We start from the raw sequence: 57,671 nt of genomic DNA, 5'->3' as shown, positions 1-57,671 counted from the left end.
ATAAAGAAAAAAGTTAGCTGGCAAGAAGCACGCGACGAATTTGCGGCTCGTGGCGAAGAGTATAAGATTCAGATTTTGGATGAAAATATCAGCCATGATGATCGTCCAGGTCTGTATCACCATGAAGAATATGTTGATATGTGCCGTGGGCCACATGTCCCTAACATGCGTTTTTGCCATCACTTTAAACTGCAAAAAATTGCCGGCGCATACTGGCGCGGCAATAGCGACAACAAAATGTTGCAGCGTATTTATGGTACTGCGTGGGCTGATAAAAAGCAGCTTAATGCCTATTTACAACGTTTGGAAGAAGCTGCGAAACGCGATCACCGTAAAATTGGTAAGCAGCTTGACCTGTACCATATGCAGGAAGAAGCGCCAGGCATGGCGTTTTGGCATAATGATGGCTGGACAATTTTCCGCGAGTTGGAAACTTTTGCGCGTATGAAGCTCAAAGAGTACCAATATCAGGAAGTAAAAGGCCCATTCATGATGGACCGTATCCTGTGGGAAAAAACAGGGCATTGGGAAAACTATAAAGAGAATATGTTTACAACTTCATCGGAAAGCCGTGAATATTGCGTAAAACCGATGAACTGCCCGGGCCATGTCCAGATTTTCAACCAAGGGTTGAAATCCTACCGTGACTTACCTTTGCGTATGGCTGAATTTGGTAGCTGCCACCGTAATGAACCATCTGGTGCTTTACATGGTTTGATGCGTGTACGTGGCTTTACTCAGGATGATGCACATATCTTCTGTACTGAAGATCAGATTCTTCAAGAAGTCAGCAGCTGCATCAAAATGATTTATGATGTGTACGGCACATTCGGTTTTGAGAAGATTGTTGTTAAATTATCAACTCGTCCAGAAAAACGTATTGGCACCGAAAAACAATGGGATAAAGCAGAAGCAGACCTTGCTGAAGCCTTGACCCAAAATGGTATTGAATTTGAATACCAACCGGGTGAAGGGGCATTTTATGGCCCTAAAATTGAATTTACTCTATATGATTGTTTGGATCGTGCGTGGCAATGTGGTACTGTGCAACTCGATTTTTCACTGCCAGCACGTCTAAATGCGTCATATGTAGGTGAAAATAATGAACGTAAGGTTCCTGTAATGATTCACCGTGCTGTTCTGGGTTCTCTGGAGCGGTTTATCGGTATTCTGACAGAAGAATACGCTGGGTTTTTCCCAACATGGTTGGCGCCTCAGCAGGTCGTTGTCATGAATATCACTGATGGTCAGTCAGATTATGTACAGGAATTGGTTAAAAAACTTCAAGATGCAGGCATTCGTGCAAAAGCAGACTTGAGAAATGAGAAGATTGGTTTTAAAATCCGTGAACACACTCTGCGTCGTGTACCTTACATGCTTGTTTGTGGTGATAAAGAAGTCGAATCAGGAAAAGTATCTGTTCGTACTCGCCGCGGCAAAGACTTAGGTAGCATTAATGTCAGTGAGTTTACAGAAAAACTGCTGACAGAAATACGCAGTCGTAATCTTCATCAATTGGAGGAATAAGGTATTAAAGGCGGAAAAAGAATTCAACCGGCGCGCCCAAATCGCATTAATGAAGAGATTCGCGCCTCTGAAGTTCGTTTAACTGGATTAGATGGCGAGCAGATTGGTATTGTCAGTCTGAGAGAAGCTCTTGAGAAAGCTGAGGAAGCTGGTGTTGATTTAGTTGAAATCAGCCCAAATGCCGAACCGCCGGTTTGTCGTATTATGGATTACGGCAAGTTCCTCTATGAGAAGAGTAAGTCAGTCAAAGAACAGAAAAAGAAACAAAAGGTTATTCAGGTTAAGGAAATTAAATTCCGTCCTGGTACAGATGAAGGCGACTATCAGGTCAAACTACGCAACCTGATTCGTTTTCTGGAAGATGGCGATAAAGCTAAAATCACCCTGCGTTTCCGTGGGCGTGAAATGGCGCATCAGCAGATTGGTATCGAAATGCTTAACCGTATTCGTGACGATCTGAGTGAACTGGCTGTGGTCGAATCCTTCCCATCGAAGGTTGAAGGCCGCCAGATGATCATGGTGCTCGCTCCTAAGAAGAAATAGTCAGGCAAACAAGTAATAGACTCCAGCTAATTTTGGTTGGAGTTTATTCGCCTCACTAGTTCGTTGTAATTAACAATGCGAAGTGGAAATTAAAATGCCAAAGATTAAAACAGTACGCGGCGCAGCTAAACGCTTCAAAAAAACCGCAAGCGGCGGTTTCAAGCGTAAGCACGCTAACCTTCGTCACATTCTGACTAAAAAATCAACTAAGCGTAAACGTCATTTACGTCCGAAAGGTATGGTCTCCAAAGGTGATCTGGGCCTGGTTGTTGCTTGTCTGCCATACGCATAAGCAAATTTTTTAGATTAGAATTTAGAGACGATAGGAGAAGTATATGGCTCGCGTAAAACGTGGTGTTATTGCCCGTGCACGTCACAAGAAAATTTTGAAACAAGCGAAAGGTTACTACGGTGCCCGTTCGCGCGTTTATCGTGTTGCTTTCCAGGCTGTTATCAAAGCTGGTCAGTACGCTTACCGTGACCGCCGTCAGCGTAAACGTCAATTCCGTCAACTGTGGATTGCACGTATCAACGCTGCTGCACGTCAGAACGGTATGTCTTACAGCCGTTTCATCAACGGCCTGAAAAAGGCTTCGATTGAAATCGATCGTAAGATTCTGGCTGACATCGCTGTATTCGACAAAGTAGCGTTTGCTGCTTTGGTTGAAAAAGCGAAGGGCGCTCTGGCATAAGTCAGGTTAAAAGAGGGAGCTTGCTCCCTCTTTTACTTTTTTCCAAAATGTGGCTTACTATTGCTCGGAAAATGTATGTGATCAGATGATTAGAAAATATATGTGATCAGATAGTATATGTGACTAGATAATATTGTGATTTAATCACAATTGGTGAGTGCAAAAAGGATACAGGAGAAAGAATAAAATGATGAAGTTAGCTATTTTTCGTTTCTTTTTTTACTTTAGCGCCTGAAATCAGGGGGCTTTGCGCGTAAGAAAAGAAACGAAAAATAGCGCTTGAGCCTCCAGTGTGGAGGCTTTTTTATTTTTATGGCCTCATTAATTGATAATGTGAGGACAAAGTTTAACAACTAATGGGCCATCTGGCCAAAGGAAGAGGAAAGCGATGTCACATCTTACTGAGCTGGTTGCAAAGGCAAAAGCAGCCGTAGAAGAGGCCCAGGATGTTGCCGCGTTGGATCTGGTACGAGTTGAATACCTGGGAAAAAAAGGCCATTTAACGCTCCAGATGTCATCGCTGCGTGATTTACCAGCCGAGGAGCGTCCAGCGGCAGGGGCTGTTATTAATCAGGCGAAACAAGAAGTTCAAGAAGTATTGAATGCGCATAAGGCTATGCTGGAAGCTGCTATTTTGAATGAGCGCTTGGTTGCAGAAAAAATTGATGTTTCATTGCCTGGCCGTCGTATGGAAAATGGCGGCTTACATCCGGTTACCCGCACGATTGAACGTATTGAGACTTTCTTTGGCGAACTAGGTTTTTCTGTTGAATCAGGCCCAGAAATCGAAGATGACTATCATAACTTTGATGCTCTGAACATTCCCGCACATCATCCAGCGCGTGCTGATCACGATACTTTCTGGTTTGATGCGACGCGTTTGCTGCGTACCCAGACTTCTGGAGTACAGATTCGCACCATGAAAGAGCGTCAGCCACCAATCCGTATCATTGCGCCGGGGCGTGTATATCGCAATGATTACGATCAGACACATACTCCAATGTTCCATCAAGTAGAAGGATTGATCGTTGATAAAAATATCAGCTTTACCAATCTGAAAGGTACATTGCATGACTTTTTGAATAACTTCTTTGAAGAAGATATGCAGGTACGTTTCCGTCCTTCTTATTTTCCATTTACAGAGCCTTCCGCAGAAGTTGATGTGATGGGTAAAAATGGCAAATGGTTGGAAGTATTGGGTTGCGGCATGGTGCATCCTAACGTATTGCGCAATGTTGGAATTGATCCTGAAGTCTATTCTGGTTTTGCTTTTGGCATGGGAATGGAGCGTTTAACCATGCTCCGTTATGGTGTTGCAGATTTGCGTGCATTCTTCGAAAATGATTTGCGTTTTCTCAAACAATTTAAATAAGGCGGGTATATCTCATGAAATTCAGTGAACTCTGGTTACGCGAGTGGGCAAACCCAGCCATTAGTAGTGAAGCATTGTCTGATCAAATCACCATGGCTGGTTTGGAAGTTGATGGTGTTGAAAAAGTGGCAGGTCAATTCCACGGTGTATTTGTTGGTGAAGTTGTTGAGTGTGGACAACACCCAAACGCAGATAAGTTGCGTGTTACAAAAGTTAATGTCGGTGGCGAACGTCTGTTGGATATTGTTTGTGGAGCACCAAATTGTCGACAAGGGCTTCGTGTTGCTGTCGCTACTATCGGAGCTGTGCTACCGGGTGACTTTAAAATTAAGCCAGCTAAATTGCGTGGAGAGCCGTCAGAAGGAATGCTGTGTTCATTTTCAGAACTAGGCATTGCTGACGATCAGGATGGCATCATTGAACTGCCGGCAGATGCTCCGATTGGTGTTGATCTGCGTGATTACATGAAATTGGATGATAACGCGATTGAAATCAGCATTACACCAAACCGTGCTGATTGCCTGAGCATCATGGGTGTTGCCCGTGACGTTGCGGTCATCAATAAATTGTCCATAGCAGAGCCGAAAATAGAAGCGGTTGAACCAACTACAGATGCGACATTCCCTATCCGCGTTGATGCTCCTGAAGCCTGCCCACGTTATTTAGGGCGTGTGATTAAGAATGTGAACGTCAAGGCGACCACTCCATTGTGGATGCGTGAAAAATTGCGTCGTGGTGGCATTCGTTCCATTGATCCGATTGTTGATATCACCAACTATGTCTTGCTTGAATTAGGTCAGCCATTGCATGCGTTCGATTTGGAGCGTTTGAATGGTTCAATTATTGTTCGCTTGGCTGAGCAAGATGAAAAACTTACTCTGCTAGATGGCAATGAAATAGAACTTTCTGCTGAAACACTTGTTATTTCTGATGAAAAGCAACCAGTTGCTATGGCAGGGATTTTCGGTGGGGAGCATTCTGGTGTTAACACGGAAACTCAGCATATTATGCTGGAAAGTGCGTTTTTCGCACCGTTGGCAATTACCGGCCGTGCTCGTCGTTATGGTTTGCATACCGATGCTTCTCATCGTTTTGAACGTGGTGTTGACCCGCAGCTTCAACATAAAGCGATGGAATATGCCACTCAGTTGTTGATCGACATCTGCGGTGGAGAAGCAGGGGAAGTCATTGATGTTACTAGCGAATCTCATTTACCAAAACCAGCAACGATTACTCTTAATCGCAATAAATTGGATCGCTTGATTGGTCATCATATTGCTGATGAACAGGTAACAGATATTCTTACGCGTCTGGGTTGCCAAGTAACTGTCCAGAATGATAGCTGGCAAGCTGTTGCGCCTAGCTGGCGTTTTGATATGCAGATCGAAGAAGATCTGGTTGAAGAGGTTGCCCGTATTTACGGTTATAACAACATCCCTGATGTGCCAGTGCGTGCAGATTTGATTATGACTTCACATCGTGAAGCTGATTTGCCACTGAAGCGGGTTAAAACAATGTTGGTGGACAGGGGCTATCAAGAAGCGATTACTTATAGTTTCGTTGATCCTAAGGTTCAGCAACATCTTCACCCACAGGAAAAAGCGTTAATCCTGCCTAATCCGATTTCGGCGGATATGTCTGCGATGCGCTTGTCTTTACTGACAGGGTTACTAAGCACTGTTGCCTATAACCAAAACCGTCAGCAAAATCGCGTTCGCTTATTTGAAACAGGATTGCGTTTTGTGCCAGATGACAAGGCGGAACATGGGGTTCGTCAGGAATTGATGCTCGGTGGTGTTATTGCAGGAAACCGTTTCGAAGAGCACTGGTCGATTGAAAAACAATCAGTTGATTTCTTTGATTTGAAGGGCGATTTAGAATCTGTTTTAGAAATGACTGGTAAACTATCTGCAATTTCCTTCAAAGCAGAAGAACATCCTGCTTTGCATCCTGGACAAAGTGCTGGGATTTATCTGGAAAATAGTTACATTGGTTATATTGGTGTTGTTCATCCAGAATTGGAGCGTAAACTTGATTTAAATAGTCGTACCGTAGTATTCGAGTTATTATGGGGCAGTCTGGTAGATCGCATGATTCCTGAGATGAAGGAAGTTTCTCGCTTTCCATCTAACCGCCGTGATATAGCCATAGTTGTGCCTGAAAATGTAGCTGCAGAAGATATTCTGGCTGAATGTAAGAAAGTTGGCGTAAATCAAATAGTTGGCATAAACTTATTTGACGTGTATTGTGGTAAAGGGGTTGCAGAAGGCTACAAGAGCCTTGCAATAAGCTTAATCTTGCAAGATACATCACGTACACTAGAAGAAGAAGAAATTTCAGCGGCCATCAATAAATGTGTAGCTGCATTGGCACAGCGATTCCAAGCATCCTTGAGGGATTGAACTTATGGTGCTTATTGAAGCTGAAATGTCTGAAAATCTATTTGAGAAACTGAGTATTAGCAAACAAAGCGTAGCTGCATTAGCACAGCGATTCCAAGCATCCTTGAGGAACTGAACTTATGGCGCTTACTAAAGCTGAAATGTCTGAAAATCTATTTGAGAAACTGGGTATTAGCAAACGTGACGCTAAAGATCTGGTAGAAATATTCTTTGAAGAAGTGCGTCGTTCTTTAGAGAATGGGGAGCAAGTAAAGTTATCTGGTTTTGGAAACTTTGATTTGAGGGACAAAAATCAACGCCCAGGCCGTAATCCCAAAACGGGCGAAGATATTCCGATTACGGCTCGCCGTGTTGTCACTTTTCGTCCTGGTCAAAAGCTAAAAAACCGGGTGGAAAAAGCGTTACCCAAAGAATAAATACATAAAAAGGTCGCATTTGCGGCCTTTTTCTTATCTTTTATATCTCATTGCGCTCAATGGGAAGGGTACATATTTTCTAAATGGCCTCACATCACATGCGCTCAGTTTATGAGTTGATCACTTATCAGAAAAAACGTAACCATCAAGTGATGGCTATTTTGTCTGTTTTACTTGTTACTCTATTCATTTTGTCATTATGTGCAGGTGAAATTTGGTTTTGGCCTGATCAATGGTTATCGGAACCTGCCCAGTTGTTCATTTGGCAGTTGAGGCTACCCAGGGCGATTGCAGTGATAGTGGTTGGTGCGAGTTTGGCCCTATCAGGGGCAATTATGCAGGCTTTGTTTGAGAATCCGTTGGCGGAGCCGGGGTTGCTTGGGATCAGTAATGGTGCTGGTGTTGTAGTGGTATGTTTAATACTCGTCTTTCATGGCATAGCTCCATTGTGGTTATTAAGTGTTGGGGCGGTATTTGGGGCACTTTTCATGACCGCTATTTTGTTGGGATTTTCCAGAAAACACCAAGTGACCAATACTCGTCTGTTATTGATTGGCGTTGCTTTTGGCGTGATCTTTGGTGCCTTGATGACATGGATGGTTTATTTCAGTACAAGTTTAGATCTCCGGCAATTGATGTATTGGATGATGGGAAGTTTCAGTGGCATTGATTGGCGCCAAAAGTGGTTGGTTATTGCATTGATTCCCGCCATTTTATGGTTAAGCAGCAAAGGCAATATTTTGAATTATCTCTCTCTTGGGGAGTTACAGGCCCGGCAACTGGGGATATCTCACCATAAATGGCGTAATTTATTTGTCTTGGTGATTGGGTTATTAGTTGGTTTGAGTGTTGCTCTCGCGGGAGCAATCAGTTTTATCGGTTTGGTTATTCCTCATATCTTAAGATTGATTGGCTTGACTGATCATAAAGCATTGCTTCCGGCCAGTGCATTGGCCGGAAGCAGTGGTTTATTGTTGGCCGATTTAGTTTCCCGCCTGTCATTATCTCATGCAGAAGTACCTATCGGGGTCGTCACTGTAACCTTAGGTTCACCCATTTTTATATGGCTTTTATTAAGAACACGCCACTATTAAGAAATACCATTCTGCTTGTTAATGTGGACAGGAAAATAAGGATAATAATATGATCGGTCAGCCGATTTTGGAACTGGACAATATTACTGTCGACAACAGATTAAGCTCATTGTCTGAATCTGTTAAGGGAGGAAAACAAATTCATTTGGTTGGGTTAAATGGTTCAGGGAAGAGCACATTGCTTTCAGCGATTGCAGGAATGTTATCTTATAGCGGCAATATTCGTTTGAATGGTAGGAATTTACAGGATTACCGCCAGCATGAGTTGGCAAAGCGTCGTGCGTGGCTCTCTCAATCTGCTTCTGTTCCTGTTATGCCGGTTTTCCAGTATTTAGACATGTTCCGCCCTGAATCCGCTCCATTGGCCCAAAGTGAAAATGTGTTGCATGAACTTTGCCAGCAAATGAAACTCCTTCCATTGCTTTCTTCATTAATTGGTCAACTTTCCGGTGGAGAGTGGCAGCGTGTCAGGTTAGCAGGCACTTTTTTGCAAATATGGCCGGATCTGAATCCCGATGGGAATTTACTCTTACTCGATGAGCCAACCAATAATCTTGATATCACCCAGAAAGCGATTTTAGATAAGCTCATTAAAAGGTTTTGCACATTGGGGGGAACGGTAATATTGAGTAGCCATGACCTTGATCACACGTATGAACAGGCTACAGAAGTATGGCTGCTTTCGCATGGAAAATTGTTGGCATCAGGTATACCACAGAATGTAATGACAGAACGAAATTTATCAGAGATTTTTGAAGCAAATATTGGACATATCAAAAATGCCAGCTATAAATTATGGAGGGTCAACCACGCATAATTTACACAAGTGAAATCCGCCATAATCATTGCCTGCTATTTGCTTTTGGTGCTTAGTTGGTCCAAAGTTGTTTTTTGTTGATGTTTTGTTAAAAAATAATCAGTTAGAATTGGCTAACTAAAATACGATTTGGGATATACAAGGCATAAGGCGGTTATGGATAGTTTTTTGCCATTTTCTCGTCCTGCGATTGGCAGTGAAGAGATAGAAGCGATCGAGAAAGTTTTACACTCAGGTTGGATTACTACAGGCCCACAAAACCATCAGTTAGAGCAAAATTTTTCTCTGATATTTGGATGCAAGCATGCTATTGCTCTGAGTTCCGCTACTGCGGGAATGCATTTGGCTTTGTTAGCATTAGACATAGGCCCAGGTGATGAAGTTATTACACCTTCCCAAACTTGGGTTTCCACTATCAATATGATTTGCTTATTGGGTGCTGAACCTGTCATGGTTGATGTTGACCGTGACACATTGATGGTCAGCGCAGAAATAATCAAACAAGCGATTACACCAAAGACCAAAGCCATTATTCCTGTCCATTATGCGGGAGCGCCTTGTGATCTTGACGCTCTTCGCGTTGTTGCCCAAGAAGCCAATATTCCCCTGATTGAAGATGCGGCCCATGCTGTCGGCACCCGCTATAAAAATGAATGGATCGGAGAACGGGGGACAGCAATCTTTTCTTTCCATGCGATCAAAAATATGACCTGTGCCGAAGGCGGCATGTTTGTTACAGATGATGATGAACTTGCCCAAAGGGTCCGTTGTTTAAAATTTCATGGGTTAGCTGTTGACGCGTTTGATAGACAAATTCAGGGAAGAAAACCCCAAGCAGAAGTTATTGAGCCAGGTTTTAAATACAATCTATCAGATATTCATGCGGCAATGGCGGTTGTGCAACTAGGCAAACTGGCATCAATGAATGAACGTCGTCGGGAGTTGGTTGCTCGGTACTCTGCTGCTCTTGTTGGTTCATCTTTGCAAATGCTGAAAGTTCCCGAATATGAGCATTTGCATTCCCATCATCTTTTTATGGTACGTGTTGATAAAAATATTTGTGGTATTGACCGCGATACTTTCATGGCATGTCTAAAAGATAGAAATATTGGTACCGGGCTGCATTTTAGGGCTGCACACACACAGAAATATTATCGTGAGCGTTATCCACAACTTTCTCTGCCAATGTCTGAGTGGAATTCGTCAACACTTTGTTCATTACCGCTTTTCCCAGATATGAACAATGATGATGTGGATCGTGTCGTAAATGCGATAACTAAAATTCTTGCGGAGCATAAGTAAGTGACATTTGAGAAGATCAAAAAAGTTTCAGTCGTTATTCCTGTTTACAACGAAGAAGAAAGTTTGCCCCAGTTATTGGAAAGAACTCTTGCAGTGTGCCAAAAATTAGAACAGAAATACGAATTAATCTTGGTCGATGATGGCAGTCGTGACAGCTCTGCTGAAATTTTAACGCAAGCGGCTGAATCTCCGGAAAATCATGTGATTGCGATCTTGCTTAATCGTAATTATGGGCAACATTCAGCAATTATGGCAGGTTTCCATCAAGCTGATGGTGATCTGATTATTACGCTTGATGCTGATTTGCAAAACCCGCCAGAAGAAATTCCCCATTTAGTGAAAACGGCAGAAGAGGGATATGACGTTGTGGGGACTCGTCGGGCTAATCGTCAGGATTCTTGGTTCCGTAAAACCGCTTCCAAGATGATCAATGCAATGATAACCAAGGCGACGGGGCGTTCGATGGGGGATTACGGTTGCATGTTACGCGCTTATCGACGTCACATCGTGCAGGCAATGCTTCAATGCCATGAGCGCAGTACGTTTATCCCCATTCTTGCCAACACTTTTGCACGCAAAACGGTAGAAATTGAAGTCGCCCATGCAGAGCGTGAATTTGGGGATTCCAAGTACAGCTTTATGAACTTGATTAACCTGATGTATGACCTTTTGACGTGCTTAACAACTGCACCATTGCGGTTATTGAGTGTAGTGGGAAGCATCATTGCCATAATGGGTTTTCTGTTAGCGGTGTTATTGATTGCTTTACGTTTTATATTTGGCTCAATGTGGGCTGCGGAAGGCGTGTTTACCCTATTTGCTATTCTTTTCATGTTCATCGGGGCACAGTTCGTCGCAATGGGATTATTGGGTGAATACATTGGTCGGATATATAACGATGTTCGTGCTCGCCCACGTTATTTTATTCAAAAAGTGGTCGGAGTTACAAAGACCAATGATAATCAGGAAGAAAGCTAATGAAAGCAGTTATTTTTGCCTATCACGATATTGGTTGTGTTGGACTCAGTGCTTTAGTAAAAGCTGGCTTTGATATTCAGGCTGTATTTACTCACACTGATGATCCGAATGAAAATCACTTTTTTTCTTCTGTTGCGCGCGTCGGTGCTGATTTGAGCTTACCAGTATTTGCGCCAGAAAATGTCAATCATCCACTTTGGGTTGAGCGCATTCGCGAAATGAAGCCGGATGTCATCTTCTCTTTTTATTATCGCAACATACTCAGTCAGGAAATTTTATCACTGGCTAAAAAAGGTGCATTTAATCTTCATGGCTCCTTGTTGCCGAAATACCGAGGTCGTGCTCCAGTTAACTGGGCAATACTCAATGGAGAGACCGAAACAGGTGTAACATTACATAAAATGCTGGAGAGGGCGGATGCGGGAGATATTATCGCGCAACAGTCTGTACAGATTGATGAAAATGATACTTCTCTGGTAGTACATGGAAAAATACGCGAAGCAACAGTTGAATTATTGAATGATATTCTGCCTCAAATAAAATCAGATCATTATCCATCAATTCCACAGGACGAAAGTCAGGCAACTTATTTTGGCCGCCGCACCGCAAACGATGGTGAAATAGTATGGAATAAGCCTGCCAAAGAGATTAATAACTTGGTAAGGGCAGTAACAGAACCCTACCCGGGCGCATTTACTTTTCTGGGCGAACGTAAAATTACAATTTGGCGTTCACGACCACTTAATCATGCCCATGAAAAACGTCCTGGAACCGTAATTTCTACTGACCCATTTGTTATTGCTTGTGGTGTTGGTGCGTTGGAAATTATTAGCGGACAAAGTGAATTAGGGCTTTATGTTCAAGGTAACCGATTAGCGCTTGAAGTGGGCATTGTGGCTGGAGGTTATGTTGGTTCGAAGGCAACAACTCAAGTCAGTCGTCGCAAACGCGTGCTCATTTTGGGAGTCAATGGGTTTATCGGTAATCACCTGACTGAACGGCTGTTGCGTGATGGCAATTATGACATTTACGGGATGGATATTGGTTCTTCTGCCATTGAACGATTCCTTGGTAATCCTCGTTTTCACTTCATTGAGGGAGATGTCAGCATTCACACTGAATGGATTGAATATCACATCAAAAAATGCGATGTCATCCTTCCATTAGTGGCAATCGCGACTCCGATTGAATATACCCGTAATCCTTTGCGAGTCTTTGAGTTAGATTTTGAAGAAAATCTTAAAATTGTTCGTTATTGTGCTAAATACAATAAACGGATTATTTTCCCATCGACATCTGAAGTTTACGGTATGTGTGATGACAAAGAGTTTGATGAAGACACTTCGCGTCTGATTGTCGGGCCTATAAATAAACAGCGTTGGATCTATTCTGTCTCGAAACAATTACTTGATCGAGTCATTTGGGCATATGGCGCAAAAGAAGGTTTGAAATTTACCTTATTCCGTCCATTTAACTGGATGGGACCGAGGCTGGATAGCTTGAATTCAGCGCGTATTGGTAGTTCAAGGGCTATTACCCAATTGATTTTGAACTTGGTGGAAGGTTCTCCGATTAAGTTGGTCGATGGTGGTGAGCAAAAACGTTGTTTCACTGATATTAATGATGGTATTGAAGCACTGTTCAGAATCATTGAAAACCAGAATGGGTTATGTGACAGTCAAATAATTAATATCGGTAATCCAACAAATGAAGCGAGCATTTGTCAACTGGCTGAAATGCTGTTGGATAGCTTTGAGAAACACGAGTTGCGAGGGCATTTTCCTCCATTTGCTGGATTCAAAAAGATCGAAAGCAGCAGCTATTATGGGCAAGGTTATCAGGATGTTGAACACCGTAAACCCAGCATTAAAAATGCAGAGCGTCTGATAGGTTGGAAACCCACCATTGATATGAAGCAAACCATTGACGAAACATTGGATTTCTTTCTTCGTGGAGCAGTTGAAGAATCCAAAGAGAAAAACTAAAAATCAAGTGAAGATTTAGGAAGAGAGATAACTTCATGAAGAAAGTTGGTTTAAGGATTGATGTGGATACTTATCAAGGCACTAAGGAAGGTGTACCCCGGTTGCTTGAAATTTTACAAAAGCACCATATTCAAGCCAGCTTTTTCTTCAGTGTTGGTCCAGACAACATGGGGCGTCATTTATGGCGCCTGTTGCGCCCTAAATTTCTTTGGAAGATGCTGAGATCAAATGCAGCCTCTCTCTATGGCCTGGATATTTTGCTGGCTGGTACAGCTTGGCCGGGGAAAAAAATCGCGAAAGATCTGGCGCATTTGATGAAGCAAACAGTGGATGCAGGTCATGAAATTGGTTTGCATGCATGGGATCATCAAGGTTGGCAGGCAAAAGTAGAACGTTGGTCGGAGAGTGAATTAGCTGAACAAGTAAGATTGGGAGTTGATGCACTAGAAAAGGCAATAGGGAAAACCGTTACATGTTCCGCTGTTGCAGGGTGGCGAGCAGATGAACGTGTGCTGGCTGTTAAACAACGTTTTGGTTTCGATTACAACAGTGATTGTCGGGGTACACATCCATTCAGGCCACTTTTGCCCGATGGAAGTGTAGGAACTGTACAAATCCCTGTCACATTACCTACCTATGATGAAGTTGTTGGAACATTAGTCAGCGATGCAAATTTTAATCACTTTATCCTTGATGCCATTAAAAATGATCATGGTGTGCCAGTTTATACGATTCATACCGAAGTCGAAGGCATGTCGAAGTCTTTACAGTTTCAAACATTGTTGAACATGCTTTACCAACAGGAAATTCAATTCTGCAAATTAAGTCATTTGTTACCAGCAAACAGAGATTCGCTTCCTATTGGAAAAATTGTTCGTTCGAATTTTTTTGGTCGTGAAGGCTGGTTAGGTTGCCAACAAGAGGTATAAGACAAATATGTTGAACATTCGGACGAGTAAAGCAGGAGCCGTTTTGATGGCTCTTTTTTTTATTCTTACTTACTTATTGCCTCTAAATAGTCGTTTATTATGGCAGCCGGATGAAACTCGGTATGCTGAAATTAGCCGAGAAATGCTGCAACATGGGGATTGGATAGTACCTTACTTTCTGGATGTTCGTTATTTCGAAAAACCAGTAGCAGGATATTGGATCAACAACATCAGCCAATGGATTTTTGGTCATAATAATTTTGCTGTTCGTTTTGGCTCCGTGTTCAGTATTCTAATCAGCGCATTTCTTCTCTATCGTTTGGCAATGATGATGTGGAAATGTCGCCAGACTGCTTTTGTTTCCAGCCTGATTTACATTTCCATGTTCATTGTTTTGTCCATTGGTACTTATAGTGTTCTTGACCCGATGTTTTCTTTGTGGGTGACAGCGGGGATTGTGAGCTGTTATTGGGCGCTTAAGGCGGCTACGAACCGAGAACGGAGCCTGGCATGGATTGTTTTGGGGTTAGCCTGTGGTATGGCTTTTATGACAAAAGGATTTCTGGCATTGGCGCTACCCGTGATTGCCATGATACCCATTACGATATACCAGAAACGCTTTTGGGAAATGGTTCGTTTTGGGCCTCTTGCTGTGGTTTCCGCTATTTTGATTAGCCTACCGTGGGTAATTGCGATTGCTCTGCGTGAACCGGATTACTGGCACTATTTCTTTTGGGTAGAACATATACAGCGTTTTGCTTCTGAGGAAGCTCAGCACATTGCACCTATTTGGTATTACTTACCGATATTGATTTTAGGGGTGATCCCGTGGTTAGGCTTACTGCCTGGTGCTTTAATCAAAAGTTGGAAAGAGAGAAAAAGTAATCCGGAAATGTTTTTCCTGTTTTGTTGGTTTGTTGTTCCATTTGTCTTTTTCAGTATTGCAAAAGGAAAACTGCCAACTTATATCTTGCCCTTCATCGGCCCTTTAGCACTGATGATGGCAAAATATAGTGTCGATTGTATCAAAAATGGCAAGATGAAAGCGTTGAGAATAAATGGACTGGTGAATGTCTTCATCGGATTGCTTGCTATTTTGGTACTTTTTGCTACGAAAACCTTAAAGATTTCTTCAACTTATCAGCCTGATGAATCGTTGAAATGGATGATGGGAATTATTGCCTTTGGTGTTTGGGGGGGGATTGGTTATCTATGTTTCATTCGCAATGGTAAATATTGGCTATGGGCTGCTGCTTGTTCAATTATGATCAGCTTATCTATAGGTAGTGCATTGCCGGACAAGACGATAAATTCCAAGCTTCCCCAGTATTTCATTCAGCAAAATAAAAAAGAGTTAGCGGACAGTAAATATATTTTGACTCAATCTGTTGGAGTTGGTGCGTCGATTGCGTGGGAATTAAAACGCAGTGATATTTACATGTATGATCGTCAAGGGGAATTAAAATATGGACTTGATTATCCTGATAGCCAATATCGATATATCACAGCGGAAGGATTTCCGACATGGTTAGCGAAAACACGCAAAGAAGGTCAAGTTGCTATTGTTTTTCTCTTATCTTCAAAAAGTGAATTGCCTGAATTACCAGAGCCGGATTTTGTGCGTCGTAGCCATAGATTCGCGCTTGTGATTTATAAGAAACAGCCATGAGCAGCAATATAATCTTATTGATTTTGGTCAGTTTACTAACCTGCGCGGGACAATTATGCCAGAAACAGGCAGTGACTTGTTGGCAGAAAAAAGATACCCCTTATAAAGGGGTATTTATGGCGATATGGCTGCTTAGCGCTATTCTTTTATTGAGTATAGGGATGATATTTTGGTTGCGATTATTGCAATTTTTGCCACTGAGTATTGCTTACCCTATGCTTAGTATAAATTTTGTAATAGTGACTTTGATTGGGCAATTTTTGTATCAGGAAAAAGTGGGGCTAAAGCACTGGATGGGGGTTTTAGCAATTATGTTCGGGATTTTATTGATGAGTTTGAGCCAATGAAGGGTTACTTTTGGGGTGTGGCGAGTGCCTTGTTGGTCACTGTGGCTCAATTGTTATTGAAATGGGGAGTTACCCACCTGCCAGAACTTTCGTTGTCAACGCATTGGCTGGATATGGACTGGCTTTGGACAAATCATAATCCTTTATTGTTGATTATGGCCGGATTGGTGGGTTATATGCTATCCATGTTATGTTGGTTTTTCGCGTTGAAATACCTGCCATTGAATAAAGCGTATCCTATTATCAGCCTGAGTTATGTTTTTGTTTATTTAATGGCGGTTTTATTGCCTTGGTTTAATGAAACCATCTCACTATTAAAGACATTGGGCATTTTTTTCATCTTATTGGGCGTTTGGTTAATTAGCAGACCGGAAACAAAGCAATTTCATTGATTATGTTTATAAAGATTGATAAATAAAAGCGCCATATTATTAATGGAAAGCTTCAGAAGAGGTGCTTGTTTTTTTATTTCTTGCTCGATAAAGTTTATCGTTTCTATACCCAATGGTTTCAAGGTGCGTCGTGGTGGCAAGGGAACGAATCTCCGGGAGCATAGATAACTTTATGTTCGTAACAACGGTGACTGGGGTGAATGGTGAGTGAGCGCAGCCAACAAAGAGGCAACTTGAAAGATGAAGGGTATAATGGTGATTGAGGGAAAACGGATGGTAATAAGAATAGGGCATTTATGCTTATTATTTAGTTTCTTTCTCATGGGTTGCACTAACCCTGTAACTAAGTCTGATTCGCCTCCGTTGAAGGCAGCTCTCTCTGATCCGATAATGGTTATCGCTCAGTTAAAAGATCAACTAGACCAATGGCATAATACGCCATATCGCTACGGTGGCATGGATAGACATGGTGTTGATTGTTCTGGCTTTGTTTACCGGACTTTTTATGACCGCTTTAATATCCAGCTTCCCCGGACAACAAGTGAACAAACCAAGTTGGGCTCACGGATCAGCAAAGATGACCTGATGCCAGGGGATCTTGTTTTTTTCAAAACGGGTAGTGGAAAAAGTGGGTTGCATGTGGGTATTTATGATACTAATAATGAATTCATTCACGCATCCACAAGTAAAGGCGTAATACGTTCTTCTCTTGATAATGTGTATTGGCGTCGTGTTTTTTGGCAAGCCCGTAGAATGTGACTTCATTTTCATCTCATTATTCCGGCAGTGCTTTATGATATGTTAAGGCTCTGTTTTTCTGCCGGAGTCAAAAATGTCCTCATTACGTCTGTTGCTTTCAGATTCTTATGATCCCTGGTTTAACCTTGCTGTTGAAGAGTGTATTTTTCGACAGATGGCCCCAAATCAGCGCGTTTTGTTTTTATGGCGCAATGATAATACTGTTGTGGTGGGACGCGCGCAGAATCCATGGAAAGAGTGTAACACTCGAAAAATGGATCAAGATGGAATTAAACTGGCTCGGCGTAGCAGTGGGGGTGGCGCGGTTTTCCATGATTTGGGCAATACGTGTTTTACTTTTATGGCAGGTAAACCTGAATACAACAAAACTATTTCCACACAAATCATTCTGGAAGGTTTGAAAAAATCAGGAATTCATGCAACAGCTTCTGGTCGCAATGATTTGGTTTTGTCTTCTCCTGAAGGGGAACGTAAAATCTCTGGCTCTGCATATAAGGAAACTAATGATAGAGGCTTTCATCACGGAACCTTGTTGATTAATGCAAACTTAAATCGACTTGCTGATTATCTTAATCCAGACCCTAAAAAATTACAGGCGAAAGGTATCACTTCAGTTCGCTCCAGAGTAACGAACTTGACTGAGTTATTGCCAGATATCACACATGAAACAGTTTGTAAGGGGATTATAGACGCATTTTTTGAATACTTCGGTGAGGCAGCCAAAGCAGAAGTTATTTCACCACAGGCTTTGCCTGATTTACCCGGTTTTAGTGATATTTTTGCTAAACAGAGCAGTTGGGAATGGAACTTTGGTCAGGCTCCTGCATTTAGTCATGTACTGGATACACGATTTCGTTGGGGTGGTGTTGAGTTGCATGTTGATATTGAACATGGTGTGATTAGCCGTTGCCAAGTGTTTACTGACAGTTTGGAACCTGCTCCGCTTGAAGTGTTGTCTGAAAAATTAATCGGAGTGCAGTATCAGCCAGAAACGGTTGGGAAAATGGTTCAGCAAATCAGTGAACAATATCCTTCTTTGGATGCAGAATTGCAGCAGTTTAACCACTGGCTAGTGAATGAGCTGAAATAATTGAAGAGTTTTCGATAAAATGCAAAAAAATGGTCAACGATAGAGAAGTTGACCATAAAGGGTGATACTTATTATAAATGCGGTTCCGAACTATAGAGTGGGTTATTTATTCTTTGCAGTATCGGTTTTTTTGGGATTTATTTCTCATGAAGCTTATTTCTCAAGGGGTCTATCCCTCACAATATAAGAATGCCTTGAATTCAGGCAATTGCCCATTTTCCCTGAATTTAGCTGGTGTGGTATTAAAATGCTTTTTAAATATTCGAGTGAATGTAGCTTGAGAACTAAAACCGTATTGAAGAGCAATATCAAGAATCGGCAAATTGTCTTCACGCAAAGATCTGGCTGCCTCATGGAGACGGCGTCGGCGCACATATTGACCTAATGTACAGCCTTTCAACTCCTTAAAAATACGTTGTAAATGCCATTTTGAATAACCACTTTTATGGGCTATAGCATCTATTTTGATGCCTTCAGTCTGTTGAAGCTGGCTTTCTAACCATCTGACAATATCGTTGATAATATTTTCTAACATGTTTACCTCCCACATAGGTGGGCTTTTGCTAAAAATATACAGATAAATAAATAGTTACGTTATTGTGTAAGCCATTTTAAGAATTTCTTTTTTATCGTATACGCAAAATGTGCTGTTTCCGGTTAATAACTGTTACATAGGGTTTATTTTTACCTTATCGCTATCTACTAAAGAGATTTCAAATTATTACCAGCGAAATAGGGCATTAAAGAAGGGGGATAAACCGTAGTCTTTATTGCCGGAGATAGATTTGTGGCTGGTTAGTTTCAGGATGTTGCGTAACACCTAAATCAGCTTGGTACCATTGTTTAAGAATGTCGTCACGCAATACATCTTGTGGAGTGCCGGATGCAACTAATCGCCCTTTGTGCAATAGAATGATTTTATCGGCATAAAGGGCTGCGAGATTCAAATCATGCAATACACAGCAGACAGCAATAGGCTGTTGTCGTGTTAGGCGATGAACCAATCGCAATGTATGTTGCTGGTGATAAAGATCCAGTGCTGAAGTGGGTTCATCCAAAAATAGACAAGATTCAGTAGGTTCAGGATGCCAAAGTTGAGCCAAAACTCTTGCCAATTGAACTCGTTGTTGCTCCCCCCCAGATAACTGCTGATAATTCCTGTTTCTCAGTTCTTCACATTCTGTTAATGCAATAGCTTCATCAATGGCGGTTCTCTTGTGTACATTTTCATGGGGAACACGCCCCATGGCGATGACTTCCTCTACACTAAAAGGGAAAGATAGGGAACTATATTGCCTCATTACTGCACGAATGCGAGCCAGTTGTTGAGTTGGCCAGCGGGAAATAGGAATACCTTTTAATAAACAGTTTCCTGAACTGGGTGGAATATAGCCAGTTAACAGACGCAATAATGTTGATTTTCCCGCCCCATTTGGACCAATAATTGCTACAACTTCCCCTTGATGAATAGAAAGAGAAACATCTTTGATTATCTGACGCTGCCCAATGAAATAATTTAAATTTTGGGCTTCAAGTAAATTAACTGACATGATCGGTTTCATTATAAACGGCTTCCTGATGGTTTAAGAATGAGCCATAAAAAATAAGGGGCGCCGATCAAACCAGTGATAAGACCTACTGGCATTTCCGCAGGAGAAACTAACGTTCTGGCTAATGTGTCAGTTGTTAATAAAAGACATGCGCCGCCCAGAACTGATATCGGTAGCAACCAAGTATGGTCTCCCCCAAACCTTAGTCGGGCAAGATGTGGGATAACTAACCCAATGAAACCAATGACACCGGTTAAAGCGACTGCACATCCGACCAATAAGGCACTCAACAGCAATAATTGATATTTGGTGCGTTGGACATTAATGCCTAAATAGTGCGCTTCTTCATCTCCCAGTTGCAACAAATTGAGCTTCCGTGACTGGCTGAATGCCAGCATACAAACAGGAATAATAAGTGATGCAGCAATAGCCAGAGTTGGCCACTCTATTTGACTGAGTGAACCCATCATCCAAATGGAAAACTGGCGTAATTGTTGGTCGTTACTGATGTAACTTAATACGCCAATAAATGACATACATAATGCGTTGATGGCAATGCCTGCAAGCAGTAGCTTTGACAGATTGCCATGATTATATTTGTTAAGAATGAATATCAGGGATGATACCAATAAACTGCCGACAAAGGCTGCAATAATATGTCCGTATAACGCAATGCTGGCAGGTAGGGCGAAAGGCAGAACAATAACCATTGCGACGGTAAGTGCCGCACCACTGCTGATCCCTAATAACCCGGGATCAGCCAGAGGATTACGGAATAACCCTTGCATTACGGCACCAGATATAGCCAGTGCACCTCCAACGAGGATCGCCAGCAAAATACGTGGCAACCGAATATTCAACCAAATCTGCCACTGTGGGTCATCCAAAGAGGATTCCCACAGTGTCTTAAAGGAAAGTGGCAATGCCCCCATATTTGCTGAGCTAATTGCTAGAAAAAACAGCAACAAACCTAGCATGATCAAACCAAGACTGGGGGATTGAGAACGACTCATTGCACTTTCTCCGCAGCATCACGGACTTGTTTCATCACAGCAGGGGTTTGCAGACTAAATCCAAGTAGACCCATTTCATCAACAACAACGACCTGTTTTTTCTTTCCTGCTGGTGTGAAGTTCAATCCAGGAAGTTGCCAAACTTTATCCATACCACCCAAAGTTTTTACCCCTTCGGTGCTGACCAGTAGTAAGTCTGGCTTGCTGGCAATAACACCTTCTTGGGATAAAGGACGATATCCTTTGAAGCCCTGCATGGCATTTTTTGCACCAATGGAACGGATAATTTGATCTGCTGCTGTTTGCTGCCCTGCTGCCATTGGCATGATGCCTCCGTGGCTCATGACAAAAACAACTTTAGCGGGAATATCTGACGTAGCAACATCAGCCAGCTGTTGCCGATATTGGGTAATCAATGCTTCACCACGTTTTTCCTGATTGACCGCCTTGGCGACGGTCATGATTTTTTCAGGAACGGCTTCTAACGAGGTTTCGCTGGTCACTTTAATGACTTTTACACCGGAATCTTCGACTTGCTTGAGTGCCAGAGAAGGTTGAGCAGATTCACTTGCGATCACCAGTGATGGGCGCATGGATAAAATCCCTTCTGAATTCAGAACTCTCATATACCCGATATCGGGTAGAGAGAGTAATGCTTTGGGATTTTGGCTGGTACTGTCCCTTGCGACAACATGCTGCCCTTCGCCAAGTGCAAAAACAATTTCAGACACATCGCCACCAATTGTAACAATGCGTTCAGCAGAGAACGCATTGAAAGAGATGGCAAGCATAAATGTTAGAAGCCATTTTTTCATGCTACACAAGTTTCCTGTTCTGGTTGCAGTTTAGGCAAAGTGGCAATTTGTTCACGCCATTGAGTTTGTTCAGGAGTGCCTTCAGTGCGTTGGCCGAACAACTGGGCGATTTGATTGCCATTGGCATCAAACAACTCAAGGCTGGTAACGAAGCCACAGTCTGTTGGTTTGCGGGTCACCCAGCTTTCTGCGATGGCACTTTCAATCAGGTGCAGAGTGAAATTGTGGTTGAAAATGTTAAGCCATTTCTGAGCAGAATTTTCTTCCTGATAAGGCATCAGGCGTTCCAATTTACCCGTAAAAATCTGAACACAGCCACGGTTCCCAACAAAGATCATGATTTCGTTTTGATCTTTATGAGCTGTTTCAACAAGTTGAGTCAGTGCTGAATTATCCACACGATAAGCTAAATCGTCTTTAACTGCATTGAAAATCTGCTGACGGTTAAGGTTGTGGCGTTTCATCATAATGAAGAATTGATGAACGTCAGTCATTGCACGCCACTCTTCATCTAGCTGTGCTTTCAGTTGTTCGGTGACTTCTGTATGTTCAGGCACTTCTTCTGGCTGAATCTCCAGCGCTGGGTTTTCACTGATCTGATATTTTTCGATCAGGGCATCCCATGCAGCCATGTCGGTATTATTGGTGGTATAAACTTTATGCAACGCATCGCCTTGGCGATCAAAAAATTGAATGCTGTGACGCATACCATTCTTGGCTGGCTCAACCAAAGAGAAAATGCTGTTCCAGTGGTCGAAGAACAAGCGCAAATCAAGCTCACGAGGATTGAGGATCAAACCTACATGCGGGCTGAATTTAGTATTTTCGTAGCATCCAACATGCTCATGGACGGCGAAGTCATTACGGGTAATCGCCTTGGTTTCACCAACTGCCGCCAGTTCCTGAAGCAGGGTAGGAGCATCAATATTCAAACGTTTGGCATCAATACCGACACGGCTATGCAATAACTCTCCTTCGCTGACATTAAGGTAAGCAGCCAGATCGCGTGCGTATTTAGCTTTGTTTTCTGATTTGGCTTGTTGATAACGTTCATAAAGTGACTGATTCACTGTTGCTAACTCCTTAAAAAACGGTGTTTAAAAATAACTTTGTCTTAAAAATAACTTTATCTTAAAAATCACGTTGTCTTAGAACCAAAGTAATGGTCTGTTTGTTGTTTACCACTGGTAACTGACAAACAATTTAGCATTACGACCACTCTGTGGCGCTCCTTGCGATGAGTAATGGGCTTTATCAAAAGCGTTACCCAGTACAACGGAGGTAGTTAACCCTTTTAATGTTTCATCACCGTGATAACTGACGTAGAAGTCATTGATGCCATAACCCGCGTATTGAGCAATTTTCAGCCCATACTCATCTTTATTAGTGCCATACACTCCCTTGAACTGGGTATGCTTGGTGAATTTACCAATCCATCCAATGGAAAAACCTGTTGCAGACAATGGAATGTCCAAAGTGCTGGTTAGGGTGTCAGGGCTGATGGCTCCTATAGATGCTCCAGTTTCTTCGTTTTTGCCAGTTGTTCGGTTATAAGCGAGATTCCAGGAGAACCAATCAGAATCATACGTCATGGAAACATCCCAACCCCATATCTTGGATTTTGGAATATTGATTGATTGTGTGAAACTTTTCCCCATGATAAATGTGATGTAATTTTTTGCCTTAGTATCAAAGTAACTGGCTTTAAATTTCAGACCATCATTGTTGGTTAATACATCATCGAAACGTAACCCGAAACCATATTCCTGAGTTTCATTGCTTTCAGGGCGTAGGTTTGGATTGGGTTTCCAGTAGTTTCCAGGGTAATGTCGGGAATCGTTATAGATCTCGCCCATGCTTGGGGCGCGAAATGCCTGTGAATAGGAAGCAAATAACATTGACCAATCTGTAGGGGTAATACTAATAGCACCTTTTGATGACCATTTGTCGGCCTTGATATCGTCATATTTGCTATTTGAGGCTTTGTAATTGTCGTAACGTGTACCCGCTATAAACGAGACAGGCAAATCACGCAGAGTCATTTCGTCTTGTACCCAACCAGATGCAAAGCGGATATCTGCGTTAGGAAATCCTTCTACAATACTGCTACTTGGCTTTTGTTTTTGTTTGTAGACTTCGCCACCATAAGTAAATTGATGTGCAGCAAAGGCAGTGGTTCCGAGATGAGAGCGGTTTTCAAGTTTTATACCATAAGTTTCTTGTTTACGGCCTTCAAAACCTTTGTCTTTACTTTTGTTATTAATATTTATATCGGAATAATAAATATCCGCTCTGGTGTTTAACCAGCTATATTTTTCAGGGTTTAATTGATAAGACAGTTGAGCATCACGCTGTGCTGTGGTGCGATCTATCTGTGGATTTCTAGCGTTGCTTAGAGTCTGTGGGTTTTTAGGTTCATGAGCTTCATTACGGTAATAACGCAGATTGCCGCTAAGCTTTTGGCTGTCATTGATCTGCCAAGAGCCTTTTGCCAATAGATTACCAATGGTTTCGTCATTCTGGTCTTTTACGCCATTCCCATAACGGAGATTACCCACATCACGAGTGCCAAATGCAACTAAACCATCAAACTGCTCTGTTTTACCAAATGCAGTTCCTCCAAAGCCCAAACTATGGTCACTGCTTCCTGCACGGCTAAAGACGCGAAATCCGCTATTTTTACCTTCTTCCAATAAATCAGCAGCATCTACTGTTTGATAGGCAATAACACCACCCAAAGCACCACTACCATATAACAGCGCTGATGGGCCACGAACGACTTCAACCTGTTTGATTAGAGCAGGATCGAGGAATACACCATTAATATGCCCTGTATCGGTTCCTTGTCGAATGCCATCAACGAGAGTCAATACACCTTTTTGGGAGTACCCTCGCATACTGATGTCTTGTCCATTGGCACGATCAGTGCCAGAGATATTGATACCCGGGATGTTACGCAGTAAATCATTCGCATTGCCTGCAACCTGATTGCTAGCTGAATTGCCTTCAATGACTGTAACCATCATGGGGGTTTCAAAACTGTCACGCTGGTTGCCAGTGGCATATACAGTCAAAGTATCTTTGGATGTTTTATCTTTTTCGGCATGCTCTATTGAATGTACTGTTGCTGCATTCGCAGAAGATAAACTCGCGAGGATGACGATACTCAATGTAGACAGTTTCAGGCTTGGTGGTTTAATTAGAGTCATGCAGGTCAATCTCCATGCTGAAATAGTGAGTTTTTATGAATACAAATCACTGAACACAATTAACTAAACACCTCGCTGATACTCAGCAGGTGAGCTTGTTAGGTTTCTTATTATCTCAGAATAAATTTGCTGGATTTGGTCGGATGTCACCGGAAAATCTGCTGTGATAGCAAATTTCCATAGCATACGGCTCTCCCGATAGCTGTTGACCATCGATGCCATTGATCTTTACAGAATCGTTGGATAGAGCAGGAAGAATCTGCTGCTGTAGGAGACTAGTGTAGCAACGTTGATAATGTGCTAATTTTTCCATAACCAAATTTGAACAATAATTATTCTAATATTGAGAATAATTATCGTTTCAATGATGGTTAACTTCAAGTTATTTTTTTTATACCTGAATTTGAGTAGTAATATTTTGATTTTAAATGATTTGTCTTTGTAGATGACTGGCTCCGTCGAGTGTTAGGAGCCAGCATAAGGAAAGGATTCAGGAACGATTTTTCATGGCTTCGTCCAAGATACTGATAAATTTCTCCGTATCTTGCCAGCCAAGGCATGGGTCAGTAATAGATTGTCCGTATGTCAAAGATTCTCCGTTGATTACTTTTTGTGTCCCCTCGACTAAAAAGCTTTCGGCCATAACACCAGCAATGGCTGTTGAACCGGATTGAATTTGTTCACCAATGTTTCTGGCTATATCCAGCTGACGACGATGAATTTTCTGGCAATTAGCATGGCTGCAATCCACAATCAAACGTTCAGATAAGTGCCATTCACGTAGTTTATGGCAGGTTGCTGCAATATCTTCGGCATGATAATTCGGTTTTTTCCCACCACGCATAATAATATGTCCATAAGGGTTCCCATTGGTTTGATAAATGGTCATCTGACCGTTTTTATCAGGGGACAAAAACATATGCTTGGTTCGTGCTGCACGTATTGCATCAATAGCGATAAGCGTATTGCCATCCGTCCCGTTTTTAAAGCCAACTGGGCATGACAAGGCAGAAGCCATTTCTCGGTGAATTTGGCTCTCTGTCGTTCTGGCACCGATAGCTCCCCAACTAATTAAATCAGCAATATATTGACCGGTGACCATATCCAGAAATTCTGTAGCAGTCGGAACACCCAACTCATTGATATCAATGAGTAGCTTGCGGGCAAGGGAGATCCCTTTATTTATCTGACAAGAGCCGTCCAATATAGGATCTGAAATCAAACCTTTCCAGCCAACGACTGTTCTCGGTTTTTCGAAATAAGTTCGCATCACAATTTCTAGATTGTGTTGATATTTTTCGCGTAGAGTGCGTAAACGGGAGGCATAATCAAGAGCTGCATCAATATCATGAATGGAACAGGGACCAATAATGACCAGTAAACGTTGATCATCGCCTGTCAGAATGGATTCAATACGCTTTCGTGACAATGTCACATTTTGCAAGGTCTTGTCTGATATAGGATATTGCTCTGCCAGCGTTTTAGGTGTTATCAGGCTATCAATGCGGTGGGTTCTTAACTCATCTGTTCTGTACATATACTTTCTCGAATTCTACTTCACATTGAGACAGTGTCTGAAATGATTGGGGAATCACAATAACTCAACTTCCAGCAAATTCAACAGACAATCATGATATTTATATGAGAAAGTGTTGTGAATAAATTTTGTCAAATATGTTTGTATTTTGAAATCAGAACATACGACGTTTCAGTCCTATTCTATCAATAATTTTGGCTGAAATCTCTTCGACAGAATAATTGGTGGTATTTAGATAATTAATATTATTTTTCCGGAATAAAGCTTCAACTTCAGCAATTTCGATCCGACATTGTCGTAAAGAAGCATAACGGCTATTTTCCCGCCGCTCTTCACGAATGGCAGCAAGCCTTTCCGGGCTAATAGTTAGACCAAATAATTTATGTTGAAAAGGCTTCAAGGCTACAGGTAATTGTAAATTATCCATATCGTCTGCGGTGAAAGGATAATTTGCTGCCTGAATGCCAAATTGCATTGCAAGATAGAGGCTGGTTGGTGTTTTTCCACAACGGGATACGCCAAGAATAATCACTTGAGCCTGCTCAAGATTACGTAGTGAAATACCATCATCATGGGCGAGGGCGTAATCAATGGCAGCAATGCGTGCATCGTACTGCCCCAGGTTTTTTTTAGATAAACCGTGAGTTCGATGTAATTCTGGTTTGGGTTCTAAGCCGATTTCTTGCTGTAATGGGGCAACCAATGTTTGAACAATATCCTGACAGAATCCATCGCTACAGGTAATAATGCTTTTGATTTCATCTGAAATGATGGAGTAAAAAACTAATGGCCTGATTTGGGTTTGTTGATAGATCGTGTTTATTTGCTCTCTGACTTCCTCGGCCCTGATTTTGTTCGTCACGAAAGGCAAGGTATAGGAAGTAATGGCAATGGGGAATTGAGACAATACAGCGTGGCCCAATACTTCTGCTGTGATTGCTGTTCCATCAGAAATAAAAAATACGCTGCGTTCAAGTAGTTCGTTTTCAGGTAATTGGGAGGTATAAGTTTCTATCATTATCTCTTTTCTTTTATTGTTATACCCTTCGTCTTTCAAGGTGCCTCTTTGTTGGCTGCGCTCACTCACCCAGTCACCGTTGTTATGAACATAGAGTTATCTATGCTCCCGGAGATCCGCTCTCTTGCCGCCGGGTTGCAACTTGAAATCTATTGGGTATAGATTGACATTAGTATGCTTCATTTTTCAGATTATACCCGCAAAAAAATAATATTATTGGGTTGATCGATTCACCTTTCTATATATGGCAAGACAATGTGCTAGGCTATTTTCTGCTGTGAAGAGCAGCTTTAATTTTCCGACTTGTACCTCCGAATGTAAAAAAAGGATAGTTTCTGATGTCCAATAGTGGCCTCACCCCAAGCAATGTGCTCTGGTATAATCAATTAGGCATGAATGACGTTAATCGGGTCGGTGGTAAAAACGCCTCTCTTGGCGAGATGATCACCAATCTGGCTGAACTTGGCGTGTCTGTTCCAAATGGTTTTGCTACAACTGCACAGGCATTTAATGATTTTCTGGAACAAAGTGGTGTGAACCAACGCATTTATCAATTGCTGGATGAAACCAATGTTGATGATGTTAATCAATTAGCTAAAACTGGTGCACAGATTCGTCAGTGGGTGATTGATACGCCATTTACATCTCAACTTGAAAAAGATATTCGTGATGCCTATCTGCAATTGTCTGAAGGCGAGCCTGATGCCTCTTTTGCCGTGCGCTCTTCCGCAACAGCAGAAGATATGCCGGATGCTTCTTTTGCTGGACAGCAAGAAACTTTCTTGAATGTGCAAGGCATTGATGCGGTTATGGTTGCCATCAAGCATGTCTTTGCATCACTTTTTAATGATCGCGCCATTTCTTATCGTGTCCATCAGGGGTATGACCACCGCGGCGTTGCGCTCTCTGCGGGAGTACAACGCATGGTACGTTCTGATTTGGCCTCGTCTGGGGTGATGTTCACGATTGATACAGAATCAGGTTTTGATCAGGTTGTATTCATTACATCAGCTTATGGTCTGGGGGAGATGGTCGTGCAGGGAGCGGTAAACCCTGATGAGTTTTATGTCCATAAACCCACATTGAAAAATAACCGCCCTGCAATAGTGCGCCGCAATCTCGGCTCTAAAAAAATACGCATGGTTTATGCAGATAGCAAAGAGCATGGGAAGCAAGTTCGCACGGAAGATGTATCAGATGAATTGTGCAATCGTTTCTCTTTGGCCGACAGTGAAGTGGAAGAGCTGGCCAGACAGGCCTTATTGATCGAGAAACATTATGGTCGTCCGATGGATATCGAATGGGCAAAAGATGGATATAATGGAAAGCTATATATTGTGCAGGCCCGCCCTGAAACTGTCCGTTCAAATCAGCAAGTAATGGAACGCTACCAACTCAATCAGCAGGGTAGTGTTTTGGTGGAAGGTCGCGCGATTGGGCATCGTATCGGTGCTGGAACGGTCAAGGTTATCCATAATCTTAGTGAAATGGATCGCATTCAAGTGGGCGATGTGTTGGTAACTGACATGACTGACCCGGATTGGGAACCGATCATGAAAAAAGCAGCGGCCATTGTCACCAATCGTGGTGGGCGCACTTGCCATGCAGCCATTATCGCTCGTGAACTGGGTATCCCTGCCGTTGTTGGTTGTGGCGACGCTACTGAGCGTCTGAAAGAAGGCCAGCAAGTAACCGTTTCTTGTTCGGAAGGTGATACTGGTCATGTTTACCAGAATAAGTTGGATTTCAGCATCCAGAGTTCCGAAATTGATAAACTGCCAGAACTGGATGTGAAGATCATGATGAATGTGGGTAATCCTGATCGCGCATTTGACTTTGCTTGTTTGCCAAATGAAGGGGTTGGTCTGGCACGGCTGGAGTTCATCATTAACCGAATGATCGGCGTGCATCCTCGTGCTCTACTCGAATTCTCCGCACAGACTCCAGAGTTGCAAGAACAAATTAAATCGTTGATGGTTGGTTATGATGATCCTGTTGAGTTTTATGTAGGGAAATTGACAGAAGGGATTGCAACGCTAGCAGCAGCATTCTGGCCTAAACGAGTAATCGTTCGCTTATCAGATTTCAAATCCAATGAATATGCGAATTTGGTTGGTGGAGACATGTATGAACCACACGAAGAAAACCCGATGTTAGGTTTCCGTGGTGCAGGGCGCTACGTCTCTGATAGCTTCCGTCAATGTTTTGCTTTGGAGTGTGAGGCAGTCAAACGAGTACGCAATGTGATGGGGTTAACTAACGTTGAAGTGATGATTCCATTTGTACGTACAGTAGCTCAGGCTGAAGCTGTAATATCAGAGTTGGCATCTCAAGGCTTGAAGCGTGGTGAAAATGGACTGAAAATTATCATGATGTGTGAAATTCCGTCGAATGCGTTATTGGCAGATCAATTTCTTGAACATTTTGATGGTTTCTCAATTGGCTCAAATGATATGACGCAATTAGCCTTGGGTTTAGATCGCGATTCTGGTGTGGTATCCGAATTATTCGATGAGCGTAATGATGCAGTGAAGCAATTGCTGTCTATGGCAATTCAAGCCGCTAAACGTCAGGGAAAATATGTTGGCATTTGTGGACAAGGTCCTTCGGATCACGAAGATTTTGCGGAATGGTTAATGAAAGAGGGAATTGATAGCTTATCGTTGAATCCTGATACAGTTATGAAAACGTGGATTTCTTTAGCTGGAAATCACTAATAAAATTTAATTCAGGCCTGAATTAAAAAGCCTGTTAGAATACTTGCAGGCTTTTACATTCTATGTAACATGATCTTTTTTAGTATGATTAATTACAGAAAATATAAAATATATAAAAAAAAAGCCTATCATGGGCTGACAGGCAAAGACTACACACAGCAATATATATTACTTCATTGAGTCCAGACTATGGCGTTATAGTCTGGATCGGCAATACTCTGGGAAACACTTGTTTCGATGAAATAAATACTAATTTAATAAATGAGTTTATTCATTAAGAATCCTCTTAATAAATAGAGATTAGAAAAGAAAATTTATAAAAATAACTTTTTTGCAACAATTCTGTTGGTGGGTTTTATTTATTTTGAAATATGGGTTTGTATTTTAGATGGAATCCACATGATGTATTCATAATAATAATTGCGCGGTGGTATTATTTTCCCGCGCAGTTATTTTATTTGATTATCTTACATACCTTTCCCAGATATGTTTATTCCGTATCTTCCTCCTTGCTTTTGGGCTTAGGAACTTCGTTCATCCATGCCAATAGTAAACTGTAAGAAACAGCCAGCACAACAGGCCCAATAAATAGCCCGATAACACCCAGTGAAAGTATTCCGCCGATTACACCGGTAAGAATTAATATCATAGGTAAATTAGCACCAAGGCGAATTAAGAAGGGGCGTAGAACACCATCCATCGTGGTTAGTATCAAGCTCCAGATAACTAAAATAGTTCCCCAGGTTGTTTCTCCTGTCCAATAAAGCCATGCAATAGATGGAATGAGGACAAGTAAAGGCCCAAGCTGGGCAACACAGCATACAAACATCAGCACTGTTAATAGCATTGAATAGGGAATGCCAGCAATTGCCAACCCAATTCCACCTGCGATGGCTTGAACCAGTGCTGTTACAACGACGCCAAGAGCCACAGCTCGAATGGATTGAGCTGCCAGCAACACTACGGCATCACCTCGTTTATCTGCCAGTCGGATGGCAAAATGGCGAATGCTCAGCATAACCTGCTCACCTTTCCAATAAAGTAATACACTGAACATGACCATGAGTGCCAGATGGAGAAGAAAGCGTCCGGCATTGGCTGCTTGGGTAAAAAACCACGTTGCTGCTTTACCGATATAAGGGGGAATTTTATTGAGAAGCATATTACTGCCATCAGCAACCAAATCCTGCCATTTAAGATATAAGTCATCACCAATGATGGGTATTCTATTGAGCCACTCCAGTTGTGGAAGTTGGAAAGGGGAAGGGGATTTTGCCCATGCAATCAATGGCGCGCTGTTTTCCACTAAGCTGCTGACAAGTAGTGCTATCGGGATAACAAATAACAAGACCAGTAGCAATGTCATGATGAAAACAGCAATCCAGCGTTTTCCCCATAATCGTTGCTGTAATTTTTCCAATAATGGCCAAGTTGCGATAACTACCATTCCTGCCCAAATAAATCCCAAAATAAAGGGACTTAAGACCCAAAAGCTGGTGGTAATAAGCAATAAAATGAAAAATAGTGCAAATAACAGCTTGGGTAAGTCTTGATATGATTGCGATTTTTCCATGAAATTATTTCTCGTGATGATTGAAAGTACTGCTGGCTGTTACAATGGTAATTAAATATAACGTTATTTTACTGATTGCTCAAAATTGATAAATATTGTGATATGGTTGAAAGCTTCCCTGCTCAGAAGCCAGAAAATTATCTGAGTTACGCTATCCAAGATAGTATTATAGATAAAGCAATGTGGATACTTATTAGAACAAGGGGCAATTAGCCAATGATCCCACGTATATCACAAGCCCCCCATGTCAGTGAACTGACACAGGACTATTTGATTGCACTGAAAGAAGCTGGCTTTACTGGAGACACAACCAGTAGCTATGCCGATAGGCTGACTATGGCGACAGATAACAGTATTTATCAGCTGTTGCCACAAGCCGTTGTATTTCCCCGCTCCAGTGCCGATGTTGCACTGTTGACAAGGGTTGCGGGAGAGGAACGTTTTAAGACTCTGACATTTACTCCACGTGGTGGAGGAACGGGTACGAACGGACAATCACTTAACAATGGCATTGTGGTGGATATGTCCCGCTATATGAATCGTATTCTGGAAATCAATCCAGAACAGGGATGGGTAAGAGTAGAAGCGGGTGTCATTAAAGATCAGCTTAATCAATATCTAAAACCTTTCGGTTATTTTTTCTCTCCAGAACTTTCAACCAGTAATCGCGCCACGTTGGGCGGAATGATCAATACAGATGCTTCCGGTCAGGGATCACTGGTTTATGGTAAAACCTCGGATCACGTCCTTGGTGTACGTGCTGTTTTATTAGGGGGGGAAATGTTAGATACCCGTCCTGTGAGCACAGCATTGGCGGAAACGATTGCTCAAGAAAAGAGTGTTATTGGTCGTGTTTATAAAACGGTATTGGAACGTTGTCGTGAACAACGGGCATTGATCATTGAGAAATTCCCTAAACTTAATCGATTTCTGACGGGATACGATTTGCGCCATGTATTCAGTGACGATATGCAGTTTTTTGATCTCACGCGTATTTTGACGGGGTCTGAAGGTACTCTGGCCTTCATTACAGAGGCGACACTGGATATCACGCCATTACCCAAAGTCAGGCGATTGGTGAATATCAAATATGACTCCTTTGATTCTGCCCTGCGCAATGCCCCCTTTATGGTGGAAGCCAAAGCGCTCTCAGTTGAGACGGTAGATTCTAAGGTACTAAATTTGGCGCGTGAAGATATCATCTGGCATTCAGTGAAAGAATTGATTACTGATGTACCTGATAAAGATATGCAAGGTCTGAATATTGTCGAGTTCAGTGGCAATTATGAACAAACAATTGATCAGCAATTGCAAGGGCTTTGTTTGCGTCTTGATGAATTGATGGAAAAAAATCAGGCGGGAATTATTGGCTATCAGATCTGCCATGACTTGATGGATATTGAACGTATTTATGCCATGCGGAAAAAATCCGTCGGATTATTAGGCAATAGTAAAGGTGCAGCTAAACCAATTCCATTTGTCGAAGATACATGTGTTCCTCCTCAGCATCTTGCTGATTATATTGTTGAATTTCGTCAGCTTTTGGATAGCTATAAACTGAATTACGGTATGTTTGGGCATGTAGATGCAGGTGTTTTGCATGTGCGTCCTGCACTGGATATGTGTGATCCTCAACAGGAAATCTTGATGAAAAAGATTTCTGATGAAATTGTTCATTTGACTGCCAAATATGGTGGTTTGTTATGGGGAGAACATGGAAAGGGGTTTCGGGCAGAATATAGCCCTGCCTTTTTTGGTGAGGTTTTGTATAACGAGTTGCGTCGGATAAAAGCGGCATTTGATCCACTTAATCGGCTAAATCCGGGCAAAATTTGTCCGCCAATTGGAATAGATGCGCCAATGATGAGAGTCGATGCAGCTAAACGCGGGACTTATGATCGAACTATTCCTGTCAATGTAAGAACTGCATTCCGTGGAGCGATGGAATGTAATGGTAATGGATTATGTTTCAATTTTGATGTTAGAAGCCCAATGTGCCCGTCAATGAAAATCAGCCAGCATCGCATACATTCACCCAAAGGCAGGGCAACTTTGGTTAGAGAATGGTTGCGGCTTTTGACGGAGCAGGGGGTTGAACCCAAGTTATTGGAGTACGGGCTGGATCAGGCGCGTCCGAGTCTGCGGGGTTTGATAGAAAAGACTCGCAATAGTTGGCAGGCGTGGCGAGGTGAATATGACTTTTCACATGAAGTCAAAGAGGCAATGTCAGGTTGTTTAGCCTGTAAAGCTTGTTCAACACAATGCCCGATCAAAATTGATGTACCTTCATTCCGCTCACGCTTTTTAGCTTTGTATCACAGCCGTTACCTGCGTCCATTGCGCGATTATATTGTTGCCAATGTTGAGCACAGTACGCCATTGATGGCAAAAGCGCCGCGAGTATTCAATTTTTTCCTGCAACAACCATGGGTACAAAAAATCAGCCAACATGCCATTGGTATGGCTGATCTGCCGTTACTCTCCTATCCGACATTGCAACAGCAACTTGCTGGTCATTACGCAGCCAGGACAACGTTGGAACAGTTGGAAGGCTTATCACCATTTCAGCGTGAACAGCATGTGCTTATTGTCCAGGATCCTTTTACAAGTTACTACGATGCGAAAGTAGTCACTGATTTTGTGCAATTGGCAGAAAAGTTAGGATATAAACCCGTCTTATTGCCATTCTCACCCAATGGAAAAGCACTGCATATCAAAGGGTTCCTGAATAGATTTGCTAAAACGGCGGGTAAAACGGCTGACTTCCTTAATCGAATCGCACGTCTGAATATTCCCATGATAGGCGTCGATCCTGCGCTTGTTCTGTGTTATCGAGATGAATACAACGATATTCTCGGTGAACAGAGAGGGAGTTTTAAAGTTCAATTGGTGCATGAATGGCTAACCACCATCCTACCGAAAAAAATGCCACAAGAGAAAAGCGATATTTCAATGTTCGGGCATGATTGGTATTTATTGGGACACTGTACCGAAGTAACGGCATTACCTAATAGTGGTAAACAGTGGACTGATATCTTTCGCCATTTTGGTCATCAATTGAATAATGTCAGTGTTGGATGTTGCGGTATGGCAGGCACATATGGTCATGAAAAGAAAAATCTGGAGAGTTCCATTGGTATTTATAAACTTTCATGGACACCAGCACTGAAAAATCTATCTCTAGATTATTGTCTGAGCACAGGGTATTCATGCCGCAGTCAGGTGAAACGTATAGAAGGAAAGCCACTTAAACATCCATTACAAGCCTTATTGGAGATAATGCCGTGATTTGGAAGCGTAATATAGATGTGCATGCACTTAATCAATTTAATGATAAATCTATGGTAAAACATGTAGGGATCGAGTTTACCCAGATTGGCGAGGATTTTATTGAAGGAATAATGCCAGTCGATCAGCGAACTAAACAACCATTCGGGATTCTGCATGGTGGGGCATCTGTAGTATTGGCTGAAACGCTCGGTTCATTTGCAGGTTATCTTTGTTCGGAAGGTGAACAGAAAGTGGTGGGGGTAGAAATTAATGCGAACCACCTTAGATCTGTTCGTGAAGGTATGGTTAAAGGGGTTTGCAAGCCCATCCATATTGGTCGTTCACATCAGGTTTGGCAGATTGATATCTATAATGATCAAAAACAATTATGTTGCACATCCCGCCTGACAACGGCAGTTTTGTCTTAGTTCTACCCTTTTGTTTTATCGTGCTTTTGTTCTTGCCAGTATTTTGCTGGCAGGAACAGCATTGCAGTTTCAAGACTACTAACAATTTGAAGATTATTCAGTAGAAAACGTTAGAAAGTTTAGAATGTGTTAAGAATAACCAACAAGAGTTGAATCTTGTTAAGATTTCTCTTTGATTGAAGTGAATGAGATAGAATAATCTTGCAAGGTAGGCTATTAATTAACCACAAACATTCAAGTATCATTTTCAGGAAGCACGTATGAAGCGATTTTTAACTTTTATCGGCATATTCTTGATCGGCATATCATCGTTTAGTGGATTGACTAATATCGCCCATGCTATCGAATATCCATTGCCTCCTGCTAATAGTCGTCTGATTGGTGAAAATTCCACTTATACTGTGCCCGATGACGGGCTTTCGTTGGAATCCATTGCAGCCAAATACCAAATCGGTTTATTGGCGATGTTGGAAGCTAATCCTGGTATTGATCCTTATTTACCTACACTTGGTGCCGAATTAATTATTCCATCACAGATGCTGCTTCCGGATACTCCTCGCCAAGGAATTGTTATTAATCTAGCTGAACTTAGGCTCTATTATTTCCCTAAGGGAGAAAATTATGTCGTTGTGTATCCTATTGGAATAGGTCAGCTTGGGCGTGATACGCCAACCATGACAACATCAGTTAGTCAGTTAATCAAGAATCCAACATGGACACCAACCACTAATATTCGCAAGGATTATGCCAGTAGGGGAATTATTTTACCTGCTGTGGTTCCCGCGGGTCCGGATAACCCAATGGGGGATTTTGCCTTACGTTTGTCCGCCGGGCGTGGTGAATACCTGATTCACGGTACTAATGCCAATTTTGGCATTGGCATGCGTGTTAGTTCAGGATGTATTCGTTTGCGACCTGATGATATTGGGGATTTGTTTCGAATTGTCCCACGAGGGACGCGAGTTCAGATCATCAATGAACCTGTGAAATATGCAATAGAGCCAGATGGTAAGCGCTATGTGGAAGTTCATCAGCCACTTTCTAATAAAGAGACTGATGACCCACAGATGATGCCGATCCTACGCTCTGAAGGCTTAATGAAATTTATTGATAGTCGTGGAACAGATGAGGTTCTTGTCGACCAAGCCATTATTCGTCGATCAGGAATGCCGGTGCAGGTGAATTCCGGACTGTAAAATACCCTCATTACATCAACCATGACCCGATTTATCAATCCGAATTTTAAGAGATTTTGAGGTTTATACAGGAAGGCAGAAATAAAATGGCGTACGATGGTACGCCATTTTTTCTATCTGCTACAAGATTATTTCTTGTATGAACGAACTTGGTTATTAAGACGCTGATTTGCACGAGCGGCTTCATCTTTGGCTGATTGTACATCAGAACGAACAGAACTGAGGTCACTGCTCAACCGGTCAACTTTAGAACCGAGAGTTTGAACCTGAGAGGCAAGTTGCTCAACTTTAGTCGCGCTAGAACAACCCGCTAACAGAGTAGACGCCAGAATTACTGCACCAAATACAACTTTAGTACGATTCATCACATTACCCTCTAGATTAAGTTAATTTCCAAGTAGCTATCTAAGTATTACACAAACTATTTTAGAAAGAGAATTAATTTTTTCTACGAAAAAATTTTACTGCCCTTTATCCCCAAATAAGGCAATAAGTTTTGGATATCAAAAATAAAATGGTAGTCGAATGGATGATCAGAATAGGCCCAATGGTTGTTTGATGTGTATTCCATTTTTGCTTTTTCATTATAATACAGTGCAATTTGTTTAATTATTTTAATGACAAAAGAATGGTTTAATCAATATTGTTGAATTGATATGGATTATTGTTATATAAAGAATCCCTTGCTATAAACGTAAATGGGCGAAAATAGTAAAGTATTTTTGTACTGAGCAGTGCCATAAAGAGCAATAGAACAAAATGATATGGTGGTGGCATTATAAAAAGCCCACATTTGCATAATATAAATGTGGACTTTTTATGTTTACCAGTACCTTATAATTGACAGTATAGGTAAAAATTCTGGCAGCGCTGCCATTTATGATTTATTTAATCTTACAACACATGGACAGAAGAAGTGTTTGTTGTGCCACTTGATACCAATGCGCCGGATACCATAACAACAATATCCCCTTTGTGTGCCATACCACTTGCCAATGCCGCTTCTTTACCAATACGGTAAAAATCATCGGTAGAAGCAATTTCTTTGACAACCTGAGTGGATACACCTTTGACCAATAGCAATTGACGTGCAGTGATTTCATTAGTCGTCAACGCAAGGATTGAGGCGTTAGGGAAATACTTGCGAATAGATCTTGCAGATTTACCACCATAAGTTGCCACGACGATCAAAGGAGCTTCCAGCTTTTCTGCAATTTCAACAGCACCACGGCAGACAGCTTCAGTAACGCGTAGTTTCTGTGCTTTGGTATTTTCAATTCGGCTGCTCATGACGCGATCTGTACGTACACAGATTGTTGCCATGATGGAAACGGCTTCGATAGGATATTTTCCTTTAGCACTTTCACCGGAAAGCATTACTGCATCTGTACCGTCTAAGATGGCGTTGGCAACATCACCGGCTTCGGCGCGGGTAGGGCGTGGGTTTTTGATCATTGAATCCAGCATTTGGGTTGCAGTGATAACAACTTTACGAGCTGCATTACATTTTTCGATCATCATTTTTTGCGCGAAGATAACTTCTTCTACTGGGATTTCAACACCCAGATCACCGCGGGCAACCATGATACCGTCAGACGCTTCGAGAATTTCATCGAAGTTATTCAGGCCTTCCTGATTTTCGATTTTTGAAATGATTTGGATATGTTCGCCGCCATGAGCTTTCAGGTGCTCACGGATTTCCAGCACATCGGAGCGTTTACGGATGAAAGAAGCTGCGATGAAATCTACACCTTGCTCACAACCGAAAATCAAATCTTGTTTATCTTTCTCTGCCAGCGCTGGCAAGTTGATGGAAACATTTGGCAGGTTAACACCTTTGTTTTCGCCCAAGTCACCATTGTTCAATACTTCACAGATGACTTCAGTCGCGGTAATTTCTTTAACTGTCATGGCAATTAAACCATCATCAACTAATACCGTGTTTCCTGGCTTCAGATCTTCTGGTAGTCCGGCATAAGTTACAGCGACACGATCTCGATTGCCGATAACGGATTTATCTGTTGTAAAGGTGAAAGTTTGGCCCGCAGTGAGGGCGACATCATTACCATCTTCCAGTTTTATGGTACGGATTTCAGGGCCTTTGGTATCCAGTAAGATTGCTGCTTTTTTGCCAGTTTTCGCCCCGACCGCGCGAATGTTTTTAATACGCTGACCATGCTCTTCATAGTCACCGTGAGAAAAGTTCAGGCGCATCACATTCATGCCCGCATTAAGCAGTTCAGTCAATTTCTCTTCAGATTCTGTTTTTGGCCCGATAGTACAAACAATTTTGGTTTTTTTCATGACAATCTATCTACTGGTTTTAATGGATTAAAAAGTGAATCGCCAACCATTGGTATTTATGCTGACATCATCTGATGTTATAAGTTGCGCAACATAATGGAAAATGAATAGCAATAGAAAACGGATAGCAATAGAAAATGGATAGCAATAGAAAATGGATAGCAATAGAAAATGGATAGCAGAAAGCGTCAAATGGTTTTTCAGCGTGAAGTCAGGCATGTGTAGATATGTGGATTTAGTTCGACTCATCATCTGTAATTTTTTCTGAATTCGGTAAATCAATTTGCTGAAACCATTCAACTTATGACATAAGCGTATTATAGAGACTAATTTCTGCGAAATGAATCAAAAAATGGTTCTTGAAAAGATTTACATGCAGAAAGGAAGAAATAATCTGACTTCATGCTAAAGAAATCAGGGGGTTGTTGCGCAAACAGAATGTAATCGAATTTTTAGTATGCAGAAGGTTGGGCGACAATTAGTTCACGGCTATAGGATTTATCAGAATACGAAACTTGGAAATTGAGGAAAATAATATAAGAGGAGTTTAAGGTGATGAATGAGATATGGTGCGTCCGAGTGGACTCGAACCACCGACCCCCACCATGTCAAGGTGGTGCTCTAACCAACTGAGCTACGGACGCACATAAAATTACTTTTTTTGTCAACCGAATATTTGGTGCGTCCGAGTGGACTCGAACCACCGACCCCCACCATGTCAAGGTGGTGCTCTAACCAACTGAGCTACGGACGCAATCTAAATTTCCGTGGCTGACAACGGGGACGAATATTAACGGGCGTAGCGCTTTCTGGCAAGGGGAAAAATGCAAATTCTTGTTTAATCGCTCGCAATTACATCTTTTAGTGTGAATTTGCAGCTTTTGCCCCTTGAGTTGATAACTTAATGCACTGAAATATAGTGAATTAACGACTCGAACGTTTCAGAACATAATGAGCTGGCTGTTTTTGTGTCCATAGAATACGGTAGCCCATCATGATTGCCGCGGCAGTTAAACCAATAATGAATCCAATCCAGAAACCCTGTGGCCCCATCGGTTGAGTTACATAATCAGTCAACGCCAGAATATAGCCACTAGGCAGTCCTAAGAGCCAATAAGCAATAAAAGTGATAAAGAAAATAGAACGTGTATCTTTGTATCCACGCAATACTCCCGACCCAATGACCTGAACCGCATCAGAAAGTTGGTAAATAGCGGCGAACAGCATCAAGTGAGAGGCTAGAATAACGACTTCGGGGTTATCGTTATACATGAATGCAATGTGTTCTCGTAACAGAATTGTGAAGGTCGCAGTCATACAGGCAATAATTAAACCAACAATAAGGCCCGTATAAGCGGATATTCTGGCACCTTCAGTTGATTGTTGGCCTAAGTTATAGCCAATGCGAATAGTTGCCGCGATCCCCAATGACAGCGGGAACATAAACATCATAGAGCTGAAATTGAGTGATATCTGGTGCCCTGCAACGGCGATTACACCAAGTGGAGAAACCAATAATGAGACAACAGCAAACAGCGTAACCTCAAAGAACATTGCCAGGGCGATTGGTAAGCCAAGTAATGTGATACGTTTTTGCGTATGCCATTCAGGGCCTGCAAAATTATTGAATGTTTGGATATCCTTTTGGGAAGGAGAGTGTTTCACATATACAAGTAGCAACAGGAACATAACCCAGCAAACCGCTGCAGTTGCGACACCACAGCCTACACCGCCCAATGCAGGCGCACCAAATTTACCGTAAATGAAAATATAGTTAACGGGGATATTGACCAGTAGCCCGGCAATGCCGATTATCATTGCTGGTTTAGTTTTCGATAACCCTTCACATTGACCGCGTAAGACTTGATAGAACAAATAACCTGGCGCTCCCCACATGATGGCGTGGATAAAATTCGTGGCTTTTTGCGCCAACACAGGATCGACATTATGCTGTGCTTCTATAATAAATTGGCTGTTATACAATACCGCGATGACCAATATAGAAAGGAAGGCTGCAAGCCAGAACCCTTGTTGGATTTGACCAGCAACATTTTTTCTCTGACCAGAGCCATTCATGTGTGCCACGATGGGTGTCAAAGCGAGCAATAAGCCTTGACCAAACAGAATGGTTGGCAGCCAGATTGATGTGCCAACGGCAACAGCTGACATCTCAACAGCACCAGCTTTACCAGCCATGACTGTATCGACGAATCCCATCGCAGTTTGTGAAAACTGTGCAATGATGACAGGGATACCTAGAGCGAGCAAACTACGCGCTTCATTTAAATATTTCTGCACGTACGACACCTTTTTTGATTGAAAATTAACGAGAAAAACAAGGAATATTTTTTGCGAGCAAACGATGTTATTAGAAAATATATCGCTTATAAGCTTCCATATTGTATAGAACTCATTTTATTAATCCAATCATTCACGATATTTATACTCACTAACTGAGGCAACATGATTGAAGCAACACTCAACTGAAACTAAACTCAACCAGAATAGTGTTTTAAACAAAATGATGTTTAGGCAATTTAGTGTTTAGGTGCATGTTTAAACGAGATGGTATTTAAATGGAATGCTGTTTAAACGGAATGTTGTTTAGACAGAATAGTGTTTAAATGCGGTGAGTGGGTTAAAATACCCTGTTAGATGAAATTATTAAAGAGGTTCCCATGTTTACAGGTATCGTTCAGGGAAAAGCGCCGATAGTTGCCATTGATGAAAAAATGCATTTTCGGACTCATGTTGTTAAATTTCCGGCAGAATTATTACTCGGAATTGAAACGGGTGCTTCTGTTTCCCACAATGGTTGTTGCCTGACGGTGACCAAGATTAATGGTGATTCCATCAGTTTCGATTTAATGAAAGAAACATTGCGTTTGACCAATCTCGGCGAAATTAGGGTAGGTGATTTAGTCAATCTGGAAAGAGCAGCTAAATTTGGTGATGAAATTGGTGGGCATTTGATGTCCGGTCATGTTATTACAACAGCAGAAATTGCCAAAATCTTCACTTCTGAAAATAACCATGAAATATGGTTTCGAATTCATGATAAGGCATTGATGAAATATATCCTGCACAAAGGGTTTATTGGCATTGATGGGATTAGCCTGACAATTGGGGATGTAGTAAATAATCGTTTTTGTGTTCATTTGATCCCAGAAACATTAGAGCGTACAACTCTGGGTAAAAAACGTTTAGGGGAAAAGGTTAATATTGAGATTGACTCACAAACTCAAGCGATTGTAGATACTGTTGAACGAGTTATGGCACAGAAAGAACAGGAAAGATTATTGTTACAGGCTGAGGGACAATAAAAAGTACCTCCAAGTTGCGCCATCGATTTTGTGGTAACGTTACTCGATAGAACGAAAATGCTACAGAAATGATATTTCTGTAGCATTGAGAACGCCACTTGAGGAGAACTATCTAGGTACTCTCAATCCTTTTTCAATGCCTTGTGGACTAAATATTATCTGCCATAACTGAATATCTCTTGATCGGAATGCGCCTGCACAGGCATTCAGGTAATAGCTGAACATCCGTTTGAAGCGAGGGCTGTAATTATGCTCTATTTCGTGCCAACTGGCCGTAAATCGTTCATACCATGCCATAAGTGTCCGATCATAATCTGCTCCAAAGTTGTGCCAATCTTCCATGACAAACTTTCCATTAGTTGCTTTGGCAATTTTAGAGATTGATGGTAAACAGCCATTGGGGAAAATATATTTGCTGATCCAGGCATCAGCGCCTGATTTATCAACATTGGAACCGATAGTATGGAGAAGGAACAGACCATCAGGAGTCAGGTTCTTTTTCACCGTATTGAAATAATTGTCATAATTTTTAGGGCCAACGTGCTCAAACATACCAACAGATACAACGCGATCAAACTGAAGGTTAAGGTTTCGGTAATCTTCAAGGATTATTTTTACACTTAGATCCTTGCAGCGTTCCTGCGCGTATTTTTGTTGTTCAGCTGAAATCGTTACCCCTGTGACAGATACTCCGTAGTTTTTTGCTGCATAAGCTGCTAAACCTCCCCATCCACAGCCGATATCCAATAAAGTCATGCCCGGGGATAATTGTAATTTTTCGCAAATCAGACGGAGTTTATGAGATTGTGCTTCTTCCAGTGTATTGGTATCTTTCCAATACCCGCAAGAATATTGCATATGAGGATCAAGCATCCGAGTAAAAAGGTCATTGCCTAAATTATAATGTTCTTTACCTACAATCCAAGCGCGTTTGGGAGATTGTAAATTGAATAAACGAGATATAATTATCTTGAAAATATCTTTAGCATTTTTAGGAATACGGTGCTCCAAACCTGCCCGTAATATTTTATAAAAGAAAATATCAAGGCGATCACATTCCCACCAGCCATCCATATAACTTTCACCCAGACCCAAAGAACCTTCTTTCAATACGCGCTTATAGAAGTCAGGATTTTTAATGCGAATATCGAAAGGACGCTTGCCATTGATCTCAATATCAGTTTCCTGAAGCAATTCATGGGCGATCCTATGCCAAGAATCAGTTATTGCTTTTTTACCTTCAACGAAAGATGAACTCATATACTCTCCAACATTTATGTGATGGAATTTTGAGGCGTCACTTTGTAGCTGATTTTTATTATGTTAAAACCTCGAAGATTTATTAGAAAATAATATGGAAATTACATTGAAAGCACATATTGCTTATTCATCCTGAAATTAAATAGAGCTTCAGTGCTCTGAAGGACCTCAAATTCCGATTTTTTAGAATAATGAATCTGTATGAGTATATGAGTGAAATGGTATTTAAACAATCACCTAAAGGTCACATAATGATGTAACCTTTAGATGATAATGTTCTTAATTATTATTTTATTTAGTAACTTTTTTTTGCAACCAATAGCCGACAGCCATTGGAACAGAAGTCAATGCCATTATTGTTGCAGTCGATACAAGAGGAGATTCCATAAATATAGAAACGATCATGCTTGCAACAAAACAAAGGCCCAATTGCAGGGTATTTTGTAATGCAGCAGCCTTGCCACTATTCTTGGGGTAAACAGACAGGGCATTTGCCACAGCAATTGGATAGGATGCACCATTCACTGCGGCCATCACACAAAAAGGAATAAGAATGGTCATGAATGAAGGCTCACCTAATATGGAAACTAGGTAAATAATAGTCATGCTCACAGCGTAGCCCACCAATAAAAATGGGAATACTGTTTCGCTTTTCACTTTTTCCAATAAGATACGGCAACCATATCCACCGATCATAAATGCCAGAGTTTGGGGAATATAGCTTAGGCCAATGTCGGTAGAGTCATAACCCATATTTTTCAAAATTGTTGGTGAACCAGTTAACCAAGCAAAAAAACCTGCACTGCAAGATGCATAAATCAATACATTTCCGCTGAAAACTGGGGAAGCTAGTAATGTAAAGAAAGAAACTGCTTTCGTATCGGAACTGGTTTCGATATTAGTACGGTTACTTTTCAGAGAAAATGTAGGTATTAGCAGTAATAGCGTTACGATCATTAAAACAAGGAAAATGATTCTCCAGCCACTATGTGTCAATAACCATGCGCCCAACAAAGGAGCAAGAGCAGGGGAAAGGGCGACCAGAGGCATAATCATGGCAAAAACACGTTTGGTACGCTCTGCATCATATCTATCGACAACCAAAGCTTGCCAAGTCACTGCAGCAGAACAAACCCCAACAGCCTGCATAAATCTTAATATAAGCAACTGGATAGGATCAATTATCCAGAGCATACCTAAACAGCTAATGGAAAACAGGGATAGTCCGATAATAAGAACAGGTTTTCTACCTAAACGGTCAGACAATTGCCCCCATAAAAGTTGGGCAAAAGCAAACCCGGCAAGAAAAATGCTGAGGCTCGCACTAATGGCATTTGTTGATGTATCTAATTCTTTTTTCATTATGTCAAAAGCAGGCAGGTACATATCGATGGCCAAAAAACCGAGCATACTCAAGCCTGCGAGATAAAACATGAATGGAATGGAGTTTTTGTTTGTTGTCATTGTGTTAATAACTTGATGTGGTAGTTGATAAATAAATATTCGGCTTATTTTATATGGCATGATTTTTACTTGTGAAGCGGTAATATTTGCACCATGCCATGAAAAAAATTGAAAGGAAGATATATGTGGTCTGAATACTCTCTGGAAGTCGTTGATGCTGTTGCCAGAACAGGAAGTTTCAGTGCGGCTGCATCAGAGCTTCATCGTGTGCCTTCTGCTATCAGCTATACGGTCAAACAGCTTGAAGAATGGTTGGCAGTGCCTTTGTTTGAACGTCGTCACCGTGATGTTGATTTAACTGAAGCGGGGGCTATTTTTGTCAAAGAAGCTCGTTCTGTTATCAAAAAAATGAATCACACCCGGCACCAGTGTCAACAAGTTGCCAATGGTTGGCGGGGACAATTTAGTATTGCGGTTGATCAGGTAGTAAAACCAGAGCGAACTCTTCGGCTAATTTTGGATTTTTATCGCCATTTTCCAGATATTGAATTATTTATCTATCCCGAAGTTTTCAACGGAGTATGGGATGCCTTGGTAGACGAACGAGTGGATGTTGCTATCGGGGCCACACGTGCTTCCCCTGTTGGGGAGCAATATAGCTTCAGGGATATGGGGTTCATGCCATGGCTATGTGTCGCTAACCCCGGACATGAACTGGCAGCAATATCAGGAAAATTGGATGATAACCAAATGCGGCCTTACCCCAGTTTATGTCTTGAGGATACTTCACGCAGCCTGCCTAAACGTGATACATGGGCTTTGGATAACCAACGGAGGTTGATTGTTCCTGATTGGGATTCTGGATTAAGTTGCGTGATGGATGGATTGTGTGTAGGAATGGTTCCCAAGCACCGTGCACTACCGCTGATCCGTAAAGGCAAGCTGACTACACTCGAACTTGAACAACCATTGCCTGATAGCCCATGCTGCTTGACATGGTCGCAAAAAAGCCATTCACCGGCATTAAGTTGGTTACTTGATTATCTAGGGGATAGCGAAACGCTTAATGCTGAATGGCTGCAAGAAAATTAACCGTCAGCGACGATAATCAATAAAAGGTCCATCCGCAACAGAGCGCCGTTCAACAAGGCGTGGGTGGACTTCAATAGTTTGTGCATCCTCACGTTTATTGACGATTCTGTCCAGTAACATCGAAAAAGCCATTTGCCCTAAACGTTCTTTGGGTTGGTGGATGGTTGTCAACGCTGGCGTGAAATAGCGGGCATTGCGAATATTGTCATAACCGATGATTGAGATATCTTGGGGAACGCGTAACCCTAACTCATCGGCTGCACAAATCGCTCCCATCGCCATGACGTCTCCACCGCAAAAAACAGCCGTTGGGCGTTGTTTCTGATTAAGGATCTTGCACATGGCTTGATAACCGGACTCAGGTTCAAAATCACCCTGAACAATCCACTCATCCCGAATAGTAATATTGGCTTCTTTCAGTGCCTTGAGAAAACCTTGATGGCGCCCTCCGCCAGTGTTTCTTGCTAATGGCCCAGGAATGGATGCAATATCACGGTGGCCGCGCTCAATGAGATAACGTCCAGCTAAATAACCTCCATGAAAAGCGTTATCAATAATTGCATCGGTAAAATCCCCTCTGGATTCTCCCCAATCCATCACCACCATAGGAATATTACGATAGCCTTCCAGCATACCTAAAAGCTGTTCAGGGTACTCTGAACACATGACCAGCAAACCATCTACGCGTTTTTGCGCCAGCATCGCGAGATAAGCTTTCTGTTTATCAAGGTTGTTATGAGAATTACATAAAATCAGTGTATAACCTTTGCTATAGCAGCTATTTTCAACAGATTCTATGATCTCAGCAAAATAAGGTGCTTCACTTGACGTTGCCAATAACCCAATGGATTTAGTGTGATTAACTTTCAAACTACGGGCAACGGCGCTGGGAGAATAGTTCAGTTCCTTAATAGCAGCCCAAACTGCAGCTTTTGTATCTTCGGCGACGAAACGGGTTTTATTGATAACATGGGATACGGTTGTGGTCGAAACACCAGCGTGTTTAGCCACATCTTTGATCGTTGCCATGATAAAAAGGACTCCTGACCTTATGGTCTAACTTTATATACCCTTTATCTTTCAAACTTGTTTAGTTGACTGCGCTTACTTGCACACCACCGAGGTTTGAAATCTATCGGGTATAGATATTTGTTAATCGTTTGCCAACATATTTATATATAGAGTGGTGGTTGGCAATAATTTAGCGATAAACCTTGGATTTTGTCTGATCTAGCTCAAAAGTGAAAGCAATAATCAATGCTATAAAGAGTATGGATTAAATATTGCAATATGGTTTTTAAATAATACGGCAAATGACCACTTAAAACTTATAGTATTAAAACTTATGGTATTAAAACGTATAGTATTGGGGGGTCTTAATTTTCACATTGAGGATGTTCTATGAATACAGATCTGAAGTTGGGATTATTGGCTGCCGGTAGTGCATTAATCATGATTGTTTCTCTGGGAAGCCTCTGTCTGATCTGATCAAGGTCTAAGAGAAGAATTTGTAACGCCATTTGCTTTGAAGGCGTTGCTTTAAGGGCGGGTTCTCCAGCATTAGGAATTCAGCAAATGAAAGAAAACCTGCCCTAGTTATTTCAAACTGGCGTGAGAATTAATCTTATTAAGCTAAGTTTTCTTCAACAAATTTCCAGTTGACCAGAGCCCAGAAATGCTCCAGATATTGAGGACGTGCATTACGGTAATCGATGTAATATGCATGTTCCCAAACATCAACGGTCAGAACTGGTTTATCTTCACCAGTCAGTGGAGTTGCTGCATTAGAAGTGTTAACAATAGCCAGAGTACCGTCAGCTTTCTTGACCAACCAAGTCCAACCAGAACCAAAGTTTTTCAGGGCTGCGTCAGTGAACTGCTGCTTGAGCTCAGCAAAAGAACCGAAAGCATTGTTGATAGCATCTGCTAATTTTCCGGTTGGTTCGCCACCACCATTTGGTGACAGGCTATGCCAGTAGAAAGTATGGTTCCAAACTTGTGCAGCGTTATTGAAGATGCCGCCTTCAGATGTTTTAATGATTTCTTCCAGTGATTTTCCGGCAAATTCGGTATCTTTAACCAGATTATTCAGGTTTACAACATAAGTATTGTGATGTTTGCCGTAATGATATTCTAGAGTTTCTGCGGAAATGTGTGGTTCCAGGGCATCTTTGGCATAAGGTAATGCTGGTAATTCAAAAGACATTGCATGCTCCTTTTTAATATCGGGTTTTTGGCTCCGCAAACCATGATTTATAAAATCCTAATCATGAGCAGGGCAAATTTAAGCTTATTATCATATTGCTGTTTGGTAATTATCTTAACAACTTTTCTGCTAAATAACAGGAGAAAAGATACGACTAGGTTGCGAACTGACGTAGAACTGAACTGTAACATGGATTAAATACAGTCAGTTGGAATGAAAATATCTAATGATTACTTGCTACAGATCATGGCAAAAATTTGCCAAATAAAGTTCATGGTAGAAAAATTAGAGTATAAAGTGGTATTCTGAATCAATCTTTATCTGATATTGATGAATAGCGCTTGCAGTTTTAAGGAAGCAAAAATGACGAATATTAATACAAATACTAATACAGTTACTGATACAACAGCAGATGCGGTTATTGAGAAACTCGAACGCCAGATCAGAGAAAACCCAATTCTGCTATATATGAAAGGTTCTCCTAAACTGCCAAACTGTGGCTTCTCTGCACAGGCAGTTCAGGTTTTATCAGCTTGTGGTGAACGTTTTGCTTATGTGGATATTCTGCAAAATCCAGATATCCGTGCTCAATTGCCTAAATATGCAAATTGGCCGACCTTTCCTCAGCTTTGGGTTGATGGTGAACTGGTGGGAGGTTGTGACATTCTTGTTGAGATGTATCAGCGCGGTGAACTACAAACGCTGATCAAAGAGACTGCTGATAAGTATCGTGAGCAGGAAAAAGATCAGTAATTCATCTGAATGATGAATATTTTTCGTAGCCCCATACTTTTTATAAGTATGGGGCTGACTTTTTTAGGACTCGCAGTCAGCAGTGTCAGGGGTAGGTAGTGGCCAACCACCTAACCGTTTCCAGCGATTAACGAGTTCGCAGAAAAGCAGGGCTGTTCGATCAGTATCATAAAGAGCGCTATGTGCTTGATTGCTGTCAAACGGAATTTCCGCTGTGATGCAGGCTTTGGCTAAAATTGTTTGGCCAAGAACCAATCCGCTGAGCGCCGCAGTATCAAAAGTAGCGAACGGATGGAATGGATTGCGTTTCAAACCAGAACGTTCAGCAGCGGCCGTGACAAAATTGTGATCAAAATTGGCATTATGGGCGACTATAATCGCGCGATTACAGTTAGTGTCTTTCATGCCTTTACGGATCATTTTAAAAATAGCATGCAAAGCAGTGTATTCACTGACGGCTCCTCGTAAGGGATTTGTGGGATCAATGCCAGTGAAAGCGAGAGCAGCAGGATCAAGGTTAGCTCCTTCAAAAGGCTCGATATGGAAATGCAGTGTATCAGCAGGTGTTAGCCAGCCTTCATCATCCATTTTTAAAGTAATTGCAGCAATTTCAAGTAAAGCGTCTGTACGCGCATTAAAACCAGCGGTTTCGACATCAATGACAACGGGATAGTAGCCACGAAAGCGTCCACTTAGCATATTTTGATCGTTTTGATTAGACATCTGATTTTCAGTTCTTAGCTTCAGGATTCTGTTTTTGACTCTAGAATAGTGGATATTATGACAAAATTTGGTGTGTCTTGCAGAAGTAATACTTATCTTATCAGGATAAAAAAGGGCAATAGAATATGCCCTTTTGTACGTGCATGAATAATTTCTAGCTATAAATTGGTCTTTATTGATCGAGTTAGTTGCCTAATGCACTGCTGGCGCTTGTATTTTCGATGAGTTCAATCTTATAACCATCGGGATCTTCAACGAACGCAATGACTGTTGTTCCACCTTTAACCGGTCCTGCTTCGCGAACCACGTTTCCTCCAGCAAGTTTGATGCGTTCACAGGTTGCTGCAACATCATCAACGCCTAAGGCGATATGCCCAAATGCAGTTCCCATTTCGTAGTTTTCAACTCCCCAATTGTGGGTTAGCTCAATGACCGCACCTTGGCTTTCATCGGTGTAACCAACAAATGCGAGAGAGTACTTATACTCTGGATTTTCACTTGTGCGAAGTAAACGCATACCCATTACCTGAGTATAGAAATCAACCGAGCGCTGCATATTGCCAACACGGATCATAGTATGGAGTAAACGCATGATTACCTCTTGATCTTCATAATTTTATTGCGAAATATAGCTTTTATTGCGAAATGTAGCTTTCGTTGCAAAACCTTGCTCACATATCTGCATATCTCTAGTTAACTATAACGTGTATGGGTAAAATAATTCAAATTGTCCTGTTCGTTTATTTTGTTTCTTAATGTTACTATTTTGTTTTGAAATGTATTGATTGCGGTTTATACTGCCAACAAATAGTTTCATCTTGAAAATAATTGATAAGCCTAAATGCAGGAGGATGAGATGGCCGAACAATTAGAATTCTTTGCTATTCCAAACCCTTGTCGAGGAGTTTGTGAATCTGATTCCCGTGGTTTTTGCCGAGGATGTTACCGTAGTAGGGAAGAGCGATTTATGTGGATGAAATTATCGGATAGCGAAAAAAGAAAAATATTGCGGTTATGTCATTATAGATATCTAAGGGAATTAAGATATAAGGAATCCAATGAAAATATTATCCCAAAACAACCCGATTTATTTTAGTTTTATTCCGAATTGATCAAAAAATATCATTTATATGAATTATGGTTTAGGGTGAACGAAAAAATAAGCAATATTACCAGTAATAAATGGTATATTATTTATATTACATTTCTTTTATTTGACATAAGTCATTTCAAAATATCACTCCTGTTGACTGGCTAAGGCATTTCAGTAAAAATTTCTTATTAAAGAATTATTTATTGAACAATAAAGGAGCTAATTTGTTATCTTGTTGTTTTTTATGTTATTTATTATAATATTGTCAATTTCTGTAAGAGAAAAATGATATTAATGTAAAAATATATAGATTAGTATTTGGATGGCGGTTATTCTTATAGAACTTTAACCGAGTGTAAATGTATATATTTTGGGGGTTTGTATCTTTTTTATTGATATTTAAAATTATAATAGTTTAGTTAGAAGATTATTTTATACAGTTTATATCGTTGGTGGTTTAATGCGCGATTTTATTCGATGCGCCGTACAACTTCGCTCTTTAGGGCGACGAAGATGTCAACTTTGAGTAACAAGCCAACGCGACACTAATTAGGTTATTAGCGAAATTTCTGACTCTGCTAATGTAAGCATGATATAGGATGCGTATCCATTATTTATATGAATAAACTGATTGGATAATTCATTGATGTTATGAGTCTCTAATTATAAGGAGGGGTAATTGGAATTGACATTGGGATCAGATCTGGCACGTTTAGTCCGTGTTTGGCGCGCTTTAATTGATCATCGTTTGAAACCATTGAAATTAACTCAGACGCATTGGGTTACTCTATACAATATTAGTCAGCTACCACCAGAGCAATCACAGATACAGCTCGCAAAAGCTATTGGTATTGAGCAACCATCTCTGGTGAGAACGCTTGATCAATTAGAAGAAAAGAAACTGATTACACGGCACACATGTGTCAATGATCGACGCGCAAAAAGAATCAAATTAACCGGAGAATCGGAAACTTTTATTAGAGAAGTGGATAGTGTTATTGATTCGACAAGAAAAGAAATCTTGGAGGGAATTACTCATGATGAGTTAATTCTACTTGCTTCTGTAATAAAAAAAATTGAAAAAAATATTAGCCAATTACATAAACAGGTAATATAAAAATTAATCTGTAATAAAAATCGCGGTCTAGATCCAGTTACTGGTAAACCGCGATTTTTTATTCTTGTGTTATTTGAATATTTCAGAGTGGTGACACTGTCAGAGAGCTTCCGTTGTCTGCAATCTGAACGCGTTGTCCTCTGCTGAATACAGTGCGGTCTAATTTTTGTACTACAATGATGTTTTTTCCATTGTCTGTACGAATGTTTAATTCGACACCTTTTGCTTGGTCTATAGCACCTTCGATTCCTTGGCCTGCCAGACCACCGGCAATAGCGCCTGCGGCTGTTGTAAGCCTTTGGCCAGAGCCACCACCAATGGTATTACCTAACAATCCTCCCAAAACGGCTCCCCCAATAAAACCTAAGACATTAGGATCACCAGCTTGTTTGCCTTTAATAGTGACGGGGCGTACTGACAGAATGGTGCCATAAGCTACAGTTTGGGCTTGTTTGGCTTGACCAATAGAATAAGTGTCACCAGAGAGTGCTCCCATGTCTGCACAACCAGACAAGGTGGTTACTACAACTGCACCAACCAGGAAACGTTTTAACATAGTTACTCCTAATTTTAATGCCCAATAGGGAAATTTGATAATAGATCTATAATCAAACGTTCGGCTGCTATTGTTAGCAGCTGAACTGATAGCTTTGCCAGCAACTAATGGTATATATCCACGCTTATAATAAATGCTCACAATGAACTCGCAAAGGAATAATTCCTGACCAAAAGCTTAGCATGTTTTGTGAAGAGCTTTCCAAAACTCAGATTTTACCTCTGATAATGATCATTAAACATATAGTCCGAATAGGATGTGTCTTATAGTTTATGTAAGATTAAATGCAATCCATTATTTAATAGAGGAATATTTATGAAATCAGGACGTTATATTGGTGTGATGTCTGGCACTAGCATGGACGGGGTTGATGTTATTTTGGCGGAGATTAGTGATAAGGTTGTGATTCAACAAGTGAGTTATAATCATTCTTTCCCACAAGAACTTAAGCAAAAATTGCTTTCTATTTGTCAAGGGCAGCAAACGACATTATCAATGGTCGGAAGATTTGACTATGAACTTGGAACGCTCTTTGCGGAAGCTGTTCAAGGATTGTTGAATGAAGCAGGGCTGACTGCAAATGACATTACAGCAATCGGATGTCATGGACAGACCGTATGGCATGAACCGGATGGTGAAAAGCCTTTTACCATGCAAATCGGCGATAATAACCGTGTAGCAGCATTGACTAATATTACAACAGTCGGTGATTTCAGACGGCGTGACATGGCTTATGGTGGTCAGGGAGCACCTTTGGTGCCAGCATTTCATATGGCTGTATTGGGCCATCCTACAGAAAGGCGTATTATTTTGAACATTGGTGGAATAGCAAATATTTCAGCGCTTCTGCCTAATTCTGCCGTTAAAGGATATGATACTGGTCCCGGAAATATGCTGATGGATGCTTGGACATGGCGGCATAAGCAGTTACCTTACGATAAAGATGCACTATGGGCTAGTGAAGGTACTGTCAATGAATCTTTGCTCCAAAAAATGCTTTCTGATCCATATTTCGCACGTACTGCACCGAAGAGTACAGGGCGAGAATACTTTAATATGACATGGTTGGAAAAACATCTGGCTGATTTTCCTGCGGTTGAACCAGTGGATGTTCAAGCAACATTAGCTGAGTTAACGGTCGTAAGCATTGTTCAGCAAGTTATGCTAAGTGGTGGGTGTGAGCGTCTTTTAGTATGTGGTGGTGGGGCACGTAATCCACTTGTGATGAATCGGTTATCGACTTTATTACCGGATACTGAAGTAACTACAACAGACAAATATGGTTTGAGTGGTGACGATATGGAAGCACTGGCATTTGCTTGGTTGGCATTCCGAACAATGTCTGGATTATCTGGTAATTTGCCATCAGTAACAGGTGCGGATAGAGAAACGATTTTAGGAGCAATTTATCCAGTTATCAGATAATTGGTTGGATCATGATCAGTTAATCAATGACTATTATTAGAAGACAGTTAGCTAGCAGATAACAATGAAATGCTAATACTCATTAAGAAACCGAGAAATTAGAAATGTCAGAAAATAATGAAACAGCTATCGCAGAACTGCGTCGCGAATATATACGTGATGGATTAAGGCGAAAAGATCTTACTGAAGAACCAATTAAACTTTTTGAACGTTGGTTAAAACAAGCTTGTGAAGCGAAACTCAGCGATCCGACGGCAATGTGTATTGCTACAGTAGATGAGAACGGACAACCTTATCAGCGCATTGTTCTGTTAAAACATTTTGATGCCCATAGCTTGATATTTTATACCAATCTTGGCAGCCGTAAGGCAAAACATCTGGCTCAGAATAACCGGATCAGTCTCCATTTTCCTTGGTATCAATTGGAACGACAAGTTAGTTTCCTTGGCAAAGCTGAGCGTTTGTCTCCGATTGAAGTAGTGAAATATTTTCATAGCCGTCCGAGAGATAGCCAGATTGCAGCCTGGGCCTCTCAGCAATCCTCAAAAATTTCTGCCAGAGGCATTTTGGAAGGAAAATTTTTGGAATTGAAACAGAAATTTCAGAATGGAGAGGTCCCTCTTCCCAGTTTCTGGGGGGGATTCAAGGTCGAATTTGATTCGGTCGAATTCTGGCAGGGCGGTGCTCATCGTCTTCATGATCGTTTTCTATATCAGCGTGAAGGTGATAAATGGCATGTTGATCGGTTGGCCCCTTAATAACAAAACGCTATAACCGTTCAATATACAAGGCTATAAATTGAGTAATGCTCAATAGCTTGCAAATTACAGCTAATAAGGCAGTGATTTGCAAAGTGAAAAGTATAATTACCATTTTTAATACTGGCACTTATATTACTGGCGTTTTATGCTATAGCACATGATTTATAACGAGATACTTATATACCTAATAGATTTCAGGTTTTAGCATAATCAATAAAGTGGCAGCCTGAAAGAAAGGGGGATATATAGGTAAAGTATACAAACCGATGGAGTCATTAATGTCTAGCAATAACCTGATTAAACAACTGCAAGAACGGGGCCTTGTTGCCCAGGTAACGGATGAAGCGGCGTTAACTGAGAGACTGGCGCAAGGTCCAGTTTCTCTCTATTGTGGCTTCGATCCTACCGCTGACAGCTTGCATTTGGGCCATCTGGTTCCCTTGCTGTGTTTAAAACGATTCCAACTTGCTGGGCACAAACCTATTGCGTTGGTCGGTGGGGCGACAGGTTTGATTGGCGATCCGAGCTTTAAAGCAACTGAACGCAAATTAAACACAGAAGAAACAGTCAAAGAGTGGGTTGAAAAAATTCGCAATCAGGTTTCCCCATTCCTTAGTTTTGATGGCGAAAACGGTGCAGAGTTAGCCAATAACTACGAGTGGTTTGGCAAAATGGATGTGCTGACTTTCCTGCGTGATATCGGTAAGCACTTTTCTGTCAACCAGATGATCAACAAAGAAGCGGTAAAACAACGTCTTAACCGTGATGACGTTGGTATTTCATATACTGAGTTTTCTTATAACCTGTTGCAGTCATATGATTTTGCAAACCTGAATGGAAAATATGGCGTTGAATTGCAAATTGGTGGTTCAGACCAATGGGGCAATATTACTTCAGGTATCGATTTGACTCGTCGCTTACATCAGAAACAAGTGTTTGGGATAACAGTACCATTGATCACCAAATCAGATGGAACTAAATTTGGTAAGACAGAAGGTGGTGCAGTTTGGTTGGATCCAAAGAAAACCAGCCCATACAAATTTTACCAGTTCTGGATTAACACAGCAGATGCAGATGCTTACCGTTTCCTGAAATTCTTTACCTTCATGGATATTGAAGAAATTAATGCTCTAGAAGAAGAAGATAAAAATAGTGGTAAAGCTCCACGTGCTCAATATGTACTGGCAGAACAAGTTACTGGTATGGTGCATGGCGAAGAAGGCCTTGCAGCGGCGAAGCGTATCACTGAAAGTTTGTTCTCCGGTGCGATTGTTGATTTGACTGAAGATGATTTTGCCCAATTAGCACAAGATGGAATGCCGGCAATTGAACTTGAAAAAGATGCCGATCTGCAACAAGCACTAGTTACAGCCGAATTTGTTCCTTCCCGTGGTCAGGCTCGTACCATGATCAGCTCTAATGCAGTTTCCATCAACGGTGAAAAACAATCCGAACCTATGTATGTGTTTGCAGAGAGTGATCGTTTGTTTGGGCGTTATAGTTTATTACGCCGTGGTAAGAAGCATTATTGCCTTATCAATTGGAAATAATTAATTAATATTATTAAGGGCAACATTATTGTTGCCCTTAATGTATCTGGCATTTTTATAGATATCATCTATACCCTATGGATTTTAAGTTGCAGCCAACAAAGATGCAGCTTGAAAGACGGCGGGTATATTTATAAATCAAAAATAATAAACTAGGCCTTATCATGAACAATGTTCTTTCAATTCAGTCTCATGTTGTTTTTGGTCATGCAGGAAATAGCGCAGCCGTTTTCCCGATGCGTCGTATGGGAGTGAACGTATGGGCATTAAATACAGTTCAATTTTCAAACCATACTCAATATCCTCAATGGCGTGGTTGTGTGATGCCACCTGAACATTTGACTGAAATCGTGCAGGGAATTGGTGAAATTAATAAATTAGCATCCTGTAATGCCGTTTTAAGTGGTTATATTGGTTCTCCAGAGCAGGGAAGTTATATCCTTGATATCGTGAAGCAGGTTAAAGAAGCCAATCCTGACGCATGGTATTTCTGTGATCCTGTAATGGGACATCCGGAAAAAGGATGTATAGTTGCTCCGGGTGTTGCGGAATTCTTTTGCGAGAAAGCATTACCTGCCAGTGATATCATCGCGCCTAATTTATTGGAACTTGAAACACTGACCATGCGGAAAATTGAAAATGTAGAACAAGCTATATCCGCAGCTCGTGAGTTATGTGAAAAAGGTCCTAAGATTGTATTGGTTAAACATTTGAGTCGTGCAGGCTATCAGAAAGATTGTTTTGAAATGCTTTTGGTGACGAAAGAACATAGTTGGCATATTAGTCGCCCATTAATTGATACGGGAACACGTCAGCCAGTTGGTGTTGGTGACTTAACGAGTGGTTTGTTCCTCGTCAATCTATTGAAAAATTCCTCTTTGACAAATGAAGCATTGCAAGCTGCATTAGAACATGTTGCCGCCGCAGTTTACGAAGTGATGTTGGAAACACAAAAGAGTGAAGAATACGAATTACAGATTGTTGCTGCACAAGATAAGATGGTCACTCCAGAACATCAGCTTCATGCGGTAAGAATAGACTGACACTGAAAATTATCAGTGAAATTATGCTTTCGCTTTCGATAGTTTTGGCTAACATATAGTTTTAGCTAACATATTGGCGCTACCTAATTGAGGGTAACAAGAAAGAGACAGTCTCAACCATAATTTTATGGATGAGACCATCTTCAATATATCAACGAACGATTACTTTAACTCTAATTCGTTCATAGCCGCGATGCTGAAGCCACCGTCAACATGCAAGATCTCACCGGTAACACCTCCAGCCAGATCTGAGCACAAGAAGGCAGCAGCATTACCAACATCTTCTGTTGTTACAGTGCGGCGAATAGGTGTAACTGCTTCACAATGCGCCAGCATTTTACGGAAATCTTTGATACCTGAAGCCGCCAGAGTACGGATTGGGCCAGCAGAGATGCCATTAACACGGACACCCTCAACACCC

The 57,671-nt window shown here is 41.4% G+C and carries 52 protein-coding genes, 2 tRNA genes and 1 other annotated feature (2 of these 55 cut by a window edge); of the genes, 32 read left to right on the top strand and 22 right to left on the bottom strand.

Annotated features, from left to right (window positions below):
- The 19 genes from thrS to lplA form a co-directional block, all read left to right on the top strand.
- Positions 1 to 1,527, top strand: partial view of a threonine--tRNA ligase gene (thrS, locus tag PSI14_RS01080; RefSeq protein ID WP_273573991.1) — the 3' portion only. It extends 402 nt beyond the left edge of the window; 1,527 of the gene's 1,929 nt are visible here — the last part of the coding sequence; its start codon lies off the left edge, out of view; it ends in the stop codon at positions 1,525 to 1,527.
- A gap of 3 nt (positions 1,528 to 1,530) precedes the next feature.
- Positions 1,531 to 2,070, top strand: a complete 540-nt coding sequence (gene infC / locus PSI14_RS01075) for a translation initiation factor IF-3 (protein WP_071827254.1) — start codon at positions 1,531 to 1,533, stop codon at positions 2,068 to 2,070.
- A 94-nt stretch (positions 2,071 to 2,164) separates the two neighbouring features.
- Positions 2,165 to 2,362, top strand: coding sequence for a 50S ribosomal protein L35 (gene rpmI / locus PSI14_RS01070; RefSeq protein ID WP_006118955.1), 198 nt, complete (start codon positions 2,165 to 2,167; stop codon positions 2,360 to 2,362).
- A 43-nt stretch (positions 2,363 to 2,405) separates the two neighbouring features.
- Positions 2,406 to 2,762 carry a 50S ribosomal protein L20 gene (gene rplT / locus PSI14_RS01065; RefSeq protein ID WP_010847342.1) on the top strand — a complete coding sequence of 119 codons (357 nt, stop codon included), beginning with the start codon at positions 2,406 to 2,408 and terminating at the stop codon, positions 2,760 to 2,762.
- Between the two features lie 184 nt (positions 2,763 to 2,946).
- Positions 2,947 to 3,071 (top strand) — a sequence feature (Phe leader region).
- Positions 2,953 to 2,997 (top strand): pheST operon leader peptide PheM, encoded by a 45-nt coding sequence (gene pheM, locus PSI14_RS01060; protein ID WP_273574098.1) that lies wholly within the window; start codon positions 2,953 to 2,955, stop codon positions 2,995 to 2,997. It overlaps the preceding feature by 45 nt.
- A gap of 79 nt (positions 3,072 to 3,150) precedes the next feature.
- On the top strand, positions 3,151 to 4,134 hold the full coding sequence (pheS, locus tag PSI14_RS01055) for a phenylalanine--tRNA ligase subunit alpha (protein ID WP_273573990.1): 984 nt from the start codon (positions 3,151 to 3,153) through the stop codon (positions 4,132 to 4,134).
- A gap of 14 nt (positions 4,135 to 4,148) precedes the next feature.
- Positions 4,149 to 6,536 carry a phenylalanine--tRNA ligase subunit beta gene (gene pheT / locus PSI14_RS01050; protein WP_273573989.1) on the top strand — a complete coding sequence of 796 codons (2,388 nt, stop codon included), beginning with the start codon at positions 4,149 to 4,151 and terminating at the stop codon, positions 6,534 to 6,536.
- Positions 6,537 to 6,655: 119 nt separating this feature from the next.
- Positions 6,656 to 6,952, top strand: coding sequence for an integration host factor subunit alpha (gene ihfA, locus PSI14_RS01045; RefSeq protein WP_010847339.1), 297 nt, complete (start codon positions 6,656 to 6,658; stop codon positions 6,950 to 6,952).
- Positions 6,953 to 7,035: 83 nt separating this feature from the next.
- Positions 7,036 to 8,046 (top strand): vitamin B12 ABC transporter permease BtuC, encoded by a 1,011-nt coding sequence (btuC, locus tag PSI14_RS01040; protein WP_273573988.1) that lies wholly within the window; start codon positions 7,036 to 7,038, stop codon positions 8,044 to 8,046.
- 49 nt (positions 8,047 to 8,095) lie between these two features.
- Complete coding sequence (gene btuD / locus PSI14_RS01035) at positions 8,096 to 8,863, top strand: vitamin B12 ABC transporter ATP-binding protein BtuD (RefSeq protein ID WP_273573987.1); 768 nt, start codon at positions 8,096 to 8,098, stop codon at positions 8,861 to 8,863.
- A 156-nt stretch (positions 8,864 to 9,019) separates the two neighbouring features.
- Positions 9,020 to 10,165 carry a UDP-4-amino-4-deoxy-L-arabinose aminotransferase gene (gene arnB / locus PSI14_RS01030; RefSeq protein WP_273573986.1) on the top strand — a complete coding sequence of 382 codons (1,146 nt, stop codon included), beginning with the start codon at positions 9,020 to 9,022 and terminating at the stop codon, positions 10,163 to 10,165.
- Positions 10,166 to 11,143, top strand: coding sequence for an undecaprenyl-phosphate 4-deoxy-4-formamido-L-arabinose transferase (gene arnC, locus PSI14_RS01025; protein WP_273573985.1), 978 nt, complete (start codon positions 10,166 to 10,168; stop codon positions 11,141 to 11,143).
- Positions 11,143 to 13,128: a bifunctional UDP-4-amino-4-deoxy-L-arabinose formyltransferase/UDP-glucuronic acid oxidase ArnA gene (gene arnA, locus PSI14_RS01020; protein ID WP_273573984.1), complete on the top strand. Its 1,986-nt coding sequence runs from the start codon at positions 11,143 to 11,145 to the stop codon at positions 13,126 to 13,128. Before arnC ends, arnA begins: the two co-directional genes overlap by 1 nt.
- Positions 13,129 to 13,163: 35 nt before the next feature.
- Complete coding sequence (gene arnD / locus PSI14_RS01015; protein WP_273573983.1) at positions 13,164 to 14,057, top strand: 4-deoxy-4-formamido-L-arabinose-phosphoundecaprenol deformylase; 894 nt, start codon at positions 13,164 to 13,166, stop codon at positions 14,055 to 14,057.
- A 7-nt stretch (positions 14,058 to 14,064) separates the two neighbouring features.
- Positions 14,065 to 15,726 carry a lipid IV(A) 4-amino-4-deoxy-L-arabinosyltransferase gene (gene arnT / locus PSI14_RS01010; RefSeq protein ID WP_306309167.1) on the top strand — a complete coding sequence of 554 codons (1,662 nt, stop codon included), beginning with the start codon at positions 14,065 to 14,067 and terminating at the stop codon, positions 15,724 to 15,726.
- Positions 15,723 to 16,073 carry a 4-amino-4-deoxy-L-arabinose-phosphoundecaprenol flippase subunit ArnE gene (arnE, locus tag PSI14_RS01005; RefSeq protein WP_273573982.1) on the top strand — a complete coding sequence of 117 codons (351 nt, stop codon included), beginning with the start codon at positions 15,723 to 15,725 and terminating at the stop codon, positions 16,071 to 16,073. Before arnT ends, arnE begins: the two co-directional genes overlap by 4 nt.
- On the top strand, positions 16,070 to 16,465 hold the full coding sequence (arnF, locus tag PSI14_RS01000; protein ID WP_273573981.1) for a 4-amino-4-deoxy-L-arabinose-phosphoundecaprenol flippase subunit ArnF: 396 nt from the start codon (positions 16,070 to 16,072) through the stop codon (positions 16,463 to 16,465). The genes arnE and arnF overlap by 4 nt, the downstream gene beginning before the upstream one ends.
- 273 nt (positions 16,466 to 16,738) lie before the next feature.
- Positions 16,739 to 17,224, top strand: a complete 486-nt coding sequence (locus tag PSI14_RS00995) for a C40 family peptidase (RefSeq protein ID WP_370688801.1) — start codon at positions 16,739 to 16,741, stop codon at positions 17,222 to 17,224.
- A gap of 73 nt (positions 17,225 to 17,297) precedes the next feature.
- Positions 17,298 to 18,314 carry a lipoate--protein ligase gene (gene lplA / locus PSI14_RS00990; protein ID WP_273573980.1) on the top strand — a complete coding sequence of 339 codons (1,017 nt, stop codon included), beginning with the start codon at positions 17,298 to 17,300 and terminating at the stop codon, positions 18,312 to 18,314.
- Positions 18,315 to 18,483: 169 nt separating this feature from the next.
- Here lplA and PSI14_RS00985 read toward each other — a convergent pair whose 3' ends face one another.
- The 8 genes from PSI14_RS00985 to ppsR form a co-directional block, all read right to left on the bottom strand.
- Complete coding sequence (locus PSI14_RS00985; protein WP_273573979.1) at positions 18,484 to 18,849, bottom strand: helix-turn-helix domain-containing protein; 366 nt, start codon at positions 18,847 to 18,849, stop codon at positions 18,484 to 18,486.
- 232 nt (positions 18,850 to 19,081) lie between these two features.
- Entirely contained in the window at positions 19,082 to 19,876 is a 795-nt protein-coding gene (locus tag PSI14_RS00980; RefSeq protein ID WP_273573978.1) for a heme ABC transporter ATP-binding protein, read from the bottom strand.
- Complete coding sequence (locus PSI14_RS00975) at positions 19,876 to 20,877, bottom strand: FecCD family ABC transporter permease (protein ID WP_273573977.1); 1,002 nt, start codon at positions 20,875 to 20,877, stop codon at positions 19,876 to 19,878. The genes PSI14_RS00980 and PSI14_RS00975 overlap by 1 nt, the downstream gene beginning before the upstream one ends.
- Positions 20,874 to 21,692, bottom strand: coding sequence for a heme/hemin ABC transporter substrate-binding protein (locus PSI14_RS00970; protein WP_273573976.1), 819 nt, complete (start codon positions 21,690 to 21,692; stop codon positions 20,874 to 20,876). Before PSI14_RS00970 ends, PSI14_RS00975 begins: the two co-directional genes overlap by 4 nt.
- On the bottom strand, positions 21,689 to 22,762 hold the full coding sequence (locus tag PSI14_RS00965) for a hemin-degrading factor (protein ID WP_273573975.1): 1,074 nt from the start codon (positions 22,760 to 22,762) through the stop codon (positions 21,689 to 21,691). Before PSI14_RS00965 ends, PSI14_RS00970 begins: the two co-directional genes overlap by 4 nt.
- 108 nt (positions 22,763 to 22,870) lie before the next feature.
- Positions 22,871 to 24,901, bottom strand: coding sequence for a TonB-dependent hemoglobin/transferrin/lactoferrin family receptor (locus PSI14_RS00960; protein ID WP_273573974.1), 2,031 nt, complete (start codon positions 24,899 to 24,901; stop codon positions 22,871 to 22,873).
- Between the two features lie 490 nt (positions 24,902 to 25,391).
- On the bottom strand, positions 25,392 to 26,438 hold the full coding sequence (locus PSI14_RS00955; RefSeq protein WP_273573973.1) for a 3-deoxy-7-phosphoheptulonate synthase: 1,047 nt from the start codon (positions 26,436 to 26,438) through the stop codon (positions 25,392 to 25,394).
- A 154-nt stretch (positions 26,439 to 26,592) separates the two neighbouring features.
- On the bottom strand, positions 26,593 to 27,456 hold the full coding sequence (gene ppsR, locus PSI14_RS00950; protein ID WP_273574095.1) for a posphoenolpyruvate synthetase regulatory kinase/phosphorylase PpsR: 864 nt from the start codon (positions 27,454 to 27,456) through the stop codon (positions 26,593 to 26,595).
- A 338-nt stretch (positions 27,457 to 27,794) separates the two neighbouring features.
- Between ppsR and ppsA the strand changes: the two genes are divergently transcribed.
- Positions 27,795 to 30,173 (top strand): phosphoenolpyruvate synthase, encoded by a 2,379-nt coding sequence (gene ppsA / locus PSI14_RS00945; protein WP_273573972.1) that lies wholly within the window; start codon positions 27,795 to 27,797, stop codon positions 30,171 to 30,173.
- A gap of 490 nt (positions 30,174 to 30,663) precedes the next feature.
- Here the strand turns inward: ppsA and ydiK are convergent, their stop codons facing one another.
- On the bottom strand, positions 30,664 to 31,746 hold the full coding sequence (gene ydiK, locus PSI14_RS00940) for an AI-2E family transporter YdiK (protein ID WP_273573971.1): 1,083 nt from the start codon (positions 31,744 to 31,746) through the stop codon (positions 30,664 to 30,666).
- Between the two features lie 216 nt (positions 31,747 to 31,962).
- Between ydiK and ydiJ the strand changes: the two genes are divergently transcribed.
- The 3 genes from ydiJ (at position 31,963) to PSI14_RS00925 (ending at position 36,640) form a co-directional block, all read left to right on the top strand.
- Positions 31,963 to 35,034: a D-2-hydroxyglutarate dehydrogenase YdiJ gene (gene ydiJ / locus PSI14_RS00935; RefSeq protein ID WP_273573970.1), complete on the top strand. Its 3,072-nt coding sequence runs from the start codon at positions 31,963 to 31,965 to the stop codon at positions 35,032 to 35,034.
- On the top strand, positions 35,031 to 35,444 hold the full coding sequence (locus tag PSI14_RS00930) for a hotdog fold thioesterase (protein WP_273573969.1): 414 nt from the start codon (positions 35,031 to 35,033) through the stop codon (positions 35,442 to 35,444). The genes ydiJ and PSI14_RS00930 overlap by 4 nt, the downstream gene beginning before the upstream one ends.
- Before the next feature lie 260 nt (positions 35,445 to 35,704).
- Positions 35,705 to 36,640 carry a L,D-transpeptidase family protein gene (locus tag PSI14_RS00925; RefSeq protein WP_273573968.1) on the top strand — a complete coding sequence of 312 codons (936 nt, stop codon included), beginning with the start codon at positions 35,705 to 35,707 and terminating at the stop codon, positions 36,638 to 36,640.
- A gap of 128 nt (positions 36,641 to 36,768) precedes the next feature.
- Here the strand turns inward: PSI14_RS00925 and PSI14_RS00920 are convergent, their stop codons facing one another.
- The 5 genes from PSI14_RS00920 to PSI14_RS00900 form a co-directional block, all read right to left on the bottom strand.
- Entirely contained in the window at positions 36,769 to 37,005 is a 237-nt protein-coding gene (locus PSI14_RS00920) for a major outer membrane lipoprotein (RefSeq protein WP_273554089.1), read from the bottom strand.
- Between the two features lie 529 nt (positions 37,006 to 37,534).
- A complete protein-coding gene (gene pykF / locus PSI14_RS00915; RefSeq protein ID WP_273573967.1) occupies positions 37,535 to 38,944 on the bottom strand; it encodes a pyruvate kinase PykF in 1,410 nt (469 codons plus the stop codon).
- 567 nt (positions 38,945 to 39,511) lie between these two features.
- Positions 39,512 to 39,588 (bottom strand) — tRNA-Val (locus PSI14_RS00910).
- Between the two features lie 33 nt (positions 39,589 to 39,621).
- Positions 39,622 to 39,698: transfer RNA gene (locus PSI14_RS00905), tRNA-Val, on the bottom strand.
- Between the two features lie 170 nt (positions 39,699 to 39,868).
- Positions 39,869 to 41,242 carry an MATE family efflux transporter gene (locus tag PSI14_RS00900; protein ID WP_273573966.1) on the bottom strand — a complete coding sequence of 458 codons (1,374 nt, stop codon included), beginning with the start codon at positions 41,240 to 41,242 and terminating at the stop codon, positions 39,869 to 39,871.
- Between the two features lie 380 nt (positions 41,243 to 41,622).
- On the opposite strand from PSI14_RS00900, the gene PSI14_RS00895 reads away from it, so the two are divergent.
- Positions 41,623 to 42,267, top strand: a complete 645-nt coding sequence (locus PSI14_RS00895; protein WP_273573965.1) for a riboflavin synthase subunit alpha — start codon at positions 41,623 to 41,625, stop codon at positions 42,265 to 42,267.
- A gap of 108 nt (positions 42,268 to 42,375) precedes the next feature.
- Here PSI14_RS00895 and cfa read toward each other — a convergent pair whose 3' ends face one another.
- Together cfa and punC are read right to left on the bottom strand one after the other, a co-directional pair.
- Positions 42,376 to 43,527 carry a cyclopropane fatty acyl phospholipid synthase gene (gene cfa, locus PSI14_RS00890; RefSeq protein ID WP_273573964.1) on the bottom strand — a complete coding sequence of 384 codons (1,152 nt, stop codon included), beginning with the start codon at positions 43,525 to 43,527 and terminating at the stop codon, positions 42,376 to 42,378.
- A 291-nt stretch (positions 43,528 to 43,818) separates the two neighbouring features.
- Entirely contained in the window at positions 43,819 to 44,991 is a 1,173-nt protein-coding gene (gene punC, locus PSI14_RS00885; protein ID WP_273573963.1) for a purine nucleoside transporter PunC, read from the bottom strand.
- A 123-nt stretch (positions 44,992 to 45,114) separates the two neighbouring features.
- Here punC and punR point away from each other — a divergent pair, with 123 nt between their 5' ends.
- Entirely contained in the window at positions 45,115 to 46,023 is a 909-nt protein-coding gene (gene punR, locus PSI14_RS00880) for a DNA-binding transcriptional activator PunR (protein WP_273573962.1), read from the top strand.
- 3 nt (positions 46,024 to 46,026) lie between these two features.
- On the opposite strand, the gene purR is transcribed toward punR, so the two are convergent.
- On the bottom strand, positions 46,027 to 47,052 hold the full coding sequence (gene purR / locus PSI14_RS00875; protein WP_273573961.1) for an HTH-type transcriptional repressor PurR: 1,026 nt from the start codon (positions 47,050 to 47,052) through the stop codon (positions 46,027 to 46,029).
- 598 nt (positions 47,053 to 47,650) lie between these two features.
- Positions 47,651 to 48,229, bottom strand: a complete 579-nt coding sequence (gene sodB, locus PSI14_RS00870) for a superoxide dismutase [Fe] (RefSeq protein ID WP_273573960.1) — start codon at positions 48,227 to 48,229, stop codon at positions 47,651 to 47,653.
- Between the two features lie 363 nt (positions 48,230 to 48,592).
- Here sodB and PSI14_RS00865 point away from each other — a divergent pair, with 363 nt between their 5' ends.
- On the top strand, positions 48,593 to 48,982 hold the full coding sequence (locus PSI14_RS00865) for a Grx4 family monothiol glutaredoxin (RefSeq protein ID WP_273573959.1): 390 nt from the start codon (positions 48,593 to 48,595) through the stop codon (positions 48,980 to 48,982).
- A 63-nt stretch (positions 48,983 to 49,045) separates the two neighbouring features.
- Here PSI14_RS00865 and rnt read toward each other — a convergent pair whose 3' ends face one another.
- Both rnt and gloA read right to left on the bottom strand, forming a co-directional pair.
- A complete protein-coding gene (gene rnt / locus PSI14_RS00860; protein WP_273573958.1) occupies positions 49,046 to 49,705 on the bottom strand; it encodes a ribonuclease T in 660 nt (219 codons plus the stop codon).
- Between the two features lie 184 nt (positions 49,706 to 49,889).
- Positions 49,890 to 50,297: a lactoylglutathione lyase gene (gene gloA / locus PSI14_RS00855; protein WP_273573957.1), complete on the bottom strand. Its 408-nt coding sequence runs from the start codon at positions 50,295 to 50,297 to the stop codon at positions 49,890 to 49,892.
- A 264-nt stretch (positions 50,298 to 50,561) separates the two neighbouring features.
- Between gloA and PSI14_RS00850 the strand changes: the two genes are divergently transcribed.
- Both PSI14_RS00850 and slyA read left to right on the top strand, forming a co-directional pair.
- Positions 50,562 to 50,801 carry a DUF1289 domain-containing protein gene (locus PSI14_RS00850; protein WP_273573956.1) on the top strand — a complete coding sequence of 80 codons (240 nt, stop codon included), beginning with the start codon at positions 50,562 to 50,564 and terminating at the stop codon, positions 50,799 to 50,801.
- 676 nt (positions 50,802 to 51,477) lie between these two features.
- Positions 51,478 to 51,915, top strand: a complete 438-nt coding sequence (gene slyA / locus PSI14_RS00845) for a transcriptional regulator SlyA (protein WP_273573955.1) — start codon at positions 51,478 to 51,480, stop codon at positions 51,913 to 51,915.
- Between the two features lie 82 nt (positions 51,916 to 51,997).
- On the opposite strand, the gene PSI14_RS00840 is transcribed toward slyA, so the two are convergent.
- Positions 51,998 to 52,471: an outer membrane lipoprotein gene (locus PSI14_RS00840; RefSeq protein ID WP_273573954.1), complete on the bottom strand. Its 474-nt coding sequence runs from the start codon at positions 52,469 to 52,471 to the stop codon at positions 51,998 to 52,000.
- Between the two features lie 315 nt (positions 52,472 to 52,786).
- Here PSI14_RS00840 and anmK point away from each other — a divergent pair, with 315 nt between their 5' ends.
- From anmK to pdxY, 4 genes are all read left to right on the top strand, one after another.
- On the top strand, positions 52,787 to 53,896 hold the full coding sequence (gene anmK / locus PSI14_RS00835; RefSeq protein WP_273573953.1) for an anhydro-N-acetylmuramic acid kinase: 1,110 nt from the start codon (positions 52,787 to 52,789) through the stop codon (positions 53,894 to 53,896).
- Positions 53,897 to 54,000: 104 nt separating this feature from the next.
- Positions 54,001 to 54,654, top strand: a complete 654-nt coding sequence (pdxH, locus tag PSI14_RS00830) for a pyridoxamine 5'-phosphate oxidase (RefSeq protein WP_273573952.1) — start codon at positions 54,001 to 54,003, stop codon at positions 54,652 to 54,654.
- Positions 54,655 to 54,935: 281 nt separating this feature from the next.
- On the top strand, positions 54,936 to 56,207 hold the full coding sequence (gene tyrS / locus PSI14_RS00825; protein ID WP_273573951.1) for a tyrosine--tRNA ligase: 1,272 nt from the start codon (positions 54,936 to 54,938) through the stop codon (positions 56,205 to 56,207).
- Between the two features lie 164 nt (positions 56,208 to 56,371).
- Positions 56,372 to 57,250, top strand: a complete 879-nt coding sequence (gene pdxY / locus PSI14_RS00820; protein ID WP_273573950.1) for a pyridoxal kinase PdxY — start codon at positions 56,372 to 56,374, stop codon at positions 57,248 to 57,250.
- Positions 57,251 to 57,412: 162 nt separating this feature from the next.
- On the opposite strand, the gene fabI is transcribed toward pdxY, so the two are convergent.
- On the bottom strand, positions 57,413 to 57,671 hold the end of the coding sequence (fabI, locus tag PSI14_RS00815) for an enoyl-ACP reductase FabI (protein WP_273554107.1). Its footprint extends 530 nt past the window's final position; 259 of the gene's 789 nt are visible here — the last part of the coding sequence; its start codon lies beyond the right edge, outside the window; the stop codon is at positions 57,413 to 57,415.

The organism is Xenorhabdus anantnagensis (genome assembly GCF_028598555.1).
Classification (GTDB): Bacteria; Pseudomonadota; Gammaproteobacteria; order Enterobacterales; family Enterobacteriaceae; genus Xenorhabdus; species Xenorhabdus anantnagensis.
Note: the sequence above shows the minus strand (reverse complement) of the source record. Positions and strands in the feature narration are given on the sequence as shown.

Excerpts from the sequence above, each read along its gene's own strand:
- PSI14_RS00920 (WP_273554089.1), bottom strand. The coding sequence starts at position 37,005 with ATGAATCGTACTAAAGTTGTATTTGGTGCAGTAATTCTGGCGTCTACT.
- rplT (WP_010847342.1), top strand. The coding sequence starts at position 2,406 with ATGGCTCGCGTAAAACGTGGTGTTATTGCCCGTGCACGTCACAAGAAA.
- arnB (WP_273573986.1), top strand. The coding sequence starts at position 9,020 with ATGGATAGTTTTTTGCCATTTTCTCGTCCTGCGATTGGCAGTGAAGAG.
- ydiK (WP_273573971.1), bottom strand. The coding sequence starts at position 31,746 with ATGGAAAAATCGCAATCATATCAAGACTTACCCAAGCTGTTATTTGCA.
- PSI14_RS00925 (WP_273573968.1), top strand. The coding sequence starts at position 35,705 with ATGAAGCGATTTTTAACTTTTATCGGCATATTCTTGATCGGCATATCA.
- PSI14_RS00955 (WP_273573973.1), bottom strand. The coding sequence starts at position 26,438 with ATGTACAGAACAGATGAGTTAAGAACCCACCGCATTGATAGCCTGATA.
- PSI14_RS00895 (WP_273573965.1), top strand. The coding sequence starts at position 41,623 with ATGTTTACAGGTATCGTTCAGGGAAAAGCGCCGATAGTTGCCATTGAT.
- PSI14_RS00980 (WP_273573978.1), bottom strand. The coding sequence starts at position 19,876 with ATGAAACCGATCATGTCAGTTAATTTACTTGAAGCCCAAAATTTAAAT.
- purR (WP_273573961.1), bottom strand. The coding sequence starts at position 47,052 with ATGGCAACGATCAAAGATGTGGCTAAACACGCTGGTGTTTCGACCACA.
- gloA (WP_273573957.1), bottom strand. The coding sequence starts at position 50,297 with ATGCGTTTACTCCATACTATGATCCGTGTTGGCAATATGCAGCGCTCG.
- PSI14_RS00850 (WP_273573956.1), top strand. The coding sequence starts at position 50,562 with ATGGCCGAACAATTAGAATTCTTTGCTATTCCAAACCCTTGTCGAGGA.
- PSI14_RS00960 (WP_273573974.1), bottom strand. The coding sequence starts at position 24,901 with ATGACTCTAATTAAACCACCAAGCCTGAAACTGTCTACATTGAGTATC.
- arnA (WP_273573984.1), top strand. The coding sequence starts at position 11,143 with ATGAAAGCAGTTATTTTTGCCTATCACGATATTGGTTGTGTTGGACTC.
- arnD (WP_273573983.1), top strand. The coding sequence starts at position 13,164 with ATGAAGAAAGTTGGTTTAAGGATTGATGTGGATACTTATCAAGGCACT.
- pdxH (WP_273573952.1), top strand. The coding sequence starts at position 54,001 with ATGTCAGAAAATAATGAAACAGCTATCGCAGAACTGCGTCGCGAATAT.
- ppsR (WP_273574095.1), bottom strand. The coding sequence starts at position 27,456 with ATGATAGAAACTTATACCTCCCAATTACCTGAAAACGAACTACTTGAA.
- PSI14_RS00995 (WP_370688801.1), top strand. The coding sequence starts at position 16,739 with ATGGTAATAAGAATAGGGCATTTATGCTTATTATTTAGTTTCTTTCTC.
- ydiJ (WP_273573970.1), top strand. The coding sequence starts at position 31,963 with ATGATCCCACGTATATCACAAGCCCCCCATGTCAGTGAACTGACACAG.
- arnF (WP_273573981.1), top strand. The coding sequence starts at position 16,070 with ATGAAGGGTTACTTTTGGGGTGTGGCGAGTGCCTTGTTGGTCACTGTG.
- PSI14_RS00970 (WP_273573976.1), bottom strand. The coding sequence starts at position 21,692 with ATGAAAAAATGGCTTCTAACATTTATGCTTGCCATCTCTTTCAATGCG.
- anmK (WP_273573953.1), top strand. The coding sequence starts at position 52,787 with ATGAAATCAGGACGTTATATTGGTGTGATGTCTGGCACTAGCATGGAC.
- arnT (WP_306309167.1), top strand. The coding sequence starts at position 14,065 with ATGTTGAACATTCGGACGAGTAAAGCAGGAGCCGTTTTGATGGCTCTT.
- arnE (WP_273573982.1), top strand. The coding sequence starts at position 15,723 with ATGAGCAGCAATATAATCTTATTGATTTTGGTCAGTTTACTAACCTGC.
- PSI14_RS00975 (WP_273573977.1), bottom strand. The coding sequence starts at position 20,877 with ATGAGTCGTTCTCAATCCCCCAGTCTTGGTTTGATCATGCTAGGTTTG.
- tyrS (WP_273573951.1), top strand. The coding sequence starts at position 54,936 with ATGTCTAGCAATAACCTGATTAAACAACTGCAAGAACGGGGCCTTGTT.
- PSI14_RS00985 (WP_273573979.1), bottom strand. The coding sequence starts at position 18,849 with ATGTTAGAAAATATTATCAACGATATTGTCAGATGGTTAGAAAGCCAG.
- punR (WP_273573962.1), top strand. The coding sequence starts at position 45,115 with ATGTGGTCTGAATACTCTCTGGAAGTCGTTGATGCTGTTGCCAGAACA.
- pheT (WP_273573989.1), top strand. The coding sequence starts at position 4,149 with ATGAAATTCAGTGAACTCTGGTTACGCGAGTGGGCAAACCCAGCCATT.
- rpmI (WP_006118955.1), top strand. The coding sequence starts at position 2,165 with ATGCCAAAGATTAAAACAGTACGCGGCGCAGCTAAACGCTTCAAAAAA.
- lplA (WP_273573980.1), top strand. The coding sequence starts at position 17,298 with ATGTCCTCATTACGTCTGTTGCTTTCAGATTCTTATGATCCCTGGTTT.
- rnt (WP_273573958.1), bottom strand. The coding sequence starts at position 49,705 with ATGTCTAATCAAAACGATCAAAATATGCTAAGTGGACGCTTTCGTGGC.
- pykF (WP_273573967.1), bottom strand. The coding sequence starts at position 38,944 with ATGAAAAAAACCAAAATTGTTTGTACTATCGGGCCAAAAACAGAATCT.
- pheS (WP_273573990.1), top strand. The coding sequence starts at position 3,151 with ATGTCACATCTTACTGAGCTGGTTGCAAAGGCAAAAGCAGCCGTAGAA.
- punC (WP_273573963.1), bottom strand. The coding sequence starts at position 44,991 with ATGACAACAAACAAAAACTCCATTCCATTCATGTTTTATCTCGCAGGC.
- pdxY (WP_273573950.1), top strand. The coding sequence starts at position 56,372 with ATGAACAATGTTCTTTCAATTCAGTCTCATGTTGTTTTTGGTCATGCA.
- btuD (WP_273573987.1), top strand. The coding sequence starts at position 8,096 with ATGATCGGTCAGCCGATTTTGGAACTGGACAATATTACTGTCGACAAC.
- ppsA (WP_273573972.1), top strand. The coding sequence starts at position 27,795 with ATGTCCAATAGTGGCCTCACCCCAAGCAATGTGCTCTGGTATAATCAA.
- PSI14_RS00865 (WP_273573959.1), top strand. The coding sequence starts at position 48,593 with ATGACGAATATTAATACAAATACTAATACAGTTACTGATACAACAGCA.
- cfa (WP_273573964.1), bottom strand. The coding sequence starts at position 43,527 with ATGAGTTCATCTTTCGTTGAAGGTAAAAAAGCAATAACTGATTCTTGG.
- sodB (WP_273573960.1), bottom strand. The coding sequence starts at position 48,229 with ATGTCTTTTGAATTACCAGCATTACCTTATGCCAAAGATGCCCTGGAA.
- btuC (WP_273573988.1), top strand. The coding sequence starts at position 7,036 with ATGGCCTCACATCACATGCGCTCAGTTTATGAGTTGATCACTTATCAG.
- ihfA (WP_010847339.1), top strand. The coding sequence starts at position 6,656 with ATGGCGCTTACTAAAGCTGAAATGTCTGAAAATCTATTTGAGAAACTG.
- PSI14_RS00840 (WP_273573954.1), bottom strand. The coding sequence starts at position 52,471 with ATGTTAAAACGTTTCCTGGTTGGTGCAGTTGTAGTAACCACCTTGTCT.